Here is a 57,671-nt window from a genome sequence, read left to right as displayed (position 1 = left end):
TCGTGACGCCGCGGCCGTCTCTCCCGAATCCCCGGCCGTGGATCACTCCCCCGAAGCGCGTGAGGCTACCCCCGACACACTCGGATCATCACCGTCCGAGATTCCCGACGTACACGACGTGCACGAAGTCCATGGCGTGCACGAAGTCCACGACGTGCAGACCGCGCAGCAGTTGACGGCCGGCCTGCTGCGCCTGCATGCCGAGAGGATGCAGGTGCTGGCGCGCGAGCGACGCACACGCGACCGTTTCACGGCCCTCCACCCCGAGGTGGCCGTCACCGAGGTCCCGGCCCTTCCGGGCGATGTGCACGACCTGGCCGGCCTGCGTGCGATCGGCACGCGCCTGGCAGCGAGGTCCTAGCGCGGCGCGCGGACGGCACGTCGTCCGCGGGCAGCCCGGACTCGGGAGCCGCGCTCCCGGCCTTCCGGCACTGGGCACGGAGCTGCTCACGCACGCAGGTGCAGCACGCTCCGGTTCTCGGCACAGAGCGGCGCCTGCGCGCAGCACGCTCCGCGTCTCGGCCGAAATCGGCTCAGGCGCACAGGTGCAGCACGCTCCGGCACGCCGGCGTCATCGCCTGCGTGCCGACGAGCGGGTGCCCGTCAGCCCACCGCCGCATACGTCTCGTACGTCTCGTCGTCGTCGAGGCCCACCGGCAGAATGCCCGCGCTGCGCTCGTACTCCGTGCGCGCGGTCTCGAGCAGTCTTCGCCAGGACGTGACCGTGGGGCGCCGGCGCAGCAGCGCTCGTCGCTCCCGCTCGGTCATGCCACCCCACACGCCGAACTCGACGCGGTTGTCCAGGGCATCAGCCAGGCATTCGGTGCGTACCGGGCATCCGGTGCACACCGCCTTGGCCCTGTTCTGCGCTGCCCCTTGTACGAACAGTTCATCCGGATCCGTCGTGCGACAGGCTGCCTGCGCACTCCAGTCGGTAACCCAGCCCATGCCGGCGCCGTCCTCTCCCGAATCGAGGCTCCCCCACGGCGGCAGCGGCATATTCACCGCTGCCAGTTGAGGACGTTACGGAAGGTGGGCACAGCGCAACACCCCCACGGGGCCCAATCTTGAATGGTCCGAACGGACTATGCGTACGCGGCAGATCACCCAGGGGAGTGACCTGAGGACATGCGTAATGAAACCGACAAAGCGGGGCATTTCCTTTGTCGTGCAACGGACTTCGACGACACATGCGGGAATCCGGGCATGGCTCCGCCGGATTCGGGGACAGCGGAGTTCTGCCAGGTACTTGATGCGAGACCGCACGGCTGTGACAGTTGAGAGCAGCTTAGGCCAATGCCTTTACGCCTGTCCGGCAAATGAGAACGTAGGCTGCCCTCATGCCAAAGAAGCGCTCGGGCGGCGGTCTGACCGGGACCCAGCAGGCCGCCAAGTTCCTCGGTGTCAGTGTGCTCTCCGGAGCGGTGCTGGCGGGCATCGCCCTGCCCGCCGCCGGTGCGCTGGGACTTGCCGCCAAAGGCACGGTCGAGGGATTCGACGAGATCCCGGCCAACCTCAAGACACCGCCCCTGAGTCAGCGCACCACCATCCTGGACTCCGAGGGCGGCAAGATCGCCACGGTCTACTCGCGCGACCGCACGGTGGTGCCCCTCAAGGACATCTCGCCGTACATGCAGAAGGCGATCATCGCGATCGAGGACGCCCGCTTCTACGACCACGGCGCGGTCGACCTCAAGGGCGTGCTGCGCGCGCTCAACAAGAACGCGCAGTCCGGGGAGGTGTCCGAGGGTGCCTCCACGCTCACCCAGCAGTACGTGAAGAACGTCTTCGTCGAGGAGGCCGGCGACGACCCCGACAAGGTCGCCCAGGCCACCCAGCAGACCATCGGCCGCAAGATCCGCGAACTGAAGTACGCGATCCAGGTCGAGGAGGAGCTGGGCAAGAAGAAGATCCTCGAGAACTACCTCAACATCACCTTCTTCGGTCAGCAGGCGTACGGCGTCGAGGCCGCCTCGCAGCGCTACTTCTCCAAGTCCGCCAAGGACCTGAAGCTGGAGGAGGCGGCGATGCTGGCCGGCATCGTCCAGTCGCCGAGCCGCTACGACCCGGTCAACGACATCGAAGAGGCCACCAAGCGCCGCAACATCGTGCTCCAGCGCATGGCCGAGGTCCGCGACATCTCCCAGGAGGATGCGGACAGGGCCAAGGCCACGCCGATCGAGCTGGCCGTCAGCAAGCCGGACAACGGGTGCATCACCGCCGTGGACGGCGCGGGCTTCTTCTGCGACTACGTGCGCAAGACGATCCTCAACGACCCCGCCTTCGGGAAGACGGACGAGGAGCGCTCGAAGCTGTGGAACCTGGGCGGCCTCACCATCCGCACGACGCTGAGCCCACGGGCGCAGGCCGCCGCGAACCAGGCCGCCACGGCGAAGGTCCACAAGACGGACAAGGTCGCCGCGGCCGTGGTGCAGGTCCAGCCCGGCACGGGCAGGATCCTGTCGATGGGCCAGTCCCGCCCGTACGGCCTGGACCAGAAGCAGCACGAGACGGTGCTCAACCTCTCGGTCGGAAGCAAGATGGGCGGTACGACCTACGGCTTCCAGGTCGGTTCGACCTTCAAGCCGATCACGGCCGCCGCGGCACTGGAGAAGGGCATCAGCCCCGCCCAGTCGTTCGCGACCCCGTGGAAGATCTCCCTGCCGATGGACTCCTTCCGGACCTGCGCGGGCGGCCCGTCCGGCGGCGGCCAGTGGCCCCTGCAGAACGAGCTGCAGTCCGAGGCCGGCTCCTGGGACATGACCAGCGCACTCGGCAAGTCCATCAACACCTACTTCGCCCACCTCGAGCAGATGACCGGTCTGTGTGAAACGGTCGAGATGGCGAAGAAGATGGGCTACGAGCGCGAGCTGGGCAAGAAGCTGCAGGAGCTCCCGTCCATCACCCTCGGCGGCCAGGAGAGCACCCCGCTGGACATGGCGTCGGTGTACGCCACGTTCGCCAACCGCGGCACGTACTGCACGCCGGTCGCCATCGAGTCCGTGACGGACGCCAACGGCAAGCGGATCAAGGTGCCGGGCTCCCAGTGCTCGCAGGTGATGAACCAGAAGACCGCGGACACGATCAACCAGATGCTCAAGGGCGTGGTCGAGGACGGCACCGGTACGCAGGCCGGCCTCCAGGACCGTGACAACGCGGGCAAGACCGGTACGACCAACGACCGCAAGGACGCCTGGTTCGTGGGCTACACGCCGAATCTGTCCACGGCGGTGTGGGTCGGCGACGACGTCGGCGAGAAGACGTCGATGTACAGGATCACCATCGGCGGCCAGTACTACGACAAGGTCTGCGGCGGCTGCCTGCCCGGCCCGATCTGGAAGATCGCGATGACAGGGGCGCTGGACGCCGCCGAGACCCCCGCGTTCAACCCCGTCCCCGTCCCCCGCGGGAAGGAGAAGGGCGACAAGGACAAGGGCCGCGACCGGGACGAGAACAGGCCCGGCGACAACGGGCCCATCCCCGGCGTCAGCATCGCTCCGGATCTGATCGGCGGCGGCACCAACCGCGGTCAGGGCAACGGCGGCGGCAACGGCGGCAACTGGCCGTAGACGCCCCGGCCGTCACGGCGAAGGGGGACCCGGTCACCGGGTCCCCCTTCGCCGTGCCGTACGCCGTGCGCGCTCAGCCCGCGAGCAGCTGCTTCACGGCGGCCGCCACGCGGCCGCCCTCGGCGCGGCCCGCCACCTTCGGGTTCACGATCTTCATGACGGCGCCCATGGCGCGCGGGCCCTCGGCGCCGCCCGCCCTGGCCTCCTCGACGGCCTGCGCCACGATCTGGTGGAGCTCGTCGTCCGTCAGCTGCTGCGGCAGGTAGGCGTCGAGGATCACGCCCTCGGCCTTCTCGCGCTCGGCCTGCTCGGCACGACCGCCCTGCGCGAAGGCGTCAGCGGCCTCGCGGCGCTTCTTCGCCTCCTTGGCGATCACCTTCTGCACCTCGTCGTCGGAGAGCTCACGGGCCGTCTTGCCCGAGACCTCCTCCTTCGTGATCGCGGCGAGGGTCAGCCGGAGCGTGGAGGAGCGCAGTTCGTCGCGCGCCCTGATCGCCTCGGTGAGGTCTTCCTGCAGCTTGGACTTGAGCGTGGTCATGCGCCCAAGTGTCGCAGGTGCGGGAGGGGGTGCGCCCGCGCATTTCGCGCGACGCGCGTCGGCCGGCGCCGCCCTCGGTGCTCCTGTCACGGGACCGGCAGGGCCGCATCCGACCCGTCCGCGGCGAGCGCCGACGGGATGGGTGTACGCGCCGGGGCTCGTAAGGGCGCGGACACACGACGGCCCCCGCCGGTCGACCGGGACGTCGCCTCCCGGACACCGGCCGTTGACAGCCTGCGCTGGTGTCGTCCCTCCGTCTCCCCCTCGGCCGAGCCGTCGACTTCCGCCACTGTCAGCTGCTCGGGCTCATCGGCTCGACGGCGCTCGCGGCGGGCGGCGTGGGCGCCGGAGCGCTGCCCGTGCGGGAGGTGCTCGCTCCGGACTCGGGGGCGGCCGCACTCGGCCTGGTCGGCGCGTACTTCGGGCTCGTCGTCCTGATAGCGGCATGGGCTCTGGTGGGCCGGGCGGTGCGCGGGCCACGGCCACCCGGGCGGAGCGACCTGCTGGTCACGCTCGTGCTGTGGGCGGCGCCGCTCGTGGTGGCGCCGCCCCTGTTCAGCAGGGACGTCTACAGCTACCTGGCGCAGGGCGCGATGGTCGACGCACGGCTCGACGTGTACGCCTACGGCCCCTCCCGCCTCGGCGGTCCGCTCACGGCCGAGGTGGCACCGCTGTGGCGGGACACCCCGGCCCCGTACGGCCCGGTCTTCCTGGCCCTCGCCTCGGCCATAGCGGGGTCCGCGGACTTCGGCACGTTCTCGGCGCACCGGCTGACCGGCGGTGTGCTCGGCATGCGGCTGGTCGCTCTGCTCGGCGTGGCCCTGATGGCGCTGTGCCTGCCGCGCCTGGCCCGGTACTGCGGAACCGATCCGTCCGTCGCGCTCTGGCTCGGCGCGCTGAACCCGCTCGTACTGCTGCATCTCGTCGGCGGCGCACACAACGACGCCGTCATGATCGGACTGCTGGGCGCCGGACTGGTCGCCGCCCTCGGCCGCAGGCCGGTCGCGGCGGTCGTCCTGATCACGCTCGCCGCCCTGGTGAAGGCACCCGCCGCCCTCGGGCTGGCCGCCGTGGTGGTGCTCTGGGCCCGGCAGCCGCCCTGGGCCCGGTCGCCGCGGCTGTCCTCGGCCCTCGCGACGCTGTGCGTGTGCGCGGCCACCACCGCGGTGACCACCGCGCTCGTCGGCACCGGATACGGCTGGCTCGCCGCGCTCGACACCCCGGTGTCCCCGGAGAACTGGTCCCTGACCTCGACCCTCGGCCGGATGACCACCGCGGTGCTGACCGACGCCGACAGCGGGCTCGCGGACCTCGCCCGACACGCGGTACCCGCCTGGCACCTGCTCGGCCTCGCGGCCACAGCGCTGGCCGTCCTGCTCGCCTGGCGCCGCCACCATCTGCTGCGCCCGGTCCACGCCCTGGGCCTCAGTCTGACGGCCGTGGCGCTCCTCGGGCCCGCGATACGGCCCTGGTACGTGCTGTGGGGGCTGTTCCTGATCGCCGCCGCCGGTCCGGGGAGGCCGCTGCGCCGGGCGGCCGCCGCCGCCAGCGGAGTCCTCGCTCTGGCCGTGCTGCCCAGCGGATTCGCCCCCGACGCCACGCAGTTGGCGTTCGCCGTCGGCGGCGGGCTGCTCGCGCTGACGGCGCTGTGGGGCGTACATCGGTTCGCCCACCGGCCTGTTGGGAGTACGGCATGACACAACTGGAGACGACGGAGAGCGCCTGGCAATGGCCGGTGACCACACGCGGGCGGCTGCTCCTGGTCGCCGGACTGGCCGCCGCCGTCCTGCTGTTCCTCGCGACGGTTCCGCTGCACCGGGACTGGTTCGACCTGGGCGTCTACTACGGGGCCGTGCACCACTGGACGGACGGCGGTGCTCTCTACGACTACCTGGTCCCCGGAACGCACTACGGCTTCACGTATCCGCCCTTCGCGGCGGTGTGCATGCTGCCGATGACACTGACCGGCTGGCAGAGCGCCGTGGCGCTGAGCGTGCTGTTCAACACGGCCGCCGCGGCGGTGATCCTGCACTGGACCGCCGACCCCCTCGTTCGCCGGGAGGGCTGGACACCCTGGTACGCCCTCGCCCTGGCGGGCTGTGCCTTCGCCCTGCTGGAACCGGTCCGCGACACCGTCAGCTTCGGCCAGGTCAATCTGCTCCTGCTCGCGCTCGTGCTGGCCGACGCCCGACTGCTCGCCGGCGGCCGCGCCGCGCGGTACGCGGGCATCGGCACCGGCCTGGCCGCCGCGATCAAGCTCACCCCCGCCGTCTTCATCCTCCACCTGCTCCTCACCGGCCGGCCGCGCGCCGCCGCCACGGCCACGGCCGTCGCGCTGGGGGCCACCGGGATCGCCGCCTGGGCGGCGCCTGACGCCTCCCGCGTCTACTGGAGCGAGGCGCTGTGGGACACCGACCGTGTCGGCGCCCTCGCGTACGTCTCCAACCAGTCCTGGCAGGGCCTGGTGGCGCGCCTGTCCGATCCGGCCGAACCGAGCCGGACCGTGTGGGCGCTCGGGGTCGTCGCGCTGCTGGCCGTCTGGGCCGTACGCGTGCGCAAGGCGCACGCCGCCCGTGATCACGCCGCGGCCTTCGCCCTGACAGGCGTCCTCGCCTGCCTCATCAGCCCCGTCACCTGGGTCCACCACCTGGTCTGGCTGGCCCCCGCCCTCGTGGTGCTGGCCGATGCGGCCCTGCGCGCGCCGGAAGGGCCGGACCGCCGCCGGCTGCTGACCTGGTCCGTGACGCTGCCCGTGGTGCTGAGCAGCAGTGTGGTGTGGCTGTGGAGCAGGGACTCGTCGGGACTCGACGGCTTCCTGGGGGGCAACGCGTACGTCTGGATCGCGTTGGGGCTGCTCTTCGCGCTGCCGCTGCGCACCTCGCCGGCCGCGCGCGTGCCCGACAGCGACCGACCGCTGCTCCCCAGGTCCTGAACGGTCTGCAACGATGGGCGTATGCGCGCACGCTACGGGACGTCCTTGAAGATCACCGCAGGAATCACGGCAGTCGGCGCGGCCGGCCTCGCCTACGCCGCCGGGTTCGAAGCCCGTTCCTTCCGGCTCCGCCGGATCACCGTGCCGGTCCTGGCGCGCGGGATGCGGCCGCTGCGCGTCCTCCAGGTCTCCGACATCCACATGGTGAGCGGCCAGCGCAAGAAGCGCGCCTGGCTGCAGTCCCTGGCCGGCCTGCGCCCCGACTTCGTCGTGAACACCGGAGACAACCTCTCCGACCCGGAGGGCGTGCCGGAGGTGCTGGACGCGCTCGGCCCGCTGATGGAGTACCCCGGCGTGTACGTCTTCGGCTCCAACGACTACTACGGCCCGAAGCTGCGCAACCCCGCCCGCTACCTCCTGGAGAAGGCCCAGGGCCGGCACGGCCTGAACGGCAACGCCCCGGCGGTCGGCGCGGTCCACAACCCGTGGGAGCAGCTGCGCGACGGCTTCGACGCGGCGGGCTGGCTGGACCTGACGAACACCCGTGGCCGCCTGAAGCTGGAGGGCTACGAGATCGCCTTCACGGGCCTGGACGACCCGCACATCAAGCGCGACCGGTACGAGCTGGTCGCTGGGGGCCCGGAGAAGGACGCCGACCTGTCCCTGGCGGTGGTGCACGCCCCCTACCTGCGCAGCCTGGACGCGTTCACGGCCGACGGCTACCCGCTCATCCTGGCGGGCCACACCCACGGCGGCCAGCTGTGCATCCCGTTCTACGGAGCCCTGGTGACCAACTGCGACCTGGACACGGACCGGGTGAAGGGCCTGTCCACGCACACGGCGGAGGGCAGCACCGCCTACCTCCACGTCTCGGCGGGCTGCGGCACGAACCGCTACACCCCGGTCCGCTTCGCCTGCCCCCCGGAGGCGACGCTGCTGACGCTGACCCCGAGGGACTGACCCCGGGGCGACCGTGCCGCCGCCGCTGTGGCCTGCGGAGGGGGCGGTCCGGGGGCCGGGGAAAACCGGATTTCGCCTCAGGGCGCGGGTGGGCTAAAGTAAACGACGTCGCCGGGACAGTGGGCGACATCGGGGTGTAGCGCAGCTTGGCAGCGCGCTTCGTTCGGGACGAAGAGGTCGTGGGTTCAAATCCCGCCACCCCGACAGCTGGGGTCAGGCATCCACTCGGTCGAGTGGGTGCCTGACCTGTTTCGTCTGCGCGACGATCTGCGTGACGACCGCTCGGATCGACGTGAGCGTGTCGCCACCCGATCGCCGCACCGATATGACTTTCCTCCGTCGGGCCTATCGCGGCTCGTGCCACCTGCGGAAATTCTCCGGTGAGAATCCGTCGCACGCCGGCCCGCTCGTTTCGGAGCGGTCGCCGGACGCCGTGAGCTGCTTGTCTTACGAGCGGAGCGCGGCACTCTCGTCGGGACGGCTCGTCCTGCCCCGCGCCGGTCGAAAGGTGGTGAAATGCGCAGCGCACGTATCCTCGCCTGCAGCGCCTTGACCCTGTGCGCCCTGGGTCTCCCGGCGACAGCGGCGGGCGCCGATGAGTCCGACGTCAGCGTCAGCCCGCAGAGGGCCTTCCCCGGCTCGACCATCACGGTGAGCACGGAGGTGTGCGGGCCGGACGTCACATACGCCAAGGGGCAGGCGGAGGCCGGTGGCCAGATCAACCTGACCAAGGGTCACGGCAGCGAACTGGTCGGTGATTTCACGGTCCCCGAGACTGCCGAGGACGGCGAGTACACCATCACGGTCAAGTGTCCCCCGCGGACCCGCGTCGAGACCAGTTTCCAGGTCGTCAGCCGCCCGGAGGGTGCGGTGCGCGGTGGATTCGGCGGTGCCGGTGGGGTGAACGGCACGCAGATCGTGGTCGGTTCGCTGCTGATCGCCGGTGCGGCGGCCGGCGGCGCGGTGACGATGCGGCGGCGGCGCTTCGCCGGCATCGCCTCCTGACCGGCCGGCTGAACAGTCGGCCGGCCCTGCGCCCACGAGACCCGGACCGTCATGGGAAACACACGGCCCGCACCCTTCGTGTCGCCGAAGACCCTCTTCGTCGTCATGATCGCCGGCATCGTTCTGCTGTACTCCGGCCTGCGCGGCGAAACGGCTCCCCAGCCGTCCGCCGCGCAGGCCCATGCCGTAGCCGGTCCGCGGCCCTCCGCCGCTCCCGTCGGCGCGTCACCGGACGCCGTTCGGCGGACCTCCGGTCCGGCACCGACGACCGGCTCGCGGTCCCTTTCCGCCCCGGTCAGACTGCGCATCCCCGCGATCGGTGTGGACACCCCGATGACGGAGCTCGGGCTCGACCGCGACGGCGCGCTCGAAGTGCCGCCGGCGGACAACCCCAACCTCGCGGGGTGGTACGCCGACGGACCCGCCCCCGGTGAGTCCGGCACGGCCGTCGTGGCCGGCCATGTCGACACCCCCACCGGCCGGGCCGTTTTCTACCTTCTGGGTGCCCTCACCCAGGGCAGCACGGTCGAGGTCGTCCGCCGTGACAGGCGGACCGCACGGTTCGCCGTCCAGGCCGTCGAGGCGTACTCCAAGAGCGAGTTCCCGAGCCGGAAGGTCTATCGCAGCACCGCCCAGCCGCAGCTGCGGATCATCACGTGCGGTGGCGGTTACCGCAAGGGCACGGGTTATCTCGGCAACGTCGTCGTCTACGCGAACCTGATCGGCCTCGACTAGCCGCCGATCGCACAAGCACCTCGCACCTGCCATGCAGCTTGACCCAGATATTCGCAGGTGCCAGCAGACTGGCCGTATCCTGGCGCACATGCAGTCCTACACCATCGGACAGGCGGCTCGTCTGCTCGGCGTCAGTCCCGACACCGCGCGCCGCTGGGCGGATGCCGGCCGGGTCGCGACCCATCGCGACGAGGGCGGGCGCCGTCTGATCGACGGCCGTGACCTGGCCGCGTTCTCCGTCGAACTCGCGCAGAGCGCCAACGAGGAGGACGAGGGTTCGTACACCTCGGCACGCAACGCCTTCCCCGGCATCGTCACCGCCGTCAAGCTCGGCGACGTCGCGGCGCAGGTGGAGATCCAGGCGGGGCCCCACCGCCTGGTGTCCCTGCTCACGCGGGAGGCGGTCGTGGAGCTGGGTCTGGAGGTAGGCGTCGAGGCGACCGCCCGGGTCAAGTCGACCAGCGTGCACATCGACCGCACGTGACCGGCCGGGCTCCCGGATCGGGAACGGGCCGGGCGGCCGCATCGCGGATCAGCGGCGTCGCCCGTCGCCGGCCGGCGGCTCCCGGCCATCCGCCCGGGCCGCACACGCCGACAACGTCTCTGCAAGGAGCCCCTTCCATGTCCCTGGTCTTCCGCCCCACCCGGCGCCGTGCCGCTGTCGCCGTCACGGCCGTCGTCCTGATCTCCCCGCTCGTCGCCTGTGGCGGCGGCGACCGGCAGGACCGGGGCGCGACCGGCTCCGGGTCCGGTTCGCACGCGCAGGACGCCGACCTCACGGTGCTCGCCGCGTCCTCGCTCACCGACGTCTTCGAGAAGGCCGGCGCCGCGTACGAGAAGGCCCGTCCGGGCACGGAGATCACCTTCTCCTTCGCCGGGTCCCAGGAGCTCGCCGCCCAGGTGCGGCAGGGCGCGCCCGCCGACGTCCTGGTCACCGCCGACACCAGGACCATGGACGGGCTGAAGGACGAGACGGGCGAGCCCGTGGTCGTCGCCAGGAACCGGCTCGTCATCGCCACGGGAGAGGGCAACCCGGAGAAGATCGCCGAGCTGAAGGACCTCGCGGGCCCGTCGGTCAAGGTGGTCCTCGCCTCCCCCGAGGTCCCGGTCGGCCGGTACAGCCGGCAGATCCTCGACGCCCGGGGCGTCACCGTGCGGCCCGTCTCGGAGGAGCCCAACGTCCGCGCCGTCCTCAGCAAGGTCGAGCTGGGCGAGGCGGACGCGGGCCTCGTCTACAAAACGGACGCCGCGACTGCCACCGACAAGGTCGACGCGGTCGAGATCCCGGACGCGCAGAACGTGATCGCTCAGTACCCGGCCGCCACCCTCAAGACCTCCCGGCACACGGAGGCGGCCGACGCCTTCGTGCAGTGGCTCGCCACGGCCGAGGCGCAGAAGCTCTTCCGGGACGCGGGCTTCCAGCAGCCGTGAACGACGCGGGTGGGCATCCGGCGGCCGTACCGGGTTCGGTGACAGGCCGGCCACCGGTCACCGGTCGTCCGCACAGCCAACCGAGGAATCTTCGATGAAACGCCCCCAGAGCCCCAGCCGAAGCCCCCGGACTCCGGGCGAAGCGGAAGGCCACCACAGCCCCGAGATGCCGCGGGGCCGTGCACCACGAGCGGGCGCGCCGGCCGCACTCGTCGTCCCCGCAGCGCTCGCCGTCGCCCTTCTGCTGCTGCCGCTCGTCGGCGTACTCGCCCGTACGGAGTGGGGCGAACTCGGCAGTCACCTGACCAGTCCGGGAACCACGGAGGCACTGCGCCTGTCGCTGGTGGTCTCGTTCTGGGCGCTCGGCCTGTCGCTCGTCCTGGGGGTGCCACTGGCGTGGCTGCTGGCCCGGGTGGACTTCCCCGGCAAGGCCCTCGTGCGCTCGCTCGTCCTGCTCCCGATGGTGCTGCCGCCGACCGTCGGGGGTGTCGCGCTGCTGTTGGCCTTCGGACGGCGCGGACTGCTCGGGCCCTGGCTGGAGGACAACCTCGGCATCACCCTGCCGTTCCACACCTCGGGCGCGGTGCTCGCGGCGACGTTCGTCGCCATGCCGTTCCTGGTGATCAGCCTCGAAGGGGCGCTCGGTGGTCTGCGGCCCCGTTACGAGGAGACCGCCGCGTCCCTGGGGGCGTCGCCGGTACGGGTGTTCTTCACGGTCACGCTGCCGATGGTGACGCCGGGACTGATCGCGGGCGCCGCCCTCACCTGGGCCCGTGCGCTGGGCGAGTTCGGCGCGACGATCACCTTCGCGGGGAACCTGCCCGGAACCACGCAGACCCTCCCCCTCCAGGTCTACCTGCTGCTCCAGGAGCAGCCGGACGCGGCGACGTCCGTGTCGCTCCTGCTGCTCGCCATCGCCATGGTGGTCCTCGTGGCCCTGCGGGGCCGGTGGGCCGGAACCCCGCGCGTCGGCGACCGGGTCCCCGGACCGGTCGCACCGGGCGCGGAGGGAGCGGATCCGCAGGCTCCGACGCCCCGCGAAGAGGGGGCGGTCGTCGCCGTTCCTCAGGACGGCTGGGCGCTGCACGCCGACGTCTCGGGCTTCAACCGGCTCACCCTGGACGCCGGCCCCGGCACCACCATCGCCGTCGTGGGCCCCAACGGCGCGGGAAAGACCACCCTGTTGCGCGCCCTTCTCGGCCTCACCGCCCGCTCGCAGGCCGTGCTGCGGCTCGGCGACGACGACGTCTCCCGGTTGCCCCCGCACCGGCGCGGTGTCGCCTGGGTGCCGCAGGACGGCGCCCTGTTCCCGCATCTGAACGCGCTCGCCAACACCGCCTACGGGCTGCGCGCCCAGGGTGTGCGCCGCGCCGAGGCGCGCCGCAGCGCCCAGCAGTGGCTGGACCGGCTCGGCGTCGGGCACCTCGCCCACCGCAGGCCCGCGCAGCTCTCGGGCGGACAGGCCCAGCGCGTCGCGCTGGCCCGTGCGCTGGCCGCGCGCCCCCGGCTGCTGCTCCTCGACGAACCGCTCGCCGCGCTCGACCAGACCGCCCGGGCCCGTGTGCGCCACACGCTGCGCACGCACCTCGACGGTTTCGGCGGCGTCTGCCTGATCGTCACGCACGACCCGGTGGAGGCCGTCTCGCTCGCCGACAGGGTGCTCGTGCTCGACGGCGGGCGTGCCCTCCAGGACGCGCCGCCGGCCGAGGTCACCCGGCACCCGCGCTCGCCGTGGGTGGCCCGCATGCTGGGGCGCAACGCATGGCCCGGTACGGCCTCGGCCCACGGGCTCGACCTGGCCGGGGGCGGCACGCTGGTGGCCGCGGACCCGCTTCCCGCCGGCACCGACGCGCTGGCGGTCATCGCGCCGGAGGCCGTCTCCCTGCACCGGGAAAGGCCGGAGGGCAGCCCGCGGAACGTCTGGCCGGGCACTGTCCGCGAGATCACTGTCTCCGGCAGCCGGCTGCGCGTTCTGATCGTCTCGGAGCGGGTGCCCGACCTGGTCGCCGAGATCACCCCGCAGGCCGCCGCCGAACTGGGCATCGTGGACGGGGTGTCCGTGTGGACGAGCGTCAAGGCGACGGAAGTGACCACCGTGCCGCGCTGACCGCCCGATGCCGGAAGCGGCCGTTTCACCTCAGCGCGTGCGAAGGCGCCACCGTCGGACCGCCCGCAGGCGAGGCTCAGGCGGCACCGTCGGACCTGCTGGCTGGACGCGCGGTCGTCAACACGAAGGGGGCGGGTCACCCGAGCGGGTTCCTGTGCGGTGACGGGGAACCGGCTCGGGGGGCCGCTCGTTGGCTCGGTCGGGCAAAGAAATCGTCAAGAGGCGCGGCCCGCGCCGGATTGCGCAGGGGATTTCCATGGGTGTCAGCCTTTCCAAGGGCGGCAACGTCTCGCTCAGCAAAGAGGCCCCGGGCCTGACCGCGGTCGTCGTGGGCCTCGGCTGGGACGTCCGCACCACCACCGGGACCGACTTCGACCTCGACGCCAGCGCCCTGCTGGTCGATGCGAACGGCAAGGTCCTGACCGACCAGCACTTCGTCTTCTTCAACAATCTCAAGAGCCCCGACGGCTCCGTCGAGCACACCGGTGACAACCTCACGGGTCAGGGCGAGGGTGACGACGAGCAGATCAAGGTCGATCTGGCGGGCGTGGCCGCCGAGGTCGACAAGATCGTGTTCCCGGTCTCGATCCACGAGGGTGAGAGCCGCGGCCAGTCCTTCGGCCAGGTACGCAACGCCTTCATCCGCGTCGTCAACCAGGCGGGCGGTGCCGAGCTGGCGCGCTACGACCTGAGCGAGGACGCGTCCACGGAGACCGCGATGGTCTTCGGCGAGCTCTACCGCAACGGCGCGGAGTGGAAGTTCCGAGCCGTCGGCCAGGGTTACGCCTCCGGACTGCGGGGCATCGCGCAGGACTTCGGCGTCAGCATCTGAGCCCTGCTGGATCTGGTGATCCGGCTGGACTCCGAGTCGCCCTGAGCCGCTCCGGCGTTCGCAGTGCGGCCCGCGCCACGGGCCGCACCCCCGTCGGGGCGGCGCGCGCGGGCTGCGGCGGTGCACGGAGCGGTGTGCGCGTCGGCGTCGCGGCCGGGGCGGTGTGCGCGTCGACGTCGCGGCCGAGGCGGTGTGCGCGTCGACGTCGCGGCCGGGGTGGTGTGCGCGTCGGCCTCGGCATCGGGCCGGTGGGCGGGTTGTACGCGTCGGTGGTGGCCCGGTCCGTGCGCGCCGGGCGCAGGCGTAGGGGGTGCGGCGCTCGGTGCAGTACGGTCACAGCCGGTGCACCGTGCGACCGATGCGGAGGACGTGATGGGCGGGGACATAGCGCAGCAGTTGCCCGGGCTGGAGTTGGTGTGGTCCGGCCGGGTGCCCGAGCACGCGCAGGAGGCCGCGGCGCTCGCACACACGCTGGACGCCGAGGAGTCCGCGCGCCTCGCGGTGTTCCGGCGCCCTGAGGACCGGGACGCCTTCGCCGTCGCGCATGTGACGTTGCGCCGGCTGCTGGGACAGCGGTTGGGGCAGGCGCCGCAGGACGTGGCGATCGTGCGGGAGCCGTGCGCGCACTGCGGCGGGGCGCACGGCCGTCCCTACGTCCCGGGCAGGGCCGTCCACTTCTCCCTGTCGCACACCAGCGGCATGGTGATGATCGCGCTCGCCTCCGCCCCCGTCGGCATCGACGTCGAGATCCTGCCGTCGGCCGGAACCGCCGAGGACGTCGCGACCCAGCTGCACCCCCACGAGCGGGCGGAGCTGGCCGCGCTCCCCGCCGCGGAGCGGACCGCCGCGTTCGCCCGCTGCTGGACGCGCAAGGAGGCGATGCTCAAAGCGATGGGCGTCGGTCTGAACGAGGACGTGGCGCTCGCCTACGTGGGCAGCGGTGCCCGACCGGCCCCACAGGACCTCTGGCTGATCAGCGACCTGCCCGCCGACCCGGGCTATGCGGCGGCGGCCGCCGTGCGCCGTCCGGGCACGCTCTAGGCCGGCGCATCGGCACATTCGGACCGCCCGGCCGTCCAGCCGCCCGCAGGAGTGCGACGCCCGATGCGCCCCTCGACCGAGGGACACGCGCTCAGAGGTCCTTCGTGGGCCAGTCCAGCAGGCGCGCGCCGATCGCCGCCGTCTGCAGCGTGTACCGGTGCACCGGGTCCGTGGGGTCGGAGCCGGTCAGCCGGTGGATGCGCTCCAGCCGGTACGTGAGCGCGCGGACGCTCAGGTTCAGCCGCCGGGCGGCCTGCGCCGCGACACATCCGGCGTCGAAGTAGGCGTGCAGCGTGTCCAGCAGGGGCTGCGCCCCTCCCCTGGCCTGCTGCAACGGCCCCAGGGCACTCCGCACGAGGTCGGCCATCGCCTCCCGGTCGCGCGCGAGCACCGGGAAGACCAGCAGGTCGGCGGCGTGCAGTACAGGTTCGTCGAGTCCGATGCGGTCGGCGAGGTCGAGAGCGTTCAGCGCCTCCTCGTACGAGCGGACGACACCGCCCGCCCCTTGGTGGGGGCGGCCGATCGCCGCCCGGCCGCCGCCGGTCGCCGCGTAGGCCTGCTTGGCGAAGTACCGCACGATCTCCTCGTCGTCGGCGGGGACGACGCAGATCAGGCGGCCCTCCTTGGTGGCCAGCAGGATCCGGCGGTCTCCGAAGCGGCTGAGGAGAGCCGCCTCGACCGTGCGCGTCACCGGGTGTGTGTCGTCATAGGCCTCGGGAGCCTCGGCGACGCCGACCGCGTGTGCGTGGGCGAGCCGCAGCCCGAACCGCTCGGCACGCTGCGCGAGCCGGCCCGGATCGCTGCGTCCGTACAGCAGGTCGTCGACGAACTCCCGCCGGGCCGCCTCCTCTTTGCGCACCGCCAGCCGCTGCGCCCGCTCGTACCCGCCCGCGAACGCGTCGACCGCCTGCTCGACCGCGGCCAGGACACTTTCGGGCGACGTGGTCACGGGCCAGGCGGTGCGTGTCTTCGCCAAGTACTGGATGACCAGCGGTCGCAGACCGTGTCCTGCCTCCGCGGCCTGTTCGCCGAGGGCGCGCCGTCCTTCGAGTTCGTCGCGGGTGAGCCGGCGTCCGGTCCGGCCGACCTCCGCGAGGATCCCGGCATACCCGGCGACGTACGCGTCCGGTGTCTCCGTCGTGCCCAAGCCGGCTCCCCCTACTCGGCGTTGTCGTCCCCGGGGCCGCTCTGCAGCTGCGGGCCCTCTCCCCCACGCCCCTACCGCACGCCCCGCTCCCTGCGCGTGCGGCGGAAGGCTGGTCTCCGGCCGCCCGGCATCAAGAACGTGTCAAGACTGCCGGAGTCAGGCAATGCGAGCAAGCTCGCGAGACTGTCACCATGGGGCCGCGCCGGAGCCGAGGGCGGCACCGGATGCTGTGAATCGGCAACAGCGGGACGGGGGTCGTGCCGGTGAACGAGTTCTTCGCGGCCGCGGTCGTCTTTCCCACCGTGTTCTTCAGTGCCGCTCTGGTCGTGGTCGTCGCCTTCTGGGTGCTGGTGCTGTGCCGAGCCGCCAGTCACGACATGTTCGACTCCGACGTGAAGCTCCCGGGCGGCACCACCGGGCTCGGCTGCGTGCCGGTCGCCGTCACCGTCTCCCTGCTGGTCACAATTGCCTGGTTCACCAGCCTCGCCGGCTCGGTGCCGCTGCGCCGCTCCGGCCTGACCGGCGCCCCGTACGCCATCCTCGCCTGCGTGGTCCTCGCCACCGCCGCGCTGGTCGCCTGGGCCGTCACGCGACGGCTGGCCCGGGTGCTCAAGAGGTTCTTCCCCGCCGAACGCCAGCCGTCCCGGGAGGACTTCGCCGGCATGACGTGCACCGTACGCACCGAACGGGTGGACACCCGCATCAGCCAGGCGGAGATCACCGCCCGTGACGGCACGACCACCGTCGTGCAGGTCAGACAACTCGGCACCCGGAACGGGAAGAGGACGGGCACCGCCCCCGGCCGTCACGTCACGCCGTCGGTCCGACGGCCCCGTCGCGTCGACGGTCCGACGGTCCGCCCACCGGGTCCCTCGGCATGAACCGCTGTGCGGCAGCGGCCTGTTCGGCGGCAAGGTGCGGTCGGCCGGGCGGGAAGGTTCGGTGGGCGACGAGCGTGATCGGATCGGGATCGGCGGCTTGATCGTCAGATGCGACCTCGAAGTTATCCACAGGCTGAGGAGAGTGTCGGCGGTTTCCGGTTTGATGGGGGCATGGACGACGCACTCAGCACACCCGACATGCCCGGCATGCCCGACTGGGAGAAGCGCTTCCGGGCGCCTCGTGTCTCTCTGCCCGACTGGGCCGAGGACGCCCCCGACCGCTCGCTCTTCGTCTCGAACGCGACGGGGACGTACGAGCTGTACGCGTGGGACCGCGCCACGGGTGCCCAGCGGCAGGTCACCGACCGGCCGAACGGCACCACCGACGGCGTGCTCACGCCGGACGGCGAGGCCGTCTGGTGGTTCTCGGACACGGACGGCGACGAGTTCGGGGTCTGGATGCGGCAGCCGTTCGGCGGAGGGGAGGACGTCCCCGCCGCGCCCGGCCTGGAGCCCTCCTATCCGGCCGGGCTCGCCATAGGCCGCGACGGCACCGCGGTGATCGGCCGCTCGACGGACGAGGACGGCTCGACCGTCCACGTCGTCCGGCCGGGCACGGAGCCCGTGGAGATCTACCGGCACCGGGAGTCGGCGAGCGTCGGCGACCTCTCCCACGACGGGACGCTCATCGCCATCGAGCACACCGAGCACGGGGACGCGATGCACTCCGCGCTGCGGGTTCTGAAGCTGGACGGCGCAGTGGTGGCGGAGCTCGACGACACCGAGGACGGCACGGTGGAGCTCGGCCTCGAAGTGCTCGGCTTCGCACCGGTCGACGGCGACACCCGGCTGCTCGTCGGTCACCAGCGGCGGGGACGCTGGGAACCGATGATCTGGGACGTGGCGACCGGCGAGCAGACCGGCCTCGCGATCGACCTCCCGGGCGATGTGAACGCCGAGTGGTACCCGGACGGCTCGGCGCTTCTCGTCGCGCACGACTTCGAGGCGCGCGGCGAGCTGTGGCGCTACGACCTCGCTGCCCACGAGCTGACGCGGATCGAGACGCCCGCCGGATCGGTCTCGGGCGCCACCGCCCGCCCCGACCGCACCGTCGAATACCTGTGGTCGTCCACCGCCCAGCCGCCGCAGGTCCGCTCGACGAAGGGCGGTGTGGTGCTCGACCCGCCGGGGATGAAGGCGCCGTCCTCGGTCCCTGTCGAGGACGCCTGGGTGGAGGGGCCTGGTGGCCGCATCCACGCCCTGGTCCAGAAGCCGGCCGGCGCGAGCGGCCCGCTGCCGACGGTATTCGAGATCCACGGCGGCCCGACCTGGCACGACAGCGACGCCTTCGCCGCGGGCCCGGCGGCCTGGCTCGACCACGGGTACGCGGTGGTCCGCGTCAACTACCGCGGCTCGACCGGGTACGGAAGGCAGTGGACGGACGCGCTCAAGCACCGTGTCGGGCTGATCGAGCTGGAGGACATCGCGGCGGTCCGCGAATGGGCCGTCTCCTCAGGTCTCGCCGACCCGGCCAAGCTCGTGCTCGCGGGGGGATCGTGGGGCGGGTATCTGACGCTGCTCGGGCTCGGCACCCAGCCCGACGCCTGGGCCGTCGGTCTGGCCGCGGTGCCGGTCGCGGACTACGTCACGGCCTATCACGACGAGATGGAGGCCCTGAAGGCCATGGACCGCACACTCCTCGGCGGCACCCCTGAGGAGGTGCCGGAGCGTTTCGAGGCGTCGTCCCCGCTGACGTACGTCGACGCGGTCCGAGCGCCGGTCTACATCTCGGCGGGGGTCAATGATCCGCGCTGCCCGATCCGCCAGGTGGAGAACTACGTGGACCGCCTCGTGGCCCGCGGCGCGGTCCACGAGGTGTACCGGTACGACGCGGGGCACGGCTCGCTCGTGGTGGAGGAGCGCATCAAGCAGGTGCGCCTGGAGATCGCCTTTGCCGACCGGCACCTGAACGGGGGTGAGGCGCGGAACGACGGACGGTAGGCCACGGCGGGCCGGCGGGGGGTGGGTCCAGGGCAGGCCGGGAACGGTGGACCACGCCGGGCCGGGCGGACAGTGGGGCGGTCGCGAGCCACCGGGGGGGACCGGCCCACGGCGGGCCGCCGTGGACCGGCGACCGGCCCGAGGTCCGGCCCCGGGACAAGGGAGCGTGGGCACATTCCGTACCGTGGAGGCGTGTACCGATTCCTCCTGACGCCCCGCTGGTGGGGGATCAACGTCTTCGTCCTGCTGGCGATCCCGTTCTGCGTCTTCATGGGCTCCTGGCAGCTGGGCAGGTTCGAGGACCGTGTCGACAGCCACCGGGAGGCCGAGCGGCGACCCGCTCAGCAGGAGCGGCTCGCGGCGGCCCCCCTCGACGAGCTGCTGCCCGTCGACAAGGAGACGTCGGGACGGCAGGCGGCGGCGACAGGCCGGTACGGGGAGCAGTTCCTCGTACCCGACCGTGAGCTGGACGGCAGGCGAGGCGCGTACGTACTGACCCTGCTGCGGACCGAGAGCGGCAAGACGCTGCCGGTGGTCCGCGGGTGGCTGGCCGAGGGTGAGCGTGCGCCGGCGGCTCCGTCCGGCGTGGTGACGGTGACGGGCGCACTGCAGGCGTCCGAGACCGTGGGCACGGACGGGGTGCATACGGCGGGTGGCCTGCCCCGCGGCCAGCTCGGCATGATCAGCGCGGCGTCGCTGGTGAACCTGGTGCCGGACGACGTGTACGACGCGTGGGTCACGCTGACGAAGGCGGACAGCGGCCTGACGGCGGTCCCGGCGTCGGCCCCGCAGAACAGCGGCCTGGACCTGAAGGCGTTCCAGAACCTGGGCTACACCGGGGAGTGGTTCGTGTTTGCGGGCTTCGTGCTGTTCATGTGGTTCCGCCTCGTCCGCCGTGAGGCGGAGGCGGCACGCGACCGCGATCTCGGGCTGACGCCCGAGATGTCCTGACTCCGGCCCGGCCGCACCCGGCTGCGTCCTGGTGCCCTGAGGCACAGCTCCTGCGCGGCCCCAGGGCTGCTGCTCGCCCACTGCCCGGGCTCGGGCGTGCGCCGCGCGCATCACGGGCGCGGCCGCCCCACAGCATCGGGGCCGGTGCGGCGCCCGGACGGTCACAGGTTCGGCAGCAGGCCCGGCGCGACGTCACTGGGCCCGGCAGCGGGCCCGCCTGGAGATCACCGTTCGGGAAAGCACCGCCTGGACGTCACGGCTCGGGAGCAGCCCAGTCAGACGTCACCGGCCCCGGAACAGGCCCGCCCCGACGTCACCGCCCCCGGGGACAGCACCGCCTGGAGGCCACGTCCGGGGAACAGCCCACTCAGACGTCACCGGCCGCCGAGCCCGCCCCGAGTCACTGGCCCGGGAGCAGGCCCGTGCGGTAGATCGTGCCGGCGCAGGCGTTGGTGATCGTCGCCTGGGCGCTCGGGGAGCCCGCCTCCGCGATGTGGGTGACCGTCACGCTGCCGTCCTGGGTGCCGCCGTCCTCGGCGGCCAGCTGGGTCTCGGTGTTGTTCTCCGCCGAGGTGCCCCCGCTCGTGCCCGTGCCCGCCGACCCGCCGTCCGTGGGCGACGGGTCGGGGGAGGCGGTGTTGGGGCAGGTGTCGGACGGCACCCAGGCGAACTTCACCTCGTAGGCGGACGACGGCTTCAGCAGCAGCGACGCCTGCTCCGCCGACGGGTCGGGCAGGCCGCCCGCCGCGTCGCCCGAGGTGTGCGCGACCACGCTGATGCGGGCCTGGTCGGCCGCGCCCGCGGTCTGGAAGACGACGGAGCCGCCTCCGCTCACCGTGCAGTCCGACGCGGAGACATTGGCGACGCGGAAGGTGCCGTAGACCTTGCCGTCGGGGTCCGGCGGGTTCGTCTCCGCCGAGAGGACACGGAGGTCGGCGCCGCCGCACACCGGGACCGTGTCGCCCGTGCCGCCCGGCGGGACCGGCTCGCCCGAGGCGCCGTCGACCGCGCCCGCGCCCGGCTGCTCGCCCGGCGCCTCGCTGGTGGGGTCCTTGACCTCGGGGTCCTGGCCGGTGCCCTTCGAGGGGGCCAGCGGGTCCTTGTCCCCGCCGGTCACGCCCGGCTCGTTGCCCGTGCCGCCCTGGGCCTGCTCTCCGTGCCCGGCGTTGACCGGGTTGGCCTGGTCGACACCGCCGGAGTTCGCGACGTGGACGAAGGCAGGCACCGCGGTGCCGATCAGCAGCACCGCCGCCGCGGCGCCGACGAGCGCCTGGCGCTTGCGGGCGCGCCGTGCCGGGACCGCCCGGCGCAGATGGTCGAGCGCGCCTTCGGAGGGCTCGAGGTCTTCGACGACGCCGTGCAGCATTCTGCGCAGGGCCTCCTCGTCCCCGCCCAGCCCCTCACCCGGTCCCCCTCCGAGGCCCGCGAACGGATCCTCGTCGGGGCCTTTGCCAAGGCCGCCCAGTTCGTTCTCCGGCCTGTTGCTCACTATTCCGTTCCCAGTCCGGTCGTCCAACGGCCCGTCCGGCCCGTACTGCTCGAACCTGTCGCCGTGCGTGCTCATGCCGTGGCCTCCATGGCGACGCGCAGCGCCGCGATGCCCCGGGAGCCGTACGCCTTCACCGAGCCGAGGGAGACTCCCAGCGTCTCGGCCACCTGTGCTTCGGTCATGTCGGCGAAGTACCGCAGGACCAGCACCTCGCGCTGGCGCCGCTGCAGCCCCCGCATCGCCTTGATCAGCGCGTCCCGCTCCAGCTGGTCGTACGCGCCCTCCTCCGCGCTCGCCATGTCGGGCATCGGCTTGGAGAGCAGCTTCAGGCCGAGGATGCGGCGGCGGAGCGCGGAGCGGGAGAGGTTGACGACGGTCTGGCGCAGGTAGGCCAGGGTCTTCTCGGGGTCCCGCACGCGCGAGCGCGCGGAGTGGACCCGGATGAACGCCTCCTGGACCACGTCCTCGCAGGACGCGGTGTCGTCCAGGAGCAGGGCGGCGAGACCCAGCAGCGAGCGGTAGTGGGCGCGGTAGGTCTCGGTGAGGTGATCGACGGTCGTGCCTGCGGCCATGGCGTCGTCAGAGCCCTGCCGTGGGGCAGGGATCCCCGTGGTCCGGGGTGCGGGCATGGGTGCGATCACCGGCATGCCGCCGGCCGGACGGGGCCTGCGGAGCGGGCGCACCGAAGCGCCGCGGACCGGGACCACCCCTGCAATGTCGAGAACCTCTGCCACGCCTGTTGGACACGCTTCCCCCCGTCAGGGTTGTACGCGTACGCCACCGCTTTTGACGGCGGACCAGATGCCCTTGTGCGCACTCGCTCATCCCCAATGCCCCATATTTACGGCACCGTTCCGAGGCGACCGCAAAAGCGCTTCCCGCCCAACTGCCGGTTGCAGAAAGGAGAGAAGCGAATGATCGAACAGGCTCACGCCCCAGTTCAAGTGGTACAGATCTCAAGCAGTTCAAGGGCGTGGACAGATCCTACAAAGCCGCACGGACAATCCGTTCCCATTATCGGTTCGGCCGTCCGCGGCCGGTCCCCCGGTCCCCCGGTCCCCGGGCTCAGAGCTCGGCGGCCACCGTCTCCGCGATCTGCGCGGAGTTCAGCGCGGCCCCCTTGCGCAGGTTGTCGCCGCACACGAAGAGCTCCAGCGCCGACGGGTCGTCCGGTGCCCGGCGCACCCTGCCCACCCACGTCGGATCGGTGCCCACCACATCCGCGGGCGTCGGGAAGTCGCCCGCCTCCGGGTCGTCGTAGAGCACGACACCCGGCGAGGTCGCGAGGATCTCGTGCGCCCGGTCGACCGTGACCTCGTTCTCGAAGCGCGCGTGCACCACCAGGGAGTGTGTGGTCAGCACGGGCACACGTACGAAGGTCGCCGCGACCTTCAGCGACGGCAGGTCCAGGATCTTGCGGGTCTCGGCACGCAGCCCCAGCTCCTCGGACGACCAGCCGCCCTCGCGCGGCGCGCCGGTCCAGGGCACGACGTTCAGCGCGAGCGGCGCGGGCAGCGGGCCGAGCCCGTCGTCGCCCACGGCACGGCGGACGTCGCCGGGCCCCGTGCCCAGCTCCGTGCCGGCCACCAGGGACAGCTGGGCACGCAGGGCGTCCACCGCGTCCCGCCCGGCGCCGCTTGCGGCCTGGTACGAGGACACGACCAGTTCCCGCAGGCCGAATTCGGCATGCAGCGCCCCCACCGCGGGCACCAGCGTCAGCGTGGTGTCGTGGGGGCTGGCGACGATGCCGCGCGGGCGCACCCGTACACAGTGCGGATTGACCTCGGGCACGACGAGCGGGACGTCGGGGTCCATGCGGAAGGCCGGGGAGTTGTCCACGACCACCGCGCCCTTGGCGACGGCGACCGGCGCCCACCGCTCGGACACCTCGCCCGGCACGAGGAACACCGCGACGTCGATGCCGTCGAAGACTTCCTCGCCGAGCGCCACGACCTCGCACTCCTCCCCGCGCACGGCCAGCTTGCGGCCGGCCGAGCGCGGGGAGGCGGCGAGTCGGATCTCGCCCCAGATGTCGGCGTGCTGCGACAGGATCCGGAGCATCACCGCACCGACGGCTCCGGTCGCTCCCACGACCGCGAGCGCCGGTTTGGGCTTCATCGCCCGGTGCCTCCGTAGACGACCGCCTCGTCGGAGTCGGAGTCGAGCCCGAAGGCGGTGTGCACGGCGCGCACGGCCTCGTTGACGTCGTCGGCGCGGGTGACCACCGAGATGCGGATCTCGGAGGTCGAGATCAGCTCGATGTTCACGCCCGCGTCGGACAGCGCCTCGAAGAAGGACGCGGTCACACCCGGGTTCGTCTTCATACCGGCGCCGACCAGGGAGATCTTGCCGATCTGGTCGTCGTAGCGCAGGGAGTCGAAGCCGATCGCCGACTTCTGCTTCTCCAGCGCGGCCATGGCCTTGGCGCCATCGGTCTTCGGCAGGGTGAAGGAGATGTCCGTCAGCGCCGTGGTGGCCGCCGAGACGTTCTGCACGACCATGTCGATGTTGATCTCGGCATCGGCGATGGCACGGAAGATGGCCGCGGCCTCGCCCGGCTTGTCCGGGACGCCGACGACGGTGACCTTGGCCTCGGAGACGTCGTGGGCGACTCCGGAGATGATGGCGTGCTCCACCTTCTGATCCCCTTGCGGTTCGTTGCTGACCCAGGTGCCGCGCAGTCCGGAGAAGGACGAGCGCACATGGATCGGGATGTTGTAACGGCGTGCGTACTCCACGCACCGGTGCAGCAGCACCTTCGAGCCCGACGCGGCGAGCTCCAGCATGTCCTCGAAAGAGATCCAGTCGATCTTGCGGGCCTTCTTGACGACCCGGGGGTCGGCGGTGAAGACGCCGTCGACGTCGGTGTAGATCTCGCAGACCTCGGCGTCCAGCGCGGCGGCGAGGGCGACGGCGGTGGTGTCCGATCCGCCCCGGCCGAGCGTGGTGATGTCCTTGCTGTCCGCGGACACCCCCTGGAAGCCGGCGACGATGGCGATGTTGCCCTCGTCCAGCGCCGTACGGATCCGGCCCGGCGTGACATCGATGATGCGCGCTTTGTTGTGGACCGAGTCGGTGATGACGCCTGCCTGGCTGCCGGTGAACGACTGGGCCTCGTGGCCCAGGTTTTTGATCGCCATGGCCAGCAGGGCCATGGAGATCCGCTCTCCGGCGGTCAGCAGCATGTCGAATTCACGCCCTGCAGGGATGGGGGATACCTGCTCGGCGAGATCGATCAGCTCGTCCGTCGTGTCGCCCATCGCCGAAACCACGACGACCACCTGGTGGCCGTTCTTCTTGGCATCGACGATCCGCTTGGCGACACGCTTGATGCCCTCGGCATCGGCTACGGAGGAGCCTCCGTACTTCTGCACGACAAGGCCCACGTGCGCTCCTCGCTCGGTCTTGTGCAGTCACTACTGCGGTCGGCTCAGTCTATCGAGCGGCCGCGATACGCCCCTGTGATGTCACATGGTGAGATGTCCCGCTCACTACGTGATCATCCAGGAAGGGATCAGGGACCTCCGCGGCCGCTCGGATGGCTGCTGCCCAGGCCGCGGCAGCGTACGCGAGATGTGGCCCGCTTCACAGCCGGGTGCCGACCGACCGCGGGCGCGGAGGGTGCCGCCGTCAGCACGGAGGCAGCCGCGGGCGGAGGGCGCGTTCAGCACGGAGGCGCCGCGGGCGGAGGGCGCGGACAGAACGGAGGCGCCGCAAGCGGGCGACACCGCCGTCAGCACGGAGGCACTGCGAGCGCGGAGGCACCGCGAGCGCGGAGGCGCAGGGGCGTCAGCGCGCCCGGCGCAGACCCAGCGGGCCGGCGATCTCCTCGGCCATGACCTTGCCGGCCTCCTCGGCCAGCAGCTCCTCGGCGAGGTCCTCGTCGGTGTCCAGGCCGTCCAGCTCGGCCAGCGGCTGGTCGAGGCGGACGTGGGCCACGAGGGACTGGAGGGCGCGCAGGGTGGCGGAGGCGGTCGGGCCCCAGTTGGAGAAGTACGAGAACTGCCACCACCACAGCGCCTCCGTGGTGCGGCCCGCGCGGTAGTGGGCGAGGCCGTGGCGCAGGTCGGTGACGATGTCCGCGAGGCTGTCGGAGATCCGCGAGGGCACCGGGGCCTTGCGGGGCTCGTACGGGTCGAAGACCTCGGAGAAGACGTCCACCGGGTCGAGGAGCACCGCGAAGCGCTCGCGCAGCTCGTCGACGTCCAGGTCGGGCCCGGTGTCCGGCTCGTACCGCTCGTCGGGGAGGATGTCCTCGTGCGCGCCCAGGCGGCCTCCGGTCAGCAGCAGCTGGGACACCTCCAGCAGCAGGAACGGGATCGCGCTGTCCGGCTCGTCGCCCTTCGCGACCTCGGTCGTCGCCACGATGAAGGATTCGATCGAGTCGGCGATCTGGACCGCGAAGTCGTCCGGGTCCTGGCCTACGGCGTGCAGCATGGCGTCAGACATCGAGCAGTCGTCTCCCCTCGAAGGCACGCCCGAGCGTGACCTCGTCGGCGTATTCCAAGTCTCCCCCCACCGGGAGGCCGCTGGCCAGCCGCGTGACCTTGAGTCCCATCGGCTTCACCATGCGTGCGAGATATGTGGCCGTCGCCTCGCCCTCGAGATTGGGGTCCGTGGCCAGGATCAGCTCGGTGACCGTGCCGTCCGCGAGGCGGGCCAGCAGCTCGCGGATGCGCAGGTCGTCCGGGCCCACACCCTCGATGGGGCTGATGGCGCCGCCCAGAACGTGGTACCGGCCGCGGAACTCACGCGTCCGCTCGATCGCGACGACGTCCTTCGGCTCCTCCACGACGCAGATGACGGCCTCGTCGCGGCGGGGGTCACGGCAGATGTTGCACTGCTCCTGCTGTGCGACGTTGCCGCACACGGCGCAGAAGCGCACCTTGTCCTTCACCTCCAGCAGCGCGTGCGCGAGCCGGCGGACGTCGGTCGGCTCGGCCTGGAGGATGTGGAAGGCGATCCGCTGCGCGCTCTTGGGACCGACGCCGGGCAGCCTGCCCAGTTCGTCGATGAGGTCCTGAACCACGCCTTCGTACAACGGAACGCCTTTCCTTGCGTGCTTGCTGCTTACGGTAGTTGGTGAATATGACGCTTAGAAGGGCCTGACGGGACCCGCGGGGGAAGGCCGGGTCAGAACGGCAGACCCGGCATGCCGCCGAGGCCCTGCGCGAGCGGCCCGAGCTTGTCCTGCTGGAGCTGCTGGGCGTTCTCGTTGGCCGCCTGGACGGCGGCGACGACGAGGTCCGCGAGGGTCTCGGTGTCCTCCGGGTCGACGGCCTTCGGGTCGATGACGAGGTTGCGCAGCTCGCCGGAGCCTGTGACGGTGGCCTTCACCAGACCGCCGCCCGCCTGGCCCTCGACCTCGGTCTGCGCCAACTCCTCCTGCGCCCGGGCGAGATCCTGCTGCATCTTCTGGGCCTGCTGGAGCAACTGCTGCATGTTGGGCTGGCCACCACCGGGAATCACGGTCACTCCTGTCCGTACGTTGCTTCGATACGGCCGAGCCTACGTGGTCACCGGGCGCGATGCCCCACCTGGAGGTGACCAACTCTTTCGAGTGAGAGCCACCGGCCCCGACCAGGAGCCTCTACCTGATCAAGGCCCCCGTGCGGGCGGAAATACGGGCATCGAGGGCGCACAGCCCACCATTCGGCGGTATGAAGGGCGTGCGCATTCGCGGGGCGTATGAGAACGAACGCGCGCACCGTACGTCACACGGTGTAACGTCAGCACCTTTTGAGCACCTTTTCAGCAAAGCCGCTGAAGCCGTAGAGGGTAGAGGAGCGCACCGGTGAGCCAGCCGGAGATGCAGCCCGGGGGGCCGGCCCGGGAGGAGGGCGGCACCGCGCCGCTGGGTGACCTGACCGGACGGGCGTTCCCGCTCGGCGACTGGGGGGAGCCCGCGGTCCGCCTCGACGAGCTCTACCGGTGGGTGGAGGCCGACGCCCTGCGGACGGCCGAGTGGTATCTCGCGGACCGCGCCCGCAAGCGCCGCTGGGCCCGGCTGCTGCGCCTCGGTACGGCGCTGGGCGCCGTCACCGGGGCGGCCCTGCCGATGCTCGACCTGACGGGCGCGGTGTCCGGGGCCTCCCCCTGGGGCTACGTCAGTCTGCTGCTCGCCGCGGCGTGCGTGGCCTGCGACCGGTACTTCGGCCTCACCGCGGGCTGGATGCGCGACGTCGCCACGGCACAGGCGGTGCAGCAGCGACTGCAGTCGCTGCAGTTCGACTGGGCGTCCGAGAGCGTGCGGGAGGTGCTGGGCCCGACCGAGGGCACGGCGAGCGAGGCGGCCGAGCGCTGCCTCGGGGTGCTGCGCCGCTTCTCGGAGGACGTCTCGGAACTGGTCCGCGCGGAGACGGCGGACTGGATGACCGCCTTCCGCGCGGGACCGGCTCCGCTGCGGCTGACGACCCAGCCCCCCGCCCGCCCGGAGGCGGGCCCCCCGGCACAGTCCGCGGGCGTGATCCAGGGCCGCTTCCCGTTGCCGCCGGGCACCCGCCCGAACATGCCCCGGCAGCGGCCCCCGGAGCCGCCGCGCTGAGATCCGCGCGGGGCCGGATGCGCCCGGTCGCCGTGACGAACGGCCGCGCGGGCGGCCGGCGCCGTGCGGGGAGCACACGCCCGGGCGGTCGGCGCCACGCGGGAGCCCGCGCCGCAGGGCGCCATGCGGACAGCCCGGGGCCCGGGACGTCGTCCCCGTCATGCGGACAACCCGGGGCCCGGGACGTCGTCCGTCAGTCCAGGTTCAGCACCGCGGCCGCCTGGCCGGCCATCGCGGCCTCGCCTGCCGCGTTCGGGTGCACCGGTACGACGTTGGTGCCGAACAGCAGCGGTTCGATCCAGCGCGTGTCCTTCGGACTGCAGGCGTCGTGGCCCTTCGACACCTCGGCCATGTCGACGAAGGTGGCGCCGGCCTCGGCGGCGGCCTTCTCGACGGCCGCGTTCAGGTCCGTCTGCAGCTGGTGCAGGTAGGGCACATCGCCCTTGGCGACCGGCATCTTGAGGAAGCAGCCGGGCACGGCCTGCTCGGGCAGGATCCACGGGTAGCCGATGATCGCGACCTCTGCCTTCGGCGACCTGGCCCGGATCTGGTTCAGGGCCGTCCTGATCGCGGGGTACGTCTTCTCGGCGATGTCGTCGGAGAAGCTGCTGCCATAGGCGTCCTTGCAGGGGCTGCCCTGGCCGGCCGTGAGCGCGCCCAGCGTGCCGCAGGCGACGATGGCACTGATGAAGGTGTTGTTGTCGTTGCCGCCGATGGTCAGCGTGACCAGGTCGGTGTCGCTCGCGAGCGCGTCGAACTGCGGGGCGACACCCGGGTACTGGGCCTGCGTGAAGTGCTCGGTCTTCGCGGCGCCGCAGGTGACGTCCGTGAGGTTCGCGCCGGTCCGGGCGGCGAGCAGGCGCGGATAGTTCCTGGTGGTGCGGAAGCACAGGGGGAATGCGGCCGGGTCGAGCGGGAGGACGCCCGAACCGGCGCTGTAACTGTCCCCGAGGGCGACGTAGTTCAGCGGTTCGGCGGTGGCCCGGGCGGGAGCGGCGGTCCCCAGCCCGAGGGCGGCGGTCGCGCCGGCGGCGATGACCACCGACAGGGCTCTGTTCTTGGCGCGGTACGGCATGGGGGGGCGGCTCCTTCAGGCGAATGGTGCGGCTCTGGCATGCTCCGGCGCTCGGGCGCCGGTTCGCGGAGCCACGACCTGCCCGCCGGGGCGCGTTCACCCGATCGGTGCGAGAAGCGTAGGAGCGCCCCGCATCCGCCGCGCCTGTGACGAGATCCCAACCCTTGACACTTTTTTCGTGAGCCGTCACCAACGCCCGTACGGCCATGTGTGCTTGCCGTCACGCGCGACGGCTCCGGGGCCTTCGCCCCGGAGCCGTCGTGTCCCAATGCCGTGGTCGGCTGGTGAATCTCCTCAGCGCCTGCGGCCGGATGTCAGCGCCCGCGTCAGGACCGGCGGGAGCAGGTCCCGGGCCAGGCGGCGGGCAAGGGAGCGGCGCGCGGGAGGCGCCGCCGGGGGCGGTGCGGGAGCGGGCGGCGGGGTGACGGGCTCCGGGGCGGGGGCCGGAGCGGGCTTCGGGAGCGGCTCGTTGCGCGAGACCGGCGGGGCCGGCGGCTCCGCCTTGGGGCCCTTGATACGGATCAGGGGCAGGCCCGCGACCTCCTCCACCCCGTGCCACACGTCGGTCCGCGTCGCCAGGAACTCCAGCAGCCCCTCGGTGAACGGAGCGGGGTCGCCCCACGTCCCGTACAGCTTGCTGCCCGTGATCACGATCGGCTTCAGGCCGGTCGTCGGCACCGCGCCCCACACCGCCGCCGAGACGCCCGGGCAGTGCTCGGCCCGGAAGTCGTCGAAGGCCACGATCCCGTCGGGGAGCAGGAGCTCCCGCGCCGCGGCCACGTCGCCGTGGACGTGCTCGTACAGGTGGGACGCGTCGACATGGACGAAGCGGCAGGTGGCCGGCGCGACGCGGGAGGCAATGACGGACGTCGGCGCCTGCACCACCGTGGGCAGCTGGTCGTGGAAGGAGAGGTAGTTGGCCTCGAAGGCCCGGAGCGTCAGCGTGGCGTACGAGCGGTCCATCTCCGCGCTGTTGGGGTCGTCCGGCGCCTCGGAGTCGAACAGGTCGCAGACGGTGAAGGTCTCTCCTTCCCGCAGATAGCCCCCGAGGAAGATCGCGCTCTTGCCCATGTAGGCGCCGAGCTCCAGAAGGTCACCTTTCACGTCCGTGTCTCTGTGACGGGTCAGAAACCAGTCGAAGATCAGCTGATCGACCGGCCAGAACCAGCCTTTGACGTCCGCGAACCGCTCCGGCCTGGGAAGTTCTTCCGCGGCCGTCCCCTCGGCGGGGGTACTTGTCTGCGACATGCCCCGGTCCTACAGCAGGAAGGTGTCCTGCACCCGTCCGCCACGTGTCCGGCATCCTTCCGCCATGCGTCGGGCGTCCGTCGGGCGCGTGTACGGCACCTCCCTCCGGGTCCTACGCGGACCTCGGCGACGACCGCGTCAGCTGAAGATGATCATCGAGCCCTGTCCGAGGCTTCGTGTCGCCGCCGCGTGCAGCCCCAGCCACACATGCCGCTCCCGTGCGAACGGACTCTCGTCGTACGGGATCGGACCGGCGGGCTCCTCGAGGGCGGTGGGACGCTCCGGCGGCTCGGGCGCGGCCGGCGGGTTCGCCGGATCGATGCCGATCGCGGGGGCCACGTACTCCAGTTCGCGCAGAAGACCCTGCGTGGATCCCAACGGACCGCCTCCCTCCAGAAGTTCGTCGTTGAACAGCGGCGCGGGGAAGTCCACCGGGACGTACGCGCCCGCGTGGTCGTAGTGCCACACAAGGTGCGACTGCTGCGCCGTCGACTCGAACATCTCCAGCAACTGCTCGTAGTCGCCGCCGAGTTCGTCGACCGGCGTCACCGCGAGACCGCACAGCTGGAGCAGGTAGGCACGCCGCAGGAAGTGCAGTGCGTCGTAGTCGAAGCCGGCGACCGGTGCGACGTCGCCCGACAGACCCGGCATGTAGGCGAAGACCGGCACGGTGGGCAGACCGGCACCGGTCAGGGCCTTGTCGTAGGAGGCGATCTCTTCGGCGAAGGGATTGTCGGGGCTGTGGCACAGCACGTCGACAAGGGGGACCAGCCACAGGTCACAGGCCAAGGGAAGGCTCGCTCTCAGCGGTACGGACGGGGGTTCTCCCCCTGGCTGCGCCATGGGGGCGTCGGGTCGCGGACGGTCGACGGGACAGCGTAATGCCGGGCGGAGGACCGGCGAAGAGGACCCTCACCGCATACCGCCTTCCGCCCCCACGTCCCATACCCATACCCCGGCCACGCGCTCTCCCGGCCTGCCCAGCAGTTTCGTGACCGTCTCGTAGAGTGCCCGCTCGTGGTACTGCGGCGGGAGCACCACGACGCCGGCCTTCCAGGCGGCGAGGTCGGCGCGGGCCTGTGCCTGCCAGTTGGGGCCGATCACGGGGACCCGGCCGGTGTTGCGGACGTCGGCGAGCAGGTTGGAGGTGTGACGGGGCGTCGCACCGTAGATCCCGATGCGGTCGGGGCCCCACGGGCCGTTGAAGTAACCGCCGGCGACCGGGAATCCGAGGCCGTTCGCCGACTGCCAGCGCAGGGCGTCCGCGCTGCCCGGCGTGGGCAGCGGCACGGTGACCAGTGACTCGCCCTCGCCGAGGTAGGAGCGGTACGCGCCGTGGGTGATGAAGCCGGGCACCTCCGCCCGCTCCCGTACCGGGTACGGGGTCGGGATCACCGGCACCAGCGCCGCGGCCAGCGCCGCGAAGCCCGCTGCCCGCAGGGCCCGGGACCGGTTCTTTGCCGCCGCGAGACGGTCGGCGGCCAGAGCGAGCAGCATGCCGAGCACGGGTGCGCACACCATCGCCATCCGCGACTCGATGACCGACTCGAACAGCGGCTGGTGCGCGAGCGCCCGCCAGGGGCCGGTCAGCACGACGTCGGTGTACGGGATGCGGAACTTCGGTCCGAGCGACAGGAACGCGGCGGCCACCGCCGTGAACGCCAGCGCCTTCACCAGCGCCAGTCGCCACCACTGGATCACGAGCGCGACACTCACCGCGATCAGCGGCCAGCCGAAGAAGGCGTTCTGTTCGGTGCGGTTCATCGCGAGCGGGTCGGCGCCCGCGTCCGAGCCGAGCAGGGCACGGCCCGAGAACTGCAGGAAGGCGAGCGGGCTGTTGCCCGCGTTGTCGCCGTGCAGCACGCTCTTGTAGCTCTGCGGCCCGAAGAACTGCCAGCCAAGGGGGAAGGCCACCAGCGGCAGGCTCACCAGCAGCGCGATGCCCAGCCCGCGCAGCAGCGGCCGCCAGGCCGCCCGGGTCACGTCGCGCCGCGCCAGTGCGTACGACAGGGCGAACAGCAGCATCCCCACGGCGGCGAGCAGCAGCGCCTCCTCGCCGAGGAAGATCTGGTACGTCGCGAACAGGCCGAGCAGCACGCCGTCGCGGACCACGTTCCGGCCCTCGCACAGCCGCAGCGCCCGGTCGACGATCAGCGGCAGCATGAAGAGCACGAGGAAGTTCGGGTGGGCGTTCCCGTGCGAGATCATCGGCGGCGCGAAGGCGGCGAAGGCGCCGCCGAGCGCGGCGGCGGCTCTGTTGCGGACGAGCCGCCGGGCGATCAGCCAGTACCAGGAGACGGCGGTCGCGGCCAGGCCGAGGGTGAGGACGAGCGCCCACGTCACGGTCGGCCCGAAGGCCAGCGTAACGGGGGTCAGGGGGACCGACAGGCCCAGCATGACCGTGTTGGCCATCAGGTTCACGCCCTCGGGATATCCCTGGAGGGTGGTGAACAGCGGATTGCGCAGATGCGTGACGTTGTCGGCGGTCACCGCGAAGAACCACTCCCACTGGTTCTGGTCCTGGCCGGCGTCGCGCAGGTAGCCGCGGTCGAGGTCCGCCCACAGGCCCTTGTAGAGCAGGACGGACGCGAGGAGGAAGAGCCCGGCGACGGCGAGGTCGGCGCGCCGCACGGCGCGGGTCCGCAGCCGCAGCAGCTCCAGCAGCACCTTGCCGTAGTCGGCGGGCCTGACCTTGGATCCGGCGACGTGCGACCAGCGCACCGGGACCTCGGTCACGGGCCAGCCCTCGCGGCGGAAGAAGCGCAGGATCTCGACGTCGATGCCCCACCCGGTGAGCCGCGAGTCGGCGAACGCGGCGCGCGCCTTGTCGCCGTCGAAGAGTTTGAAGCCGCACTGGGTGTCGCGGATGCCGGGCACCGCGACGAGGCGTATGAGCCGGTTGCCCATGCGGCCGAGCCACTCGCGCAGGGGCCGCTGGTGCACCTCGATCCGTGCGTCGGGGTGGGCGCGCGAGCCGATGGCGGCAGCGGCGCCGGTGGCGGCGAGCTCGTCGTCGAGGCGGGCCAGCTCGTCGATGGGGGCCGCGAGGTCGGCGTCGGTGAACAGCACCCGCCGCCCGTAGGAGGCGAGGACGCCCATGCGCAGGGCATGGCCCTTGCCGCGGTTGGTCCCGCTCGACACGAGCTGGATGCGGGGCTCCTCGGCCGCCGCCTCCTGGGCGATCTTGGCGGTCGCGTCGGTGGAGCCGTCGTCGACGACGATCAGCTCCCACTCGCCCCAGCGCTCGGGGTCGGCGCGCAGGAAGGCGCAGACGGCGTCCAGCGTCGGGCCGAGGCGTACCTCCTCGTTGTACGCCGGTATGACGACGCTCAGGTCCACGCTCACCGCTCGGACCGGGCGTCGGGGATCCGGGCCGGGCCGCGGCGGTCGGCGGCGGGCCCGCCGGCGGGGACCGGTCGGCGTTCGAGCCGGTCCGCCCACGCGAGGGCGTGCGCGTTGTAGGCGTGGATCTCCTGGCGCACGCTCTCCGCGTCACCGTGGGTCACGGCGTCCACCACCTTCTCGTGCCCGCTCCACAGCCACTGCGAAAGCTCCGGGTCGGACCGCAGGTACGGCACGGCGAAGACCCATGCCTGCACCCGCAGCCGGTGCAGGAACTCGGAGATGTAGTGGTTGGTCACGAGCGCTCCGAGCTCGCGCCAGAACCGCAGGTCGTAGCCGATGAGGATGTCGAGGTCACCGGCGCGTGCCGCCCGTGCGGCCTCCTCGGCCCGGCGGCGCACGGACAGCAGGGCCTGGGCGCTCGGGGCCGCGGAACCGCGCTCCGTGCGCTGCCGGAAGACGCCGTCGACCACCATCGAGCGCGCCTCGATCATCGTGCGGTAGTCGTCGACGGAGAACCGGTGCACCTTGAAACCGCGGTGCTGGTCCGATTCGAGCAGCCCCTGCGCGGACAGGTCCACGAGCGCCTCGCGCACGGGTGTCGCGGAGACGCCGTACTGGTCGGCGATCTGCTTGACCGTGAACTCCTGCCCGGGCTGGAGCCGCCCGGCGAGCACCTCGTCACGCAGCGCGTCCGCGATCTGCTGCCGCAGGGTGCTGCGGGTGACGGCGGTGCCGCCGCCGCTGGCGTTGCCGGGCATCGTGGTGGCCTTCTCCTTCTGCTTCGGTCCCGGACACGATAGGCCAGGGTTCGTGGCGGGGTCGTGATGTCCGGGCCCCGCACTGTGACGGAAGCGAGACGGATGTGACGGATGTGTTCGAACCGGCCGACGGCGACGGTGTCCCGGTGTCCGGGGCCGGCCGGGCCGCCGAGGTCCGCACGGCGTTCGAAGGGCTGCTCCAGATCCGGCGTGTGACCAACGCGACGGCCCCGGACCCGTCGGCCGTCCCCGCGCCCTGGGAGCTGACCCGCATGGTGCGCGCGGTGTCCCTGGCCCTGGAGGCGGCCGGCTTTCCGCCGTCGGCGGTCGGCGCCGACGGCACGAGGACGGCGACCGGCTACCGCGTCCGCCCCGGCGAGCGTCCGGCCACGGTGTACGTGGAGTGGCTGGGCCCGCCGGGCGGCGGCGCGGCGCAGGCCGAGGAGGCCGAGCTGAGGGCGTGCGCGGCGGCCCTGGGGCGCCTCGGCTGGGAGGCGCTGCTGTACCGGGGCCCGCGGCGCCGACGCTTCCTGGAGGTGGAACGGGGGGCGTGAGCGCCCGCCGGCGCCCCCGCTCGCGCCGAAGGGCTACGAGGCGACCGGCTCCCCCGCCCGCAGCCCTCCGGCGGCCGGCTCGCCCGCCCGGGCGCGGAACGTCTGGCGGTATGCCATCGGTGACACCCCGATCACCGCGGCCATGTGCTGGCGCAGCGACGCCGCCGTCCCGAAGCCCGACTCCGCCGCGACCCGGTCCACGGGGAGGTCCGTCGTCTCCAGCAGGCGGCGGGCGTGCTCGACGCGCTGGCGGGTCAGCCACTGGACCGGCGTCGTGCCGACCTCCTCGCGGAAGCGGCGGGAGAACGTGCGCACGCTCATCCGGGCGTGGGCGGCCAGTTCCGCGAGGGTGAGCGGGCGGCCGAGCCGGCCGAGTGCCCAGGCGCGGGTCGCGGAGGTCGACGCCGCGGACGGCGGCGGCACCGGCCGCTCGATGAACTGGGCCTGGCCGCCGTCCCGCCACGGCGGCACGACGCACAGCCGCGCCACCCGGTTGGCGACCTCGCTGCCGTGGTCGCGGCGCAGCAGGTGCAGGCACAGGTCCACGCCGGCCGCGACGCCCGCCGCCGTCAGCACGTCGCCGTCGTCGACGAACAGCACGCCCGGGTCGACCTCGACCCGGGGGAAGGCGCGCTGGAACTCCTCCGCCTCGTTCCAGTGCGTGGTGGCGCGGCGGCCGTCGAGCAGGCTGGCGGTGGCGAGGACGTACGAGGCGGTGCAGATGGACACGACGCGGGTGCCGGGGCGGAGCGTCGTCAGGGCCGCCGCGAGCGGCGCGGGCAGCCATTCCTGGGGCCGGTCCGGGCCGCAGGTGAACGGCGGGACGACGAGCGTGTCCGCCGTCGGGAGCACGTCGAGCCCGTGCTCGACGGTGACGGAGAAGTCGGCGCCGGTGCGCACCGTGCCGCCGCCGATGCCGCAGGTGATCACCTCGTACAGCGGTTCGCCGCCGGGCCCTCGGGCGGTGCCGAAGATCCGGACCGGGATGCTCATCTCGAAGGGGTAGACGCCGTCGAGCGCGAGGACGACGACGCGGTGCGGGGCGGAGAAGGCCATGGCCAGATCCTTGCACATCATGGCCATCTGGCCACTCGAATACGGCTTTTCACTGCCGCAGGGTTGGTCCCGGGCCCCGGCCGGGGCCGATTCCCCTGACGAGGAGCGGACATCATGCGGGCCATCAGGCAGGACACACTCGGCGGACCGGACGTGCTGAAGGTCGTCGAGACCGACCGTCCCGAGCCCGGTCCCTCGGAGGTCCTGGTGCGGGTACACGCCGCCGGGGTCAACCCGACGGACTGGTGGCACCGTTCGACGGGCGGGCTGCTCGGGGACGGACGCCCGGTGCCGCTCGGCTGGGACGTGTCCGGCGTCGTGGAGGCCGTCGGCCTCGGCGTGACGATGTACCGGCCCGGCGACGAGGTGTTCGGCATGCCCCGGCTGCCCGAACCGGCGGGCGCCTACGCCGAGTTCATGACCTCGCCGGCCCGCCATCTGGCGCGCAAGCCGGCCGGGGTCTCGCACGTGGAGGCCGCCGCCCTGCCGATCGCCGCGCTCACCGCCTGGCAGTCGCTGGTCGACACCGCCGGCGTACGCCCCGGGCAGCGCGTGCTGGTGCACGCGGCGGCCGGCGGCGTCGGACACCTGGCCGTCCAGATCGCCAAGGCACGGGGCGCGTACGTCGTCGGCACGGCGAGCGCGGCCAAGCACGCCTTCGTGCGGGGGCTCGGCGCCGACGAGGTCGTCGACTACCGGACGACGGACTTCACCGAGGTCGTCGAGGACATGGACGTGGTTCTGGACGCCGTGGGCGGTGAGTACGGGCCGCGGTCCCTGAACGTGCTCCGGCCGGGCGGCATGCTGGTCTCCCTCGCCTCGCCCGCCGAGGCGTACCTGGCCGAGGAGGCCGAACAGCGCGGGCTGCGCGCGGGGTTCACGATCGTGGAGCCCGACAACGGCGGGCTGCGGGAGATCGCCGCACTGGTCGAGTCGGGCAGGCTGCGGGTGCACGTGGACACGGTGCTGCCGCTGGAGCAGGCCGGCAAGGCGCACGAGATCGGCGAGACGGGCCGGACGCAGGGAAAGATCGTGCTCACTGTCGTGTGACCGGACGCCGAAGGGGCGCCGCCGTGCCGGCGGCGCCCCTTCGGGCCGTGGTGCCTAGTACAGGCCGGTGTACGTGTTCCAGCCGGTGCCGATGCCGGCCCTGGGCTTGAAGCCGCCCTTGCCGTCGGAGTCGTAGCGGTAGAGCGTGCCGCCGCTGGTACGCGCGACGAGGTCCGCGCGGCCGTCGCCGTTCATGTCGCCCGGTGCCGCCAGCCTGGTGTACTGGCCCCAGCCGGAGCCGATCAGCTTCTTCGCCTTGAACGGCGCGGAGGCCACGCCCGTGCCCTGGTAGAGGTACAGCGTGCCGTCCTTCGCGCGGGCGATCAGGTCCGCGCGACCGTCACCGGAGACGTCGCCGGCGCCGACGAGCACGTTGAACTGGCCCCAGCCGCTGCCGATCCGCTGCTTGGCGGCGAAGCCGCTGCCGTTGCCGTAGCCGCGGTAGAGGTAGAGCACGCCCGAGCCGTCGCGGGCCACGATGTCGCCCTTGCCGTCGCCGGAGAGGTCACCGAGGCCGACGAGGGTGTTGTAGACGCCCCAGCCGCCGCCGACGTCGTGGATCGAGCCCGACGAGTGGTTGAAGTTGTAGAGGTGGCCGTTGTAGACCTCGAAGAGGTCGGCGTAGCCGTCGTCGTCGAGCGAGGAGAAGTACGACAGCCTCGCGCCCTTGAACCCGCCGTCCTGGCTGGCCTGGTCGCGCGGGGCGAACCGGCCGTTGTTCAGGTCGTAGTAGTAGTAGAGGGTCCCGTGGGTGTCGAGGCCGATCATCTCGTCCTTGCCCCACGAGGGGAGGCTGCTGCCGTTGGCGAACCGGCTCACCGTGTTCCATCCGCTGCCGAGCTTCACGCGGGGCAGGAAGGCGCCCGTGCCGGTGGAGGAGTACTGGTGGAGATCGCCGTTGTACGCGCGCGCGAGCAGGTCGGCGTTGCCGTCCTCGTCGAGGTCGTCGATGCTGAACAGCGTGTTGAAGATGTTCCAGCCGCTGCCGACCTTGACCCTGTCCTTGAAGGGACGCGTGGCCTCGCCGGTGCCGCTGTAGAAGAACAGCTCACCCGCGGTGTTGCGGGCGAAGAGGTCGGCGACGGCGTCGTTGTTGACGTCGTTCATGCCGACGAGCTGGTCGAACTGGCCCCAGCCGGAGCCGACCTTCACCCGGGACCCGAGCGGGCTGGAGGTGCTGGTGGTGCCCGGGTACAGGTAGAGGTCGCCGGCGTGGGTACGCGCGAGCACGTCACCGATGCCGTCGGCGGTCAGGTCACCGGGCGAGAAGACCTTGTTGTAGATCTGCCAGCCGTGGCCCGACCAGAAGTTGCTCGGGTAGTACAGGTCGTTCGTGTACGCCGAGAGCCGGCCGGCAGCCGTGAGCGTGAAGTGGACCGGACCGTTCGGCTGGAGACCGGCCGCGGTGAAGACGTCCTTGTAGCTCTGGGTGCCGCTCTCGCCGGAGAGGTAGTAGGTGACCTCGTGGCTCTCGGCACCGGTGTCGACGTACACGGTCCCGTCGAGGCTCTGCAGGACCATGTCGGACCAGCCGTCGCCGTCGACGTCGCTGCGCGGCTCGGCGAGCGGCGCACCCTCGTCCTGGGCGCTGAACGCGCCGCGGTTCACCTCCGGGCGCGGCAGGTCGAGGCGGGGCAGCTGCGCCGCGTCGCGCGCGGGCTGCTCGACGGCGGTGCGGGGCGCCGGCGGTTCGTCCGCGAACGCGGGCGCCGGGGCGGCGAGCAGGGCGCCCGCCGTGACGGACAGGGTGAGCGCGGTGCATGCCGCCAGGCGGCGGGTGGCCGCCGGGCGGCCGGTTCTCTTCGGAGTCAAGGTCCCCCCAGGGAGTGATGCCACAGGTGCGGGCACCAGGTCAGACGCACGAGGCGGGGGGAGGGATGTACGGGAGTGGTGATGTTTCCGTGGCGTATGGGGCCGCCGCGGTCGGGGACGGCGCCGGGGTCCCCCCACGCCCGCGGGGGCGCAGGGGGGCCGGGGCGAAGTCCCCGGTCAGGCCACCCACTCGTCGGCCACCGACAGCGCCGCGTCCAGGGCCGCCAGGCCCTCCTTGGCCTCGGACTCCGTCACGTTGCACGGCGGCACCACGTGCGTGCGGTTCATGTTGACGAAGGGCCACAGGCCGTTCTTCCTGCAGGCCGCGCCGAACGCCGCCATCGCCGCGTTCGCCTCCCCCGTCGCGTTGTACGGCACCAGCGGCTCGCGCGTCTCGCGGTCGCGGACCAGGTCCAGCGCCCAGAACGCGCCCGTACCGCGCACCTCGCCCACCGACGGGTGGCGCTCGGCCAGTTCGCGCAGGCCCGGGCCGAGGACGGTCTCGCCGATGCGGGCGGCGTGCTCGACGACCTTCTCCTCCTCCATCACCCGGATCGTGGCGACGGCGGCCGCGCAGGCCAGCGGGTGGCCGGAGTACGTCAGGCCACCCGGGTACGGACGCTTGTCGAACGTCGCCGCGATCTCGGCCGAGATCGCGACACCGCCCAGCGGTACGTAGCCGGAGTTGACGCCCTTCGCGAAGGTCATCAGGTCCGGCACCACGTCGAAGTGCTCGGCCGCGAACCATTTGCCCGTACGGCCGAAGCCCGCCATGACCTCGTCGAGCACGAAGACGATGCCGTAGCGGTCGCAGATCTCGCGGACGCCCGCGAGGTAGCCCGGCGGCGGGGTCATGATGCCGGCCGTGCCGGGGATGGTCTCCAGGATGATCGCCGCGATGGTCTGCGGGCCCTCGAAGGCGATGGTGTCCTCGAGGTGCGTCAGGGCGCGCTCGCACTCCTCCGCCTGGGTCGAGGAGTAGAAGGGCGAGCGGTAGAGGAACGGTCCCCAGAAGTGGACGACGCCGGCGGTGCCGTTGTCGTTGGCCCAGCGGCGCGGGTCGCCGGTGATGTTGATCGCGGTCGCCGTGCCGCCGTGGTACGAGCGGTAGGCGGAGAGCACCTTCGGGCGGCCCGTGTGCAGACGGGCCATGCGGACGGCGTTCTCGACGGCCTCGGCGCCGCCGTTGGTGAAGAAGATCTTGTCCAGGTCGCCCGGGGTCCGCTCGGCGATCAGCCGGGCCGCCTCGGAGCGCGGCTCGAGGGCGAACGCGGGCGCGAAGGTGGCGAGCCTGCCCGCCTGCTCCTGGATCGCGGCGACGACCTTCGGGTGCTGGTACCCGATGTTGGTGTAGACGAGGCCGCTGGTGAAGTCGAGGTAGCGGTTCCCGTCGTAGTCCCAGAAATACGAACCCTCGGCGCCGGCGACGGCGAGCGGGTCGATCAGTCCCTGGGCGGACCAGGAGTGGAACACGTGCGCACGGTCCGCCGCCTTGACGGCGGCGCCGGCCTGGGGATCGGCATGAGGGGTCATGCGGGCCAGCGTAAGGACGAGCAGGTGAGAGCCGACATGGCCACCTTGTATGACCTCGGCCTCCTTGTCTGGGCAGGGTGTCGGGCCGCCACCCCCCGTCATTGACAGCATACTGTCGATATGACAGGCTGCTGTCATTGAACGTCGAGGAGGGCACCATGACCAGCAAGACCGTTCACCTGGCCGTGTACGACACCTACGCAGACTGGGAGACGGGCCACGCCACCGCCCACCTGGTGCAGAACGGCTTCACCGTGCGCACGGTCGGCCTCACGACGGAGCCCGTCACCACCATGGGCGGCGTCCGCATCCAGCCCGACCTGGCGCTCGACGCGCTGGACCCCGCCGACAGCGCGCTGCTGATCCTCACCGGCGCCTCGCTGTGGGACACCGGCGACAAGCTCGCGCCGTTCGCGGCGGCGGCGCGCACGTTCCTCGACGCGGGCGTCCCGGTCGCCGCCATCTGCGGCGCGACCGCCGGTATCGCCCGCGAGGGCCTGCTCGACGACCGCGCCCACACCAGCGGCGCCTCCTTCTACCTGGAGGCCACGGGCTACCGGGGCGGCGCGAAGTACGTGGAGGCGGACGCCGTCACCGACGGCGACCTGATCACCGCGGGCCCGACCGAGCCGGTCGCGTTCGCCCGCGAGATCTTCGCCCGCCTCGGGGTGTACGAAGGCCCGAAGCTGGACGCCTGGTACCGGCTCTTCCACGACTCGGATCCGGCGGCGTACGAGATCCTTTCGGCATGAGCACCCACAGACCCGACAACGACCCGCAGGAACTGCTGACCCGTACGGCGCTCGGCGTCTTCCGGCTGAACGGCCAGTTCATCACCGTCTCGGACGGCCTGGCCCAGGAGGCAGGGCTGACGGCGGCCCGCTGGCAGGTCCTCGGCGCCGTGCTGCGCGAGCCGCAGACGGTGGCCGGGATAGCCCGCACGATGGGCATCACGCGACAGAGCGTGCAGCGCATCGCCGACCTGCTGGCCGAGCAGGGGCTCACGGAGTACGGCCCCAACCCGGCCCACCGCCGCGCGAAGCTGCTGCACGCGACGGAGGCCGGACGCGAGGCGATACGCAAGATCGACCCGGGTCACGCACGGCTCGCCCGCCGGCTGCTCGGCGAGCTCGGCGCGGAGGGATTCGCGGAGACCGTGCGCGTGCTGGAGCGGCTGTCGAGGGCGATGGACGCCATCGAGCAGGAGACGGCGGGTGCGCCACAGGGGGCCGAGGCGGAGGAGACGGCGGTCGCCGCGAGCGGCTGAACGGCAGCCGGCTCCGCCCTTCGCGCCCCCCGCGCCCCCCGCCGCACGGCACTATCCTCGGTCCGTCGAACCATCGGACACGGGGGAGGGCCACGCGCCATGGAGCAGCTGGCACCGGGGGATCCACGGGACATCGGCGAGTACCGGCTGCTGGCCAGGCTCGGCGCGGGCGGCATGGGCCAGGTGTACCTGGCCCGCTCCGACCGCGGGCGGACCGTGGCCGTCAAGCTCGTACGGCGGGAGCTGGCCGAACAGGAGCAGTTCCGCAACCGGTTCCGCCTGGAGGTGCGCGCCGCGCTGCGGGTCGGCGGCCGGTGGACCGCGCCCGTCCTCGACGCCGACACCGAGGCGCCCGTCCCCTGGGTCGCCACCGGATACATCGCCGGGCCCGCCCTGCACACCGTCGTCTCCGGCGAGCACGGGCCACTGCCCGAACGCAGCGTCCGCCTCCTCGCCTCCGGCCTCGCGCACGCCCTGACCAGCATCCACGCGGCCGATCTGGTCCACCGCGACCTGAAGCCGTCGAACATCCTGGTCACCATCGACGGCCCGCGCGTGATCGACTTCGGCATAGCCCGCGCGCTGGACACCGTCACCGACGGCGGACTCACCCGTACCGGAGTGCTCGTCGGCTCCCCCGGGTTCATGTCCCCGGAGCAGATCCGCGGCGACCGGGTCACGCCCGCCGGGGACGTCTTCTGTCTGGGCTCGGTCCTCGCCTACGCGGCCACGGGCCGGCTGCCGTTCGGCACGGGCGACAGCGGGGTGCACGCGCAGATGTTCCGCATCGCCCAGGAGGAACCGTCCCTGGACGGCGTCCCCGAGGGCCTGCGCGACCTGGTGCGGGACTGCCTCCACAAGGATCCGGCGGCCCGGCCCACACCGGCGCAGATCCTTCGGCGCACGGGCGGGGACGCGGACGAAGAGCCGTGGCTGCCGGCCGCGCTCGTCGCCCAACTGGGACGGCACGCCGTTGAGTTGCTGGAGTTCGAGCAGCCGCCGGCAGCCGCTGCTGAACCGGCCACCGTGCCCGCCCAGCCCCCTGCTCCCTCCCCCGCGCAGCCGCCCACGATGACGGCCCCGCAGACGCCGCCCCCGCCCGCACCCGCCGCACAGCCTCAGCCGCCCGCACCCGCTGCACCCGCCCCGCAGCCTCAGCCCCCCGCATCCGCTGCACCCGCACCCGCCCCGCAGCCTCAACCCCCCACACCCGCCGCACCCGCTGCACCCGCCCCGCAGCCTCAGCCGCCCGGCCCGGCGGGACCGGCCGGGCCGCCGTACGGCTACCCGCACGGGCCGCCCGCCCCGGCCCGCTACGCGCCGGCCCCCTACACGACCGCTCCCTACACGCCCGTCCCGGCTCCCACGCCGCCGCCCGCCTCCCCGCCGCGCTCCTCGCGCGGCGGCACCCTCGCCCTGATCGCCGTCGCCCTGGTCGTGGCCGTCGGCGCGGGCGGCGCGGTCTACACGTTCATGTCCGACGACCACCACAAGGGCGGCACGGCGGCGGGGCCCGAGCCCGGTCCCGCCTCCTCCGCGGCCGGATCCACGACGCCGTCCGGCGACGCGAAGGGGCCCTCCCCGTCCCCCTCCTCGTCGCCGTCCGCGGCGACGGGCGGGGTCCCGCAGGAGTACATCGGCAGCTGGCGCGCGTCGTTCGACACCGCGGACGGCGCCAACGTCCGGGAGATGACCATCACCCAGGGCGAGAGGGGCGAGCAGGTCATGACCCTCTCCGGCACCGGCCCGAACTACGAATGCCGCTGGTCCGCCACACTGCGCGCACCGGGACCGCCGCTCGAACTGGGGCCGACCACGGTCACCTTCGGCGATCCGGTGTCGTGCGCACCCGGCCAGTGGAGCCGCCTCGAGATGCCGGACGACTCCACGATCGTGCGCGAGCTGGTCGGCTCGGGCGGCGAGCCGCTCACGTACACGAAGACGGGCTGATCCTCGCCCGCGCCAGGAACGGCCTGGACGTGCGTCCGACGACCGTTGCGCGGGGCCGGGACGGAACGGCTCAGCCCCAGCTCGCGGAGTGGAAACTGCGGAACTCCCGGCGCTCCTGGACCGACACGATCCAGCGCGCGGACACCAGGACGCCCAGGCTCAGGGCGATGACGCCCAGGCCCAGGCGCGGGTTGTCGAAGTCCACGATGCTCGTGACCTCCCGGGAGCCACCGGCCGCCGCACCCGAACCGCCGGACCCCGCAGGCCCGGACGACCCGGGGACCCCGCCCGCCTGGCCCGGTGCCTGGGCCCCGGAGCCGTCCGTGCCGTCGCCCGAGCCCGGCGGGCGCGGCGGCCCGCCCGTCAGGTCCACGCCCAGCGCCTCCATGGCCGCGGACACCGGCTGGAAGTACGTCGTGCCGCCGATCGCGCAGTCCCCGTCGCCACCCGACGTCACGCCGAGCGCCAGCCCCTCCGAGAACAGCGGGCCTCCGCTGTCCCCCGGCTCCGCGCACACCGTGGTCTCGATCAGGCCCGTGACCGTGCCTTCGGGATAGTTCACCGTCACGTTCACCGCGGTCACCTCGCCCGACCGGAAGCCGGTCGTACTGCCGCTGCGGAACACCCGCTGGCCGACGACGGGATCGGCCGACCCGACGATCCGCACACCCCGGCCGCCGCCGATCGAGGCGACGTTGGTGCGGTCGAGCGTGTCGGCGCTCTCGTACCGGACCAGGGAGTAGTCCTTGCCCGGGAAGGCGGCGTCGGTGGTCGTGCCGACCAGTTCGGCGCCCTGCCGGTCCCGGAACCAGGACGTGCCCTCGGGTCCGCAGTGGCCCGCCGTGAGGATGTAGGTGTCCGTGCCGTCGGTGACGTTGAAGCCCGCCGAACAGCGGCGCTGGTCACCGAAGATCGGGGACGCGCCGCCGACCAGCGTGGTGAAGGCGCCCGGCCTGCGCTCCATGCGGACGTGGCCGCCGATCCGTTCGGCGAGGCCGGACAGCCGCGATCAGTCGGCGGCGGAGACCGTGCTGTCGGCGCGGACGGTGACCTCGTTGGCCGCGTAGTCGACCGCCCATGCCGTCCCGGCGACGCGGGGCGCGTCACGCAGCGCCTCGGTGGCGGCGCGGAGCCGGTCCATGCTGTGGGGCACGATCCGGGCGTCCGCGCCGGCCGCGCGGACCTCCTCCGCCGCTTCGGCGTCGGTCACCGCGACGACGGTCCGCCCCTCGTCGGTCGTCCAACTGCCCGCCGTACGCGCCGTGCCGAGCCGCGCGACGGTGTCCGCCACCCCCGGGCGGTCCGCCGGTTCGCCCGCCATGGCGTCCGTGACCATCAGAACGCCGCAGACCAGTCCGCCGGCGGCGGCCAGTCGCACCAGCCGCCGCAGCTTCCGTCGTGCGTGCCTCATACGCGGCCCCAAGGTCGTACCGTCCCGGTGTCACCCGCTCTATACGCGGCCGCGCGCCGCGCCGTTCACCGACGCCCCGCCGAGCGGGCCGTGACCATGTCACTCATGCTCCCGCCCTGTGGAAGGATCGCCGCGTGGACGCCCTGACCCCCGACGACCCCACCCGGATCGGCCCCTTCCGCCTCATCGGCAGGCTCGGCACCGGTGGCATGGGCCGCGTGTACCTCGCCCGGTCCGAGGGCGGCCGTACCGTCGCCGTGAAGGTGGTGCACGCGCAGCTCGCCGAACAGGACGAGTTCCGGCGGCGGTTCGCCCGTGAGGTCGCCGCGCTGGAGCGCGTCGGCGGGGTCGGTACCGCGCCCGTGATCGAGTCCGACACGGCGGCCGACGCGCCCTGGGTGGCCCTGACCTACGTGCCCGGCCCCTCCCTGCGGAACGTGGTGGGCGAGGAGTACGGCCCGCTTCCGGCCGCGACCGTGCTGGCGCTCGCGAGCAGGCTCGCCGACGCGCTCACGCACATCCACCGGGCCGGACTGGTGCACCGGGACCTCAAGCCGTCCAACATCCTGCTCACCGTCGACGGTCCGCGCATCATCGACTTCGGGATCGCGCGCGCCGTGGACACCGTCACCGACGGCGGGCTGACCGGCACCGGCGCGGTCGTCGGCTCACCGGGCTTCATGTCGCCCGAGCAGGTGCGCGGCGAGAAGCTGACCCCCGCGTCGGACATCTTCTGCCTCGGCGCGGTCCTCGCGTACGCGGCGACCGGGGTGCCGCCCTTCGGCTCCGCGGACAGCGGCGCGCACGCGACCATGTTCCGCATCGCGCACGACGAACCCGACCTCACCGGACTGCCGCCCGAGCTCGAACCGCTCGTCAGGGCCTGCCTGGACAAGGACCCGCACCGCCGCCCGCCCGCCTCCGTGCTCGCCGCGGCCGACCACGGCCCGGCCGGAGCCTGGCTGCCGGCAGACGTGCTGGCCCGCCTCGGCAGGAACGCGGCACGGCTCCTGGACGCCGACACCCCGGCGCCGGGCGCCGGTGACCCGACCCCCGCCGACGACCCCGCGGCGCCGCGCCGCCCGCGCGGAGGGCGGGTGCTCGCGGCCGTCCTGGCGGCGGTGCTCGTGGCCGGGGGCGCGGGCGCGGCGGTGTTCTGGCCCGAGAAGCAGCCGGAGGGCGGCGGCAAGCAGCCCACGTCCTCGGGGCGGGGCACGGACGACCGCCCTGCCGGGGACGTGCCGCGGTCCTTCGTGGGCGCCTGGGAGGGCGTGCTCGACGGCACGGCGAACGCCCCGTACTCCACGGGCCGCATCGAGATCGCCCAGGGGCGTACGGGCGAGAAGACGGCCGTGTACGTCACCGTCACCGGCGAACGGCTGTGCATGGGACGGTCCGTGCTGGTGTCGGCGGACGCCGACCGGATCGTGTTCGGCGAGAGCGACGTGACGCTGAGCGTGCCGGAGAAGCAGTGCACACCGGCCGCGCACCAGACGCTCACCGTCCGCTCGCCCGACGTCCTGGAGTGGACCTCGGGGGCGGCGACGGCGACCTTCCGGAAGGCGGGCTCCGGCCCGGAGGCGGTGCCGGCGACGTTCCTCGGCACCTGGACCGAGGACGAGTCCGGAGCCGAATGGGGCCCGGGACAGGCGGAGTTGTTCGAACGCCGGGTCACCGTCACCCAGGGCCCGGTCGGATCCGCGGTCGTCCGCTACGAGTCCGCGTCCCCGCGAACGGACGAGACGACGGGCGAGCCCGTCGGCGGCACCGTCAACTGCGCCTCCACCGCCGTTCTCGGCGGCGTCGGCGGCCTGCTGGTCGTCGGCCCGCCCGTCCGCGACGCGCAGGCGTCCGACCCGGAGTGCGCGACGGACACCTCGTCGCAGAACCTGCGGATCGACCGCTTCGAGGGCAAGGAGCGGCTTCTGGTGTACGGGATGAGCGCGGACGGCGAGCCGGGCGTGTACCTCCGGGACCAGTAGCGCGTCGTCACGTCCGGTGCTCTCCCGCCCGGTCCCTGGGCGTCTTCCGGCAACGGGGCGGGAAGGTCTCCGGAGCGAGTCGAGCCGAACGGCCGGTACCGGCCGACGCGCTCACCGCGTCGGCCGGTACCGGCAGTTCGGCATGGGTGGGATCAGGCCGCCGCCTCGGCACGTGCACGGCTCCGGGTCCCCTGCCGTACGACGCGCCGGCGCCGGGACGGGATGCCCGCTGTCGGGTTGGCCACGCCCCAGGCCGCGCCCTTGCAGATCAGTTCCTTGTAGAGGGCGGCCACGCGGCCCGTCAGTGCCCTTTCGACCGCTCGGTCGTCGGCAGTGACGAACTGGACCAGGCCCTCCTTGCGGCCGAGGGAGATGCACTGCTGGAAGTAGCGGATGGAGACGCTGGGGACCTTGGCGTCGGCGAGACGGGCGGCGATGGCGTCGGCTGCCTGCCAGGCCATGGGGACGCCCGAGGCACAGGACATGCGCAGCGGCTTGTCGCCCGGGCCGGTCGCCATCGCCGCGTCACCCACGGCGTACACGTCCGGGTGGGAGACCGAGCGCATCGTGGTGTCCACCACGATCTGGCCGCGGTCGGTGACCTCCAGGGTGGTGGCCTGGGCGATCGGGTGGACCGCGAAGCCGGTGCTCCAGACCGTGACCTCGGCGGGGATGGTCCGGCCGTCGGCCGTCGTCACGCCGTCCGCCTCCACGGCGGTGACCGCGGTGTGTTCGTGGACCGTGATGCCGAGACCGTCCACCACCTTCCGCAGGTGGGCGCGGCCCTTCTTCGAGAGCCAGTCGCCGAGCGCGCCGCAGGCGGCGAGGGCGACATCGAGGTCCGGGCGGGTCTCGGCGATCTCGGTCGCGGCCTCCAGGCCGGTCAGGCCGCCGCCGACCACGACCACGCGCCGGCCGGCGTCCAGGGCGGCCAGGCGGTCGCGGAGGCGGAGGGCGCCGGGGCGGCTGGAGACGTCGTGGGCGTGCTCGGCGGTGCCGGGGACGCCCTGGTCGTTCCAGCCGCTGCCGAGGGCGTAGACCAGAGTGTCGTACTCCAGTTCCTCCCGCTCGTGGCCGCTCACGGCGGTGACCGTCACCGTCTTGCGGTCCACGTCCACGGCGGTGACCTTCGCGAGCCTCAGTTCCACGCCCGTGCCCGCGAACATCTCGCTGAACGGCCGGTGCCTGAGGTCCTGCCCGGCCGCGAGCTGGTGCAGCCGGACGCGCTCGACGAAGTCGGGCTCGGGGTTGACGAGGGTGATGGTGACATCCTCGCGGTGCAGCCGCTTGGCGAGGCGGCCGGCGGCGACGGCTCCCGTGTAGCCGGCTCCGAGGACGACGATGCGGTGCTGCATGTGCCTGCTCCTGTCTGCGAGGGTTCCGCCGTTGTCTTGCGCGGTTTCGCCACGTGAACCGGGCAGCCCGGCGTTTCCTGACAGGATCGGGATGTGAAGCACGTCACATCGGGTCAGAGGGTGTGGAGCGGGGATTCCCCGTGGTGCGCGGCGGCCCACTGCTGGGTCGCGCGGACGAGCTTGTCGGGGTTGACCTGGCTGCGGACGGCGGCGATGCCCTCCGCGGTGACCTCCAGGCACGTGATCGCGACGACCCGGCCGTCCACGACCGCCACGAAGGCGGGCTCGCCGTTGGCGGTCGTGGCGTAGATGTCGGGCGCGCCGCCGACATAGGCCCGCTTGGCCTCGCTGGGCTTGAACAGGCCGCGCAGGAACGTGGCGACCGCGAGCGCGCCCTCGAACGCCTTCGCGCGGGCCGGGACCTTCCCGCCGCCGTCGCCGACCGAGACGGCGTCCTGGGTGAGCAGGCGTACCAGGGGTTCGGTACGGCCGCTGGTCGCGGCGGCCAGGAACTCCTCGACGATCCTCCGGGCGACGGCCTGGTCGATCTCGGTGCGCGCCTTGCCGTCCGCGACGTGCTTCTTGGCCCGGTGGTAGATCTGCTGACTCGCGGCCTCGGTGACGTCCAGGATCTCGGCGATCTCCCGGTGCGGGTAGTCGAAGGCCTCACGCAGCACGTACACCGCCCTCTCGCCCGGCGACAGGCGCTCCAGCAGGACGAGGACGGCGTACGACACCGACTCGCGCTGCTCGGCGGTGTCGGCCGGGCCGAGCATCGGGTCCCCGGCGAGCAGTGGCTCCGGGAGCCACCGGCCCACGTACGTCTCGCGCCGGGCACGTGCCGAAGTGAGCATGTTGAGGCACAGGTTGGTGAGGACCTTCGTCAGCCAGGCCTCGGGCACCTCGATCCGCTCGACGTCAGCCGCCTGCCAGCGCAGGAACGTGTCCTGCACGGCATCCTCCGCCTCACTCGCCGAGCCGAGCAGCCGGTAGGCGATGGCCTCCAGCCGGGGCCTCGCAGCCTCGAACCGGTCCACGTCACTCATGATCAGGGCCATGCTCGAGATCCTAGTCGCCAGGGGGCGGAACAGGGCTCCCCGGTCAGCATCCGGGGTGCGCTCGGCCGGCGCGCCAAGCGTGCGCGCAACTGCCTTGTCCGCGCGAGCAGTTGGAGGACAGCGCCGCCCCGCGAGGCCGTGATCGGCTGACGGAATCGCCCGCGGGGCGGGGGTCAGTCCTCGGCCGGGAACACACTGGTCACCTTGCCCTTGAGATCGGCGGTCAGATGACCGCCGCCGTAGTCGTCGGCGAAGTGGACTGCCAGGCCGAGCGGGGTGTCGAAGGTTTCGTTCGCATTGTCGACCAGGACGTAACGCAGGGTGGGTTTCTTCACGTTCAGGTCCTTCTCCGCCCTCTTCAGCAGGGCGGGGACGACGTCCCAGTCGATGTCGTCCATGCTGAACGGGAGATCGCCGCCCGACAGCGTGCTGCTGATGATTCCCTTCTCCACTCCCTTGCCCGGGCGGTAGGTGTAGGTGTCGTACTTGGTGTCGCTGCCCTTGACCATGACCTCCAGGGCCACGTACTCGTCGTAGACGGTGAAGTCCCCCACGCGGTCCGTTCCCGTCGCGGCCTTGATCTCCTTGACCGCCGTCCGGATGCCGTCCGGTGTCAGCAGATCGTGCTGCGCGGCGGCCTGCGGCGGTGTGGAAGCGGGTGTCGCAGTGGGTGCGGGCGTCCGCGCCCCGGTGGCGCTCCCCGGTGGGTTCGACGCCGTGCCGCCGTCCTTCTCGCCGTCGTGCGGCAGCAGGGACCAGACCAGTACGCCGGCCAGCACGGTCCCGACGACGGACGACGCGATCGCGAGGCGGCGCTTCGCGCGTCCGCCGGACGGGGGCGGAGTCTGCCGCGTCGGGCCCGCCGGGTAGGGCGTCGGCGGTGCCTGACCCGGCATGCCGGTGTGCGGAGTCGGAGGTCCGAAACCGGTCGGCTGCCTGAAACCCGTCGGCGGTCCGAAGCCCGGCGGTCCGAAGCCGGCGGGTGCGGGCGGCGCGGGCGCCGGACCCGGCGGGGGCCCCAGCCGGTACGACGTGGGCTCGCCGGTCCCGCCCGGAGCGCTCTGTCCGCCCTCCGCCGCCGCGAGCATCCGGTCGACGGTCTCCGGGTCCGGCCTCGCGGCCGGGTCCTTGACGAGTACGGCGGACAGGATCCCCGTCAGCGACCCCGCCCGGCGGGGCGGCGGAAGCTCCTCGCTGAGGACGGCGGCCAGGGTCGCCAGCGTCGTCCCTCTGCGCAGGGGGTTGTTCCCCTCGACGGCGACGTACAGCATCATGGCCAGCGACCACAGGTCGGAGCCGGGCCCGCCGTCGTCGCCGGAGATGCGCTCGGGCGCCATGTAGTCGGGTGTGCCGATGACCGATCCGGTCGTGGTCAGGACGGTCGACTCCCTGATCGCGGCGATACCGAAGTCGGTGAGCACCGGGCGGCCGTCGGGCCGGAGCAGCACGTTCGCAGGCTTGACGTCCCGGTGCTGGATGCCGACGTCATGGGCCGCCCGCAGCGCCGCCAGCACCTCGCGCCCGAGCCGGGCGGCCTCGGCGGGCGCCATCGGCCCCTTGTCCAGCCGGTCCTGGAGCGATCCGCCGGTCACCAGTTCCATGACGATCCACGGGTAGGTGAGCCCACCGCCGTCCACCACGTGGTGAATGGTCACCACATTGGGATGGTCGACCCTGGCGAGCGCCCGCGCCTCACGCAGCACGCGGGCCCGCAGCATCGCCGCCGCCTCCGGGTCGTACTCCGCGAGCCCCGGATCGGACGGCCGCACCTCCTTGAGCGCCACGGCCCGGTCCAGCACCAGATCCCGCGCCCGCCACACCATGCCCATACCGCCGCCGCCGAGCCGGGCCTCCAGCTCGAAGCGCCCGTCGATGACCCGTCTGTCGGATTCCCCGTCGTTCATGGCCGGGAGCCTACGAGACGCCGGTGACACGGTGTCGATCAGGTGGCTCCCTCACGTCGGGACCCGCGCGCAGGCACCGTGACGACGGGCGTGCCGGCCCGCAGCAGTTCGCCCCCGGAACGTGCCACCGGCTGACGCGGCGCACGGCCGAGTGGATTGTGCCGTACGGCCGTTGGGATCCCACGGCATGTCCGGGACGCCCGTGATCACGCTCGCCCGACCCCCGGAGCATCGCGTGACCGCAGACCGCGCAGACCGGGCCGCTCCATCCGCTCCCGAGGGGCACTGGGAGGTTCGCTGCGCCGACGCGGCATCGGCCAAGGGCTGGGAGAAACCGGCCCAGCAGGCTCGCGAGAACACGCACAAGGGCGTGGGTCACCATGCGGACGGAGCCGAGGCCGAGAACCGGGACTCCGGCCACCACAGACTCACGTTCGCCGGAACCGGCCGTCCGCGAGCGACAGCTCATCGTTGACCACCCCGGTCACGGCGGTCCACCGGCAGCGGTCGCGCACGCCCCGGAGGGCCCTCACAGCGCCTGCGCCACGCGCTGCGCCGCCCGTGCGTAGTCCCGCACCAGCTCCCGCGTGTCGTCCGCCCGCCAGGCCAGCGCGAACCGGCTCGGCGACACCCCTCGCACCGGACGGGCGACGACCCCGCCCCGGGTGAGCAGCGGCACATTCCCTGAGGCGACCAGGCAGACGCCGAGGCCGTCGACCAGCGCCTCGTACGTCTCGTCCGTACTGGCGATCTCACCGCCGATGCGTGGCGGCCCGGCGCCGAGCGTCTCGCGGTCGTCGAGCGCGAGCCAGTAGTCGCGCAGTTCGGGCACCTGGGCCGGCAGCGCGAGGAACGGCTCGTCGAGGAGCTCGGCGAAGTCCACGCTCTCGCGGCCCGCGAGCGGATGCGCCTCGGGCAGCGCGACAAGGCGCGGCTCGGTCGCCATGACCACCCATCGGAACCGCTCCGGACCACTCAGCGGCAGCCACACGAACGCGACGTCGCTCGCCCCGTCGGCGAGACCCGCCGTCGCGTCCTCCCAGCCCACCTGCCGCAGCTTCACGCGGGCCCCTGGGTGTGTCTCGGTGAACCGGGAGCGGATCGCGGGGAGCAGACCGCCGCGGCCGGGACTGGTGCTCATCCCCACCGTCAGGGTGCCCTGCTGCTCGGCGGTGGCCTGTCGGACGGCCCCGTGGGCCTCCTGCCAGGCGTCGAGGACCTTGCGGGCGTGCGGGAGCAGTGCCCTGCCGACGGGGGTGAGGCGCACCGACTGCCGGTCGCGCTCGAACAGGGGCGCGCCGAGCTGCCGCTCCAGGGCCCTGATCTGCTTGCTGAGCGCGGGCTGCGAGACGAAGAGGCTCTCGGCGGCCCGGGTGAAGTGGAGCTGCTCCGCGACCGCGACGAAGTAGCGGAGGTCCCGCCCGTGCACGTCCATGACCACGGGATATCACGAAAGGTCTTGGACACCCAACTGACCGCCGGGCGAAGGTGGTTGAGCACACGGAGACGACACGAGGGGATACGGACATGAGCAGGGTCTGGCTGATCACCGGGGCCAACAGCGGGTTCGGGCGCGCGTTCGCCGAGGCGGCGGTCGGTGCGGGAGACGTCGTGGTCGCCGCGGCACGCCGCGTCGAGTCGCTGGAGGACCTGGTCGCCGCCCATCCGGACCAGGTCGAGGCGGTGGCACTGGACGTCACCGACGGGGCGGCGATCGACACGGTGGTGGCGGACGTGGCCGAGCGGCACGGCCGCGTCGACGTCCTGGTCAACAACGCGGGCCGCACACACGTCGGTTCGGTGGAGGAGACCGGCGACGACGAGCTGCGCTCGCTCTTCGACGTCCACGTCTTCGGGCCGGCGGCCCTGACCCGCGCGGTCCTCCCCCACATGCGGGCCCGCCGCTCGGGCGCGATCGTGCAGCTCAGCAGCGTCGGCGGCCAGATGTCGATGGCCGGCTTCGGGGCGTACAGCGCCACGAAGTTCGCCCTGGAGGGCCTGTCGGAGGCGCTGGCGGCCGAGGTGCGCCCGCTGGGCATCGACGTCCTCATCGTCGAGCCGGGCGCCTTCCGCACCAACCTGTTCGGCAACCACAGCCTGAGCGGGGACGGCATCGCCGACTACGCGGAGACGGTCGGCGCGACGCGGCGGATGGTGGAGACCGGGGGCGGGACGCAGGTGGGCGACCCGGCGAAGGCGGCGGCCGCGGTGCTGGCGGCGCTGGACGCGGAGGAGACACCGCTGCGGCTCGCGCTCGGCGACGACGCGATCGACACGATCCACGCCCACCTGGACCAGGTCCGGGCCGACCTCACGGCCTGGGACAAGGTGGGCCGCGACACCAGGCTCGCCTGACGCTGGGCGGGAACGGCCGAGGGCGCCCCCGGAACCAGGGGCGCCCTCGGCGTGCGGCTCGTCCCTCCTACAGGAAGGAGTTGATCTCGATCGTCTCGGTGCGGCCCGGACCGACACCGATCGCGGAGATCGGCGCGCCCGACATCTCCTCCAGCGCCTTCACGTAGCCCTGCGCGTTCTTCGGCAGGTCGGCGAAGGTCTTCGCCTTGGTGATGTCCTCCGACCAGCCCGGCAGCATCTCGTACACCGGCTTCGCGTGGTGGAAGTCCGTCTGCGAGTACGGCAGCTCCTCGACGCGCTTGCCGTCGATCTCGTACGCCACGCAGACCGGGATCTGCTCCCAGCCGGTCAGCACGTCCAGCTTCGTGAGGAAGAAGTCCGTGAGGCCGTTGACCCGGGTCGCGTAGCGTGCGATGACCGCGTCGAACCAGCCGCAGCGGCGGTCGCGGCCGGTGGTGACGCCCCGCTCGCCGCCGATGCGGCGCAGCGCCTCGCCGTCCTCGTCGAACAGCTCGGTCGGGAACGGGCCCGCGCCGACACGGGTCGTGTACGCCTTGAGGATGCCGATGACCCGGCTGATCTTCGTCGGCCCGACGCCCGCGCCGGTGCAGGCTCCGCCCGCGGTCGGGTTGGAGGAGGTGACGAAGGGGTACGTGCCGTGGTCGACGTCGAGCAGCGTGCCCTGGCCGCCCTCGAAGAGGACGACCTTGCCCTCGTCGATGGCGTTGTTGAGGATCAGCGTGGTGTCGGCGACGTACGGCTTGATCTGCTCCGCGTACTGGAGCATCTCCTCGACGATCTTGGCCGGCTCGATCGCGCGCCGGTTGAAGACCTTCGCGAGCAGCTGGTTCTTGGACTCCAGCGCCGCCTCGACCTTCTGGGTCAGGATCGACTCGTCGTAGAGGTCCTGGACGCGGATGCCGGTGCGGTTGATCTTGTCGGCGTACGTCGGGCCGATGCCGCGGCCGGTCGTGCCGATCTTGCGCTTGCCGAGGAACCGTTCGGTCACCTTGTCGACGGTGACGTTGTACGGGGTGATCAGATGGGCGTTTCCGCTGATCAGCAGCTTGGACGTGTCGACGCCGCGGTCGTTCAGCCCGCTCAGCTCGGAGAGCAGAACCGCCGGGTCCACGACGACGCCGTTGCCGATGACCGGAGTACATCCGGGCGAGAGGATTCCGGAAGGGAGGAGATGCAGCGCATACTTCTGGTCACCCACCACAACGGTGTGGCCGGCGTTGTTACCACCCTGGTAACGCACCACATAGTCAACTGAACCACCGAGCAGGTCAGTGGCCTTTCCCTTGCCCTCGTCACCCCACTGAGCACCGAGCAGCACAAGTGCGGGCACAGGCGTACACCCCTTCCGGGCGGGGCAAGACCAAGGTCAGGGGGCCGAAGCCGTACCTGAGTATTCGGACCGGTTTGCCCCGGAATAGACGAAGCCCCTGGCGCAATAGCGCAAGGGGCTCTTGCACAAAGATGCTACCCGAGGAAGGACCGAGGTGTCGGATCACGACCAGCTGCTGGTGGTCATCGACCCGGTCGCCCGCCGAATGGACGGCGAGTCCGTACGCATCGCGAAAGATGTGCTGTGCGGGGGCTCGGAGGCGAAAATCTGTCTCCCCGAAGGGCCTGAGGAATTCGCGCGGGCGCTCGCCCGCAGGGGTCACCGCAGGCCCGTCGTGGTCGGCGACGACCGCGCCCTGCTGCGCGCCGTCGCCCTCCTGCACCGCGACCGCTGGCTCGGCGACGGCGCGCTGGCGCTGGTCCCGGTGGGCTCCTCGGTGCAGCTCGCGCACTCGCTCGGCGTGCCGGCCGGGCCGGTCGCGGCGGCGCGGGCGGTGCTGGACGGCGTGGTGCGCCGGCTGGACCTGCTGGTCGACGAGTCCGACGGCGTGGTGCTGGGCGGTCTGTCGATTCCTGCGGTGCGGGCGGCGGCGCGTGCGGAGGCGTCCGTGTGGAACGCCTGCCGCTCCCTGGTCCGCACCCTGGTGCGCCCGGCCCCGCCGTCTCCGGCGGCCCGCGCCCACCGGCTGCGTGTGGAGGCCGACGGGGTCCTGCTGGTGGACCTGGACCGCCCGGTCGAGGGCGTGTCGGTCCGGGCGGACCGCGACGGCCGCGCGGAGGTCCTCATCCGGCACCCCTCGGCCACGGAGGCGGTCCGTACGAGCGCCCTGACGGTGACGGTGTCGGGCCCGGACTTCCGCTACCGCGCGGACACCCATGTGACGGGGCCCGTCCGCACCCGCACCTGGACCGTCCGGCCGGGGGCGTGGGGCTTGACGCTGCCGGTGGCGCAGGCGGCGGGGACGTAGGTCCCGGTCGCCTACCGGGCGGTCCCACGGGGGGATCGGGCGCCGGGGCACGGCGCCGGGGGATGGCGGGCCGACGCCCCGGGTCGGCGAGCCGGCCGCGGGTTCTCGTACAACCAAGTCGTCCCTCCGGTGGTCGGACCGGCTGGGGACGCACCGGTGACGTCCCAGCCCATTCGCGCAGGAGGAACGCCACTTGCTCTCCCCACACACCGGCCGGCGCCGTCTCGGCGCCGCCGTCGCCACCGTTCTCGCCGTCACGCTCGGCGCGGGCTCGCTGACCACCACCGCGGTGCACGCGACGGAGGTCTCCGCCGCGGCGGAGGGGCCGAGCAGTCTTCTCCCGATGGTGCCCGGCGCCCGGCTGGCATCGGCGGGCCCGCGAGGCTTCCTGACGTACGTCCCGCACCACAGCGAGGACGGGAAGCTCCGATGGACCCCGTACGAGGGCGGGGCGACACGCGACCACCGCTTCGACACGATCGAGGGGAGCGCCTGGACATCCGGGGACATGGTCACCACATTCAGCGAAATTTTCGGGACCGAGGCGGTGGACATGTCCACCGGCACATCCTTCCGCATTGAGGACAGGTACACCTCCTACGCCGGCACCGCGGGCTCGGCCCTCTTCATCAGCGGGTACACGCGTCTGTGGCTGCAGACCAAGGACACCGAACCCCGCGTCGTGCAGGGCCTGCCGGAGAAGGCCGCTTACGGCTGGGTGCGGCCGGGCGACGCCACGCACGGCCTGATCGACATCCGGACCGCGGAAGGCGAGCACCGCCTCGGCCTGATCGACCTGACCGACGCCACCCTTACCCTGCCCTACCCTCACCAGGCGCGGAACCCCGTGATCTCCGGCAACCGTCTGGCCTGGGTGGAGGACGACACCGCCACGAACACGCTCCGTGTGGTCGTCCGCGACCGGACCAGCGGCGCCGACACGATCGTCCCCGTGCCGGGGACCACGTCAGGCGCGGAGCTGAAGATCAGCCTGCTCGGCGACTGGGTGACGTACGGGGCGACGGCCCTTCACATCAGCACCGGCGAGAAGGTCACGCTCCTCGACCGTGCCGACGCCTCGTTCGCCACCCCTGACGGCTCGGCCCAGATCGTCCAGGGCGGCCTCGTCGGCCAGGGCGAGGGCATCTTCCGCGTCTCACTCGGCACGGACGGCCGGCCGGCCGTGCGGCTCCTCGCCCACGCCGGCACTCCCACCTCCGCCCTGCACGACTTCGACAACAACGGTCTCGCCGACCTGCTGGGCCGGGACGCCTCGGGCGCACTGTGGCGGGACAGCCCCAAGGACGGACACCAGCGGTCCCGGATCGGCGACGGCTGGCAGATCTACGACAAGATCGAGGCCGTCGGCGACATCGCGGGGCGGGACAGCCCCGGCTTCACCCCCGAGCTCGTCGCGCGCGACAGGGACGGTGTGCTCTGGCTGTACGAGGGCCGAGAGGACGGCGGCTTCGGCAAG

The 57,671-nt window shown here is 72.4% G+C and carries 47 protein-coding genes, 1 tRNA gene and 2 pseudogenes (1 of these 50 running past the window's edge); 26 read left to right on the top strand and 24 right to left on the bottom strand.

What is annotated here, in order from left to right:
* Positions 1 to 361: the final stretch of an ArsA family ATPase gene (locus AB0K02_RS13025; protein WP_365992455.1), read on the top strand. Its footprint begins 971 nt before the window's first position; only the last 361 of its 1,332 coding nucleotides appear in the window; the start codon falls outside the window, past its left edge; the stop codon is at positions 359 to 361.
* Between the two features lie 242 nt (positions 362 to 603).
* On the opposite strand, the gene AB0K02_RS13020 is transcribed toward AB0K02_RS13025, so the two are convergent.
* Positions 604 to 948, bottom strand: coding sequence for a WhiB family transcriptional regulator (locus AB0K02_RS13020; RefSeq protein ID WP_177149633.1), 345 nt, complete (start codon positions 946 to 948; stop codon positions 604 to 606).
* Positions 949 to 1,340: 392 nt separating this feature from the next.
* Between AB0K02_RS13020 and AB0K02_RS13015 the strand changes: the two genes are divergently transcribed.
* The gene (locus tag AB0K02_RS13015) at positions 1,341 to 3,569 is read left to right on the top strand and encodes a transglycosylase domain-containing protein (protein ID WP_365992454.1); all 2,229 of its coding nucleotides are present in this window, start codon (positions 1,341 to 1,343) and stop codon (positions 3,567 to 3,569) included.
* 73 nt (positions 3,570 to 3,642) lie between these two features.
* Here AB0K02_RS13015 and AB0K02_RS13010 read toward each other — a convergent pair whose 3' ends face one another.
* Entirely contained in the window at positions 3,643 to 4,107 is a 465-nt protein-coding gene (locus AB0K02_RS13010; protein ID WP_307714280.1) for a GatB/YqeY domain-containing protein, read from the bottom strand.
* A gap of 242 nt (positions 4,108 to 4,349) precedes the next feature.
* Here AB0K02_RS13010 and mptB point away from each other — a divergent pair, with 242 nt between their 5' ends.
* From mptB to AB0K02_RS12955, 11 genes are all read left to right on the top strand, one after another.
* Positions 4,350 to 5,804: a polyprenol phosphomannose-dependent alpha 1,6 mannosyltransferase MptB gene (gene mptB, locus AB0K02_RS13005; protein WP_365992453.1), complete on the top strand. Its 1,455-nt coding sequence runs from the start codon at positions 4,350 to 4,352 to the stop codon at positions 5,802 to 5,804.
* A complete protein-coding gene (locus AB0K02_RS13000; protein WP_365992452.1) occupies positions 5,801 to 7,039 on the top strand; it encodes a glycosyltransferase 87 family protein in 1,239 nt (412 codons plus the stop codon). The genes mptB and AB0K02_RS13000 overlap by 4 nt, the downstream gene beginning before the upstream one ends.
* A 21-nt stretch (positions 7,040 to 7,060) precedes the next feature.
* Positions 7,061 to 7,999, top strand: coding sequence for a metallophosphoesterase (locus AB0K02_RS12995; protein WP_365992451.1), 939 nt, complete (start codon positions 7,061 to 7,063; stop codon positions 7,997 to 7,999).
* A gap of 130 nt (positions 8,000 to 8,129) precedes the next feature.
* Positions 8,130 to 8,203 (top strand) — tRNA-Pro (locus AB0K02_RS12990).
* A gap of 312 nt (positions 8,204 to 8,515) precedes the next feature.
* Positions 8,516 to 9,004: a hypothetical protein gene (locus AB0K02_RS12985; protein WP_365992450.1), complete on the top strand. Its 489-nt coding sequence runs from the start codon at positions 8,516 to 8,518 to the stop codon at positions 9,002 to 9,004.
* A gap of 51 nt (positions 9,005 to 9,055) precedes the next feature.
* A complete protein-coding gene (locus AB0K02_RS12980; protein ID WP_365992449.1) occupies positions 9,056 to 9,739 on the top strand; it encodes a class F sortase in 684 nt (227 codons plus the stop codon).
* Between the two features lie 88 nt (positions 9,740 to 9,827).
* On the top strand, positions 9,828 to 10,223 hold the full coding sequence (locus AB0K02_RS12975) for a helix-turn-helix transcriptional regulator (protein ID WP_365992448.1): 396 nt from the start codon (positions 9,828 to 9,830) through the stop codon (positions 10,221 to 10,223).
* Positions 10,224 to 10,360: 137 nt separating this feature from the next.
* Entirely contained in the window at positions 10,361 to 11,170 is an 810-nt protein-coding gene (gene modA / locus AB0K02_RS12970; RefSeq protein ID WP_365992447.1) for a molybdate ABC transporter substrate-binding protein, read from the top strand.
* 166 nt (positions 11,171 to 11,336) lie between these two features.
* Complete coding sequence (locus AB0K02_RS12965; RefSeq protein WP_365992446.1) at positions 11,337 to 13,277, top strand: ABC transporter permease; 1,941 nt, start codon at positions 11,337 to 11,339, stop codon at positions 13,275 to 13,277.
* Positions 13,278 to 13,533: 256 nt separating this feature from the next.
* Entirely contained in the window at positions 13,534 to 14,109 is a 576-nt protein-coding gene (locus AB0K02_RS12960; RefSeq protein WP_365992445.1) for a TerD family protein, read from the top strand.
* 342 nt (positions 14,110 to 14,451) lie between these two features.
* Entirely contained in the window at positions 14,452 to 15,150 is a 699-nt protein-coding gene (locus AB0K02_RS12955; protein WP_365992444.1) for a 4'-phosphopantetheinyl transferase superfamily protein, read from the top strand.
* A gap of 91 nt (positions 15,151 to 15,241) precedes the next feature.
* On the opposite strand, the gene AB0K02_RS12950 is transcribed toward AB0K02_RS12955, so the two are convergent.
* A complete protein-coding gene (locus AB0K02_RS12950) occupies positions 15,242 to 16,297 on the bottom strand; it encodes a helix-turn-helix domain-containing protein (protein WP_365992443.1) in 1,056 nt (351 codons plus the stop codon).
* A 263-nt stretch (positions 16,298 to 16,560) separates the two neighbouring features.
* Between AB0K02_RS12950 and AB0K02_RS12945 the strand changes: the two genes are divergently transcribed.
* The 3 genes from AB0K02_RS12945 to AB0K02_RS12935 all read left to right on the top strand — a co-directional run bounded on the left by AB0K02_RS12945 (position 16,561) and on the right by AB0K02_RS12935 (position 20,130).
* A complete protein-coding gene (locus tag AB0K02_RS12945) occupies positions 16,561 to 17,178 on the top strand; it encodes a hypothetical protein (RefSeq protein WP_365992442.1) in 618 nt (205 codons plus the stop codon).
* 207 nt (positions 17,179 to 17,385) lie between these two features.
* Positions 17,386 to 19,179 carry a prolyl oligopeptidase family serine peptidase gene (locus tag AB0K02_RS12940; protein ID WP_365992595.1) on the top strand — a complete coding sequence of 598 codons (1,794 nt, stop codon included), beginning with the start codon at positions 17,386 to 17,388 and terminating at the stop codon, positions 19,177 to 19,179.
* A gap of 192 nt (positions 19,180 to 19,371) precedes the next feature.
* Entirely contained in the window at positions 19,372 to 20,130 is a 759-nt protein-coding gene (locus tag AB0K02_RS12935; RefSeq protein WP_365992441.1) for an SURF1 family protein, read from the top strand.
* Positions 20,131 to 20,530: 400 nt separating this feature from the next.
* On the opposite strand, the gene AB0K02_RS12930 is transcribed toward AB0K02_RS12935, so the two are convergent.
* The 7 genes from AB0K02_RS12930 to AB0K02_RS12900 form a co-directional block, all read right to left on the bottom strand.
* Positions 20,531 to 21,694, bottom strand: a complete 1,164-nt coding sequence (locus tag AB0K02_RS12930) for a hypothetical protein (protein ID WP_365992440.1) — start codon at positions 21,692 to 21,694, stop codon at positions 20,531 to 20,533.
* Positions 21,691 to 22,266 (bottom strand): SigE family RNA polymerase sigma factor, encoded by a 576-nt coding sequence (locus AB0K02_RS12925; protein ID WP_365992439.1) that lies wholly within the window; start codon positions 22,264 to 22,266, stop codon positions 21,691 to 21,693. The genes AB0K02_RS12930 and AB0K02_RS12925 overlap by 4 nt, the downstream gene beginning before the upstream one ends.
* Positions 22,267 to 22,684: 418 nt before the next feature.
* Positions 22,685 to 23,737, bottom strand: coding sequence for an aspartate-semialdehyde dehydrogenase (locus AB0K02_RS12920; RefSeq protein WP_365992438.1), 1,053 nt, complete (start codon positions 23,735 to 23,737; stop codon positions 22,685 to 22,687).
* Positions 23,734 to 25,005 (bottom strand): aspartate kinase, encoded by a 1,272-nt coding sequence (locus AB0K02_RS12915; protein ID WP_365992437.1) that lies wholly within the window; start codon positions 25,003 to 25,005, stop codon positions 23,734 to 23,736. The genes AB0K02_RS12920 and AB0K02_RS12915 overlap by 4 nt, the downstream gene beginning before the upstream one ends.
* Positions 25,006 to 25,408: 403 nt before the next feature.
* Complete coding sequence (locus AB0K02_RS12910) at positions 25,409 to 26,068, bottom strand: DUF5063 domain-containing protein (protein ID WP_365992435.1); 660 nt, start codon at positions 26,066 to 26,068, stop codon at positions 25,409 to 25,411.
* Positions 26,061 to 26,660, bottom strand: coding sequence for a recombination mediator RecR (gene recR, locus AB0K02_RS12905; protein WP_365992434.1), 600 nt, complete (start codon positions 26,658 to 26,660; stop codon positions 26,061 to 26,063). Before recR ends, AB0K02_RS12910 begins: the two co-directional genes overlap by 8 nt.
* Positions 26,661 to 26,752: 92 nt before the next feature.
* Complete coding sequence (locus tag AB0K02_RS12900; protein WP_307714339.1) at positions 26,753 to 27,088, bottom strand: YbaB/EbfC family nucleoid-associated protein; 336 nt, start codon at positions 27,086 to 27,088, stop codon at positions 26,753 to 26,755.
* Between the two features lie 325 nt (positions 27,089 to 27,413).
* Here AB0K02_RS12900 and AB0K02_RS12895 point away from each other — a divergent pair, with 325 nt between their 5' ends.
* The gene (locus tag AB0K02_RS12895) at positions 27,414 to 28,163 is read left to right on the top strand and encodes an SLATT domain-containing protein (RefSeq protein ID WP_365992433.1); all 750 of its coding nucleotides are present in this window, start codon (positions 27,414 to 27,416) and stop codon (positions 28,161 to 28,163) included.
* A gap of 193 nt (positions 28,164 to 28,356) precedes the next feature.
* Here the strand turns inward: AB0K02_RS12895 and AB0K02_RS12890 are convergent, their stop codons facing one another.
* The 5 genes from AB0K02_RS12890 to AB0K02_RS12870 form a co-directional block, all read right to left on the bottom strand.
* Complete coding sequence (locus AB0K02_RS12890; RefSeq protein WP_365992432.1) at positions 28,357 to 29,238, bottom strand: SGNH/GDSL hydrolase family protein; 882 nt, start codon at positions 29,236 to 29,238, stop codon at positions 28,357 to 28,359.
* A 294-nt stretch (positions 29,239 to 29,532) separates the two neighbouring features.
* On the bottom strand, positions 29,533 to 30,486 hold the full coding sequence (locus AB0K02_RS12885; protein ID WP_365992431.1) for a class I SAM-dependent methyltransferase: 954 nt from the start codon (positions 30,484 to 30,486) through the stop codon (positions 29,533 to 29,535).
* 138 nt (positions 30,487 to 30,624) lie between these two features.
* Positions 30,625 to 31,275 carry a hypothetical protein gene (locus AB0K02_RS12880; RefSeq protein ID WP_307714343.1) on the bottom strand — a complete coding sequence of 217 codons (651 nt, stop codon included), beginning with the start codon at positions 31,273 to 31,275 and terminating at the stop codon, positions 30,625 to 30,627.
* 123 nt (positions 31,276 to 31,398) lie between these two features.
* Complete coding sequence (locus tag AB0K02_RS12875) at positions 31,399 to 33,831, bottom strand: dolichyl-phosphate beta-glucosyltransferase (RefSeq protein WP_365992430.1); 2,433 nt, start codon at positions 33,829 to 33,831, stop codon at positions 31,399 to 31,401.
* A complete protein-coding gene (locus tag AB0K02_RS12870) occupies positions 33,828 to 34,589 on the bottom strand; it encodes a GntR family transcriptional regulator (RefSeq protein WP_365992428.1) in 762 nt (253 codons plus the stop codon). Before AB0K02_RS12870 ends, AB0K02_RS12875 begins: the two co-directional genes overlap by 4 nt.
* A 104-nt stretch (positions 34,590 to 34,693) precedes the next feature.
* Here AB0K02_RS12870 and AB0K02_RS12865 point away from each other — a divergent pair, with 104 nt between their 5' ends.
* Positions 34,694 to 35,143, top strand: coding sequence for a hypothetical protein (locus AB0K02_RS12865; protein WP_365992427.1), 450 nt, complete (start codon positions 34,694 to 34,696; stop codon positions 35,141 to 35,143).
* 33 nt (positions 35,144 to 35,176) lie between these two features.
* Here AB0K02_RS12865 and AB0K02_RS12860 read toward each other — a convergent pair whose 3' ends face one another.
* A complete protein-coding gene (locus AB0K02_RS12860) occupies positions 35,177 to 36,199 on the bottom strand; it encodes a helix-turn-helix domain-containing protein (protein ID WP_365992426.1) in 1,023 nt (340 codons plus the stop codon).
* Between the two features lie 114 nt (positions 36,200 to 36,313).
* Between AB0K02_RS12860 and AB0K02_RS12855 the strand changes: the two genes are divergently transcribed.
* Positions 36,314 to 37,249: an NADP-dependent oxidoreductase gene (locus AB0K02_RS12855; protein WP_365992424.1), complete on the top strand. Its 936-nt coding sequence runs from the start codon at positions 36,314 to 36,316 to the stop codon at positions 37,247 to 37,249.
* Between the two features lie 54 nt (positions 37,250 to 37,303).
* Here AB0K02_RS12855 and AB0K02_RS12850 read toward each other — a convergent pair whose 3' ends face one another.
* Both AB0K02_RS12850 and AB0K02_RS12845 read right to left on the bottom strand, forming a co-directional pair.
* Positions 37,304 to 39,061, bottom strand: a complete 1,758-nt coding sequence (locus AB0K02_RS12850) for a VCBS repeat-containing protein (RefSeq protein ID WP_365992422.1) — start codon at positions 39,059 to 39,061, stop codon at positions 37,304 to 37,306.
* A gap of 177 nt (positions 39,062 to 39,238) precedes the next feature.
* Positions 39,239 to 40,594 carry an aspartate aminotransferase family protein gene (locus AB0K02_RS12845; protein WP_365992420.1) on the bottom strand — a complete coding sequence of 452 codons (1,356 nt, stop codon included), beginning with the start codon at positions 40,592 to 40,594 and terminating at the stop codon, positions 39,239 to 39,241.
* A gap of 158 nt (positions 40,595 to 40,752) precedes the next feature.
* On the opposite strand from AB0K02_RS12845, the gene AB0K02_RS12840 reads away from it, so the two are divergent.
* The 3 genes from AB0K02_RS12840 (at position 40,753) to AB0K02_RS12830 (ending at position 43,811) form a co-directional block, all read left to right on the top strand.
* Complete coding sequence (locus AB0K02_RS12840; RefSeq protein ID WP_365992419.1) at positions 40,753 to 41,346, top strand: DJ-1/PfpI family protein; 594 nt, start codon at positions 40,753 to 40,755, stop codon at positions 41,344 to 41,346.
* The gene (locus AB0K02_RS12835; RefSeq protein ID WP_365992418.1) at positions 41,343 to 41,861 is read left to right on the top strand and encodes a MarR family winged helix-turn-helix transcriptional regulator; all 519 of its coding nucleotides are present in this window, start codon (positions 41,343 to 41,345) and stop codon (positions 41,859 to 41,861) included. Before AB0K02_RS12840 ends, AB0K02_RS12835 begins: the two co-directional genes overlap by 4 nt.
* Before the next feature lie 99 nt (positions 41,862 to 41,960).
* On the top strand, positions 41,961 to 43,811 hold the full coding sequence (locus AB0K02_RS12830) for a serine/threonine-protein kinase (RefSeq protein ID WP_365992417.1): 1,851 nt from the start codon (positions 41,961 to 41,963) through the stop codon (positions 43,809 to 43,811).
* 70 nt (positions 43,812 to 43,881) lie between these two features.
* Here AB0K02_RS12830 and AB0K02_RS12825 read toward each other — a convergent pair.
* Positions 43,882 to 45,222, bottom strand: a pseudogene (locus AB0K02_RS12825) (S1 family peptidase).
* A 134-nt stretch (positions 45,223 to 45,356) separates the two neighbouring features.
* On the opposite strand from AB0K02_RS12825, the gene AB0K02_RS12820 reads away from it, so the two are divergent.
* A complete protein-coding gene (locus AB0K02_RS12820; protein ID WP_365992416.1) occupies positions 45,357 to 47,204 on the top strand; it encodes a serine/threonine-protein kinase in 1,848 nt (615 codons plus the stop codon).
* Positions 47,205 to 47,356: 152 nt separating this feature from the next.
* On the opposite strand, the gene AB0K02_RS12815 is transcribed toward AB0K02_RS12820, so the two are convergent.
* From AB0K02_RS12815 to AB0K02_RS12800, 4 genes are all read right to left on the bottom strand, one after another.
* A complete protein-coding gene (locus tag AB0K02_RS12815) occupies positions 47,357 to 48,559 on the bottom strand; it encodes an FAD-dependent oxidoreductase (RefSeq protein WP_365992415.1) in 1,203 nt (400 codons plus the stop codon).
* Positions 48,560 to 48,672: 113 nt separating this feature from the next.
* Positions 48,673 to 49,617: an RNA polymerase sigma-70 factor gene (locus AB0K02_RS12810; protein ID WP_365992414.1), complete on the bottom strand. Its 945-nt coding sequence runs from the start codon at positions 49,615 to 49,617 to the stop codon at positions 48,673 to 48,675.
* Positions 49,618 to 49,790: 173 nt separating this feature from the next.
* The gene (locus AB0K02_RS12805; protein WP_365992413.1) at positions 49,791 to 51,521 is read right to left on the bottom strand and encodes a protein kinase; all 1,731 of its coding nucleotides are present in this window, start codon (positions 51,519 to 51,521) and stop codon (positions 49,791 to 49,793) included.
* Between the two features lie 529 nt (positions 51,522 to 52,050).
* Complete coding sequence (locus AB0K02_RS12800; RefSeq protein WP_365992412.1) at positions 52,051 to 52,956, bottom strand: LysR family transcriptional regulator; 906 nt, start codon at positions 52,954 to 52,956, stop codon at positions 52,051 to 52,053.
* Positions 52,957 to 53,048: 92 nt separating this feature from the next.
* Here AB0K02_RS12800 and AB0K02_RS12795 point away from each other — a divergent pair, with 92 nt between their 5' ends.
* Positions 53,049 to 53,876 (top strand): oxidoreductase, encoded by an 828-nt coding sequence (locus AB0K02_RS12795; protein ID WP_365992411.1) that lies wholly within the window; start codon positions 53,049 to 53,051, stop codon positions 53,874 to 53,876.
* Between the two features lie 67 nt (positions 53,877 to 53,943).
* Here the strand turns inward: AB0K02_RS12795 and AB0K02_RS12790 are convergent, their stop codons facing one another.
* Positions 53,944 to 55,227 (bottom strand): adenylosuccinate synthase, encoded by a 1,284-nt coding sequence (locus AB0K02_RS12790; protein ID WP_365992410.1) that lies wholly within the window; start codon positions 55,225 to 55,227, stop codon positions 53,944 to 53,946.
* 154 nt (positions 55,228 to 55,381) lie between these two features.
* On the opposite strand from AB0K02_RS12790, the gene AB0K02_RS12785 reads away from it, so the two are divergent.
* Positions 55,382 to 56,194 (top strand): diacylglycerol kinase, encoded by an 813-nt coding sequence (locus AB0K02_RS12785; protein ID WP_365992409.1) that lies wholly within the window; start codon positions 55,382 to 55,384, stop codon positions 56,192 to 56,194.
* Positions 56,195 to 56,387: 193 nt separating this feature from the next.
* A pseudogene (locus tag AB0K02_RS12780) lies at positions 56,388 to 57,671 on the top strand (hypothetical protein); the annotation flags it as partial.

It is taken from the genome of Streptomyces sp. NPDC049597 (assembly GCF_040675505.1).
Taxonomy (GTDB): domain Bacteria; phylum Actinomycetota; class Actinomycetes; order Streptomycetales; family Streptomycetaceae; genus Streptomyces.
The sequence above is the reverse complement of the archived record's forward strand: the minus strand, read 5'-3'. Positions and strand labels throughout refer to the sequence as shown.

Coding starts and splice junctions, on each gene's coding strand:
- AB0K02_RS13020 (WP_177149633.1), bottom strand. CDS start 948: ATGGGCTGGGTTACCGACTGGAGTGCGCAGGCAGCCTGTCGCACGACG.
- AB0K02_RS13015 (WP_365992454.1), top strand. CDS start 1,341: ATGCCAAAGAAGCGCTCGGGCGGCGGTCTGACCGGGACCCAGCAGGCC.
- AB0K02_RS13010 (WP_307714280.1), bottom strand. CDS start 4,107: ATGACCACGCTCAAGTCCAAGCTGCAGGAAGACCTCACCGAGGCGATC.
- AB0K02_RS13000 (WP_365992452.1), top strand. CDS start 5,801: ATGACACAACTGGAGACGACGGAGAGCGCCTGGCAATGGCCGGTGACC.
- AB0K02_RS12995 (WP_365992451.1), top strand. CDS start 7,061: ATGCGCGCACGCTACGGGACGTCCTTGAAGATCACCGCAGGAATCACG.
- AB0K02_RS12985 (WP_365992450.1), top strand. CDS start 8,516: ATGCGCAGCGCACGTATCCTCGCCTGCAGCGCCTTGACCCTGTGCGCC.
- AB0K02_RS12980 (WP_365992449.1), top strand. CDS start 9,056: ATGGGAAACACACGGCCCGCACCCTTCGTGTCGCCGAAGACCCTCTTC.
- AB0K02_RS12975 (WP_365992448.1), top strand. CDS start 9,828: ATGCAGTCCTACACCATCGGACAGGCGGCTCGTCTGCTCGGCGTCAGT.
- modA (WP_365992447.1), top strand. CDS start 10,361: ATGTCCCTGGTCTTCCGCCCCACCCGGCGCCGTGCCGCTGTCGCCGTC.
- AB0K02_RS12965 (WP_365992446.1), top strand. CDS start 11,337: ATGCCGCGGGGCCGTGCACCACGAGCGGGCGCGCCGGCCGCACTCGTC.
- AB0K02_RS12960 (WP_365992445.1), top strand. CDS start 13,534: ATGGGTGTCAGCCTTTCCAAGGGCGGCAACGTCTCGCTCAGCAAAGAG.
- AB0K02_RS12940 (WP_365992595.1), top strand. CDS start 17,386: ATGCCCGACTGGGAGAAGCGCTTCCGGGCGCCTCGTGTCTCTCTGCCC.
- AB0K02_RS12930 (WP_365992440.1), bottom strand. CDS start 21,694: ATGAGCACGCACGGCGACAGGTTCGAGCAGTACGGGCCGGACGGGCCG.
- AB0K02_RS12925 (WP_365992439.1), bottom strand. CDS start 22,266: ATGCCGGTGATCGCACCCATGCCCGCACCCCGGACCACGGGGATCCCT.
- AB0K02_RS12920 (WP_365992438.1), bottom strand. CDS start 23,737: ATGAAGCCCAAACCGGCGCTCGCGGTCGTGGGAGCGACCGGAGCCGTC.
- AB0K02_RS12910 (WP_365992435.1), bottom strand. CDS start 26,068: ATGTCTGACGCCATGCTGCACGCCGTAGGCCAGGACCCGGACGACTTC.
- AB0K02_RS12890 (WP_365992432.1), bottom strand. CDS start 29,238: ATGCCGTACCGCGCCAAGAACAGAGCCCTGTCGGTGGTCATCGCCGCC.
- AB0K02_RS12885 (WP_365992431.1), bottom strand. CDS start 30,486: ATGTCGCAGACAAGTACCCCCGCCGAGGGGACGGCCGCGGAAGAACTT.
- AB0K02_RS12870 (WP_365992428.1), bottom strand. CDS start 34,589: ATGCCCGGCAACGCCAGCGGCGGCGGCACCGCCGTCACCCGCAGCACC.
- AB0K02_RS12860 (WP_365992426.1), bottom strand. CDS start 36,199: ATGGCCTTCTCCGCCCCGCACCGCGTCGTCGTCCTCGCGCTCGACGGC.
- AB0K02_RS12855 (WP_365992424.1), top strand. CDS start 36,314: ATGCGGGCCATCAGGCAGGACACACTCGGCGGACCGGACGTGCTGAAG.
- AB0K02_RS12845 (WP_365992420.1), bottom strand. CDS start 40,594: ATGACCCCTCATGCCGATCCCCAGGCCGGCGCCGCCGTCAAGGCGGCG.
- AB0K02_RS12840 (WP_365992419.1), top strand. CDS start 40,753: ATGACCAGCAAGACCGTTCACCTGGCCGTGTACGACACCTACGCAGAC.
- AB0K02_RS12835 (WP_365992418.1), top strand. CDS start 41,343: ATGAGCACCCACAGACCCGACAACGACCCGCAGGAACTGCTGACCCGT.
- AB0K02_RS12830 (WP_365992417.1), top strand. CDS start 41,961: ATGGAGCAGCTGGCACCGGGGGATCCACGGGACATCGGCGAGTACCGG.
- AB0K02_RS12815 (WP_365992415.1), bottom strand. CDS start 48,559: ATGCAGCACCGCATCGTCGTCCTCGGAGCCGGCTACACGGGAGCCGTC.
- AB0K02_RS12810 (WP_365992414.1), bottom strand. CDS start 49,617: ATGGCCCTGATCATGAGTGACGTGGACCGGTTCGAGGCTGCGAGGCCC.
- AB0K02_RS12805 (WP_365992413.1), bottom strand. CDS start 51,521: ATGAACGACGGGGAATCCGACAGACGGGTCATCGACGGGCGCTTCGAG.
- AB0K02_RS12800 (WP_365992412.1), bottom strand. CDS start 52,956: ATGGACGTGCACGGGCGGGACCTCCGCTACTTCGTCGCGGTCGCGGAG.
- AB0K02_RS12795 (WP_365992411.1), top strand. CDS start 53,049: ATGAGCAGGGTCTGGCTGATCACCGGGGCCAACAGCGGGTTCGGGCGC.